This is a genomic window from Nodosilinea sp. E11 (assembly GCF_032813545.1).
GTDB lineage: Bacteria > Cyanobacteriota > Cyanobacteriia > Phormidesmidales > Phormidesmidaceae > Nodosilinea.
This window is the reverse complement of record NZ_CP136520.1, coordinates 237,254-294,924: the sequence shown is the minus strand read 5'-3', so window position 1 is coordinate 294,924 and position 57,671 is coordinate 237,254. Positions and strand designations below refer to the sequence as shown.

The window sequence follows — 57,671 nt, the reverse complement described above, 5'->3', positions numbered from 1 at the left end:
TTGATAGGTTTGATCACGTCCTGTTGCATAATTTTCTTTAAGGACTGCCCTCCTCTGTAACAATCTTCGATTGCTCGTTGCTCTGACTCATCAAGGTCAGACAGTTTTTGCCCAGTACGAGATAGGTGAGTAGCAGTTTCAAGATTGCGATTTGTATAATTTGCAGCTACTTCATGAACGAACTTTGTATGTTTAACTCCCTCAGAAGCTGTTCCGTAGGTTTTTATTGCTCCGCTAATCTGCTCGCACACAGCATCAACATCTGCTTGAACTTTCTCCAGTTTCGTACGCTGCTGGGAGGTCGTAAATAGGTATGATATCGCATGAATTGCTGTGGTAATTGCTATCGATGCTGCATCTGATTTTTGAAGCTTTGTAAGATTCTTGCCGTTTAAAGAATGGACTATGCTCTGAGAATAGCCTTGAAGCACATTCTTTAAATCTTTCTCAATCGCGGCAGGCTGCAAATCAGTTGGATACCTGAAGTCAACAGCAACCTTTAGTTCTTGAGGAGTCGGAATGTCTTGCTCCCTAAGCATAAGCTCGTTGAAGAAGGGTTTAATAGCTGCTTCATACCTTGGCAACAGATCGAATTGCAACTGCTTTCGATATTGAGTTAGTCTATCAACGTCATCATTAAAAACTATTTTGGCATCTTCCAGGCGCTTCTGGGCATCCTCCAAGCGTTCTTGAATTGACTTAGCCCACTCACCGGGATGTTCGAATATGTTGTTTGTTGCCCTTTTATGAGAAGCCTGGATGGACGAGTCGTATTCGTACAAATCCTCTCGCTGTCTTGCCAAAATGATTGCTTTTTGCCGCTTTTCCTCAGCTTCTTTTGCCGCTTTGATTTTTTGCTGTTTTGACCAAAGAAAATATCCTGCCAGCGATACTGCACCCAAGATGAGTGCAGTTTGAGGAGCTACCCTTAAGAATACAAGGTATATGAGTCCTAATATGAAAAATCCAAAGAACTTCAGACAGCCAATCATGATTTATTTTTAATTACTTTTCCTGTTTCTGCAAACAGCTCATGCATACGCTCTAACCCACAATAATCTAACTTTCGCAGGGTTACCACCCTATTGAGATCTCACGGATGAGCTAGTGAACGCAGAGCCGGCTAACGACTTGTTGAATCAAACTAATCTGACTATATTCTGCCTACGGGGTACACAGGTGAAACATTCGCACACTAATCAACCCTTTAGGGCATATAGGCGACGATTAGCCTGCATAATAATCCTCTCCAACATAGAAAGGCCACAAAGATCCGTATATTTTCCGTTTTACGATTCTTGCTCATCCACCTGATCAATCAGCGATGGAATGCCGGTGGGTTGCCAGAGGCGTTCAAACTGGGCTGGGGCGATCGCCCGCCACATCAACCCCCCACCCACCGCCACCGCTAGCCCCAGCGCACTGCCCGCCGCCCAGCGCGGTAGACTTGACGCAGGCTAGGTTCCGGTACCGGGGGCGGCAGGGTGTGGCGCTGAGCTGGCTCATCGGTGAGCCAGCTCAGGGTGGCATTGAAATTGTGCACCGGGTTGGGCAGCAGACTCAGGTAGGTACCCTGGCGAAGCAGGTGACCGCTGCGCCCGGTGATGGTAATGCGGTCAAACAAGTTAGCCGCCCCCTCGGCCAGGCCCAGCTTGATCAGAGTGCCGCGCAGGGAAACCTGGGCCGGTTGGGGCGGCTGGTGCTGGGCCACGGCGTTGAGGTTGGTGGCAATCGCTGATAGGCCACCTGGGCTGTGGCTGGATGGAGGTCGTCTAGCACCGTGCAGTCGCCCCGGCAAACACATTGAATAGCTCACTCAATGTTAGTTAGGGCGATGGTGGCAATCAGCAGCGAGATCGGGAACATAAACTAGCAGTCAAAACTCATAGAAGGCCGGATAAACAAATGCGAAGGCGGTAGGACTCGGAATCACTGTGCCGTCTAGCTCTTCCACTACCACCTTAGACAAAGCCTGATTCCATCGGGCGCGGATAGGATCAGGCAAGTTCCGCCTGCTGCTAGCCGATCTGCCTCAGCTCGTCGCGAACAAATCAGTGGCTATCGTCCGAAAACGATCTTGAGGCGTTTGCCCATCGGCACCCAGCCAGTGTTATTGCTAAAATCAGTCCGTTGTAAACCCAGGGGTAACTTCAGCCTATCGCGTTAACCCACTTCCGCTGTTCTTAGAACTAGTAACACCTGTAATACTGAGCGTAAATGCCTCAGCCGATGGGAATCTCCATATCAAAGATAATGCTGTATTGGGCGAGGGGAGACAGACGGTACAAAACTTTCATATGTGCGTCAGCATCATTGCGACGTCGAAATCGAGCCACGACCCGACGTTGCATTTGAGGTAGATGTTGAACGATGCACCAAGGATGTAGCTGCTGACTGTAAGTTGTCGGTGTATTAAGAGCATGGGCAACAGAAGAATGGCCCTGCTGAGTAGGCAAGTAGTGTTGCTCCTTCTCTACTACTTCATATTTCTTGCCAGACTCCATCGTCTCCCCAGCAGCGGTAACCCTTGAGTTTAATGCCCGCTCGATCTTGCATAAAAGCTCAGATGCTTCCCTATCAGTTGGGTACAAAGCCCAGGCATTGAGGGGAATAGAGAGATAGGTCAGCCGATAGGACTTGCCACTCTTGCGATGCACAATCCAAACAGCCTGCCGGGGCAACTTTTGCAGGCGATCGCCCTGGTTTGCCAGCGCTGCTCGAATGCGTTTGATATCGGCCATCACTCGGTGTCCTTGGCTCACTTGACTGTCCTCCAAGACGCTTCACTTCAGTGCAGTTGATGCCACCCTAGCCAAGGGAGCTTCGCCAAAACAGAGCACGGTGATATTGACAATTTTGGGTTAGGTGTGATCGTCTTCCTGCTCGGTAGAGCAGAGAGCCTGCCGTAGGTCTGCTGGGATCTGGTCAAAGTTGTCCAGCAAAAAATCCATTAGCGCGAGATGGCGCAGGTCTACAGGGGTGGGGCGGCGATAGCTGCGACCTTTGCGAAACCAGCCCCGCACCGTTGAGACCGACCGGGAGCAGATCGCGGCCATATCTTCCTGGCTGACCTGCCACTTGGCGTAAAACCGCTGGGGCGTCATGCCTAGTTGGCAGTAGCTGTACCGCTCAATTAGGTGCTGTTCGCGGGGAGAAAGGGGGCGGGGATTCATCGGATAGGCTCCTCATCAAAGGGGTCGAGGTCGTCTTCCCAGGCAATATCGGCCCTAACCCAGGCGGCACTGGGGGAAGCAAGATCGAGCCAGATCAGGTAGCACCATTGCCAGCGGCGACGGTGGGGGGCGTAGCTGTAGAACCGACCAATTACCAGACCCCAATCGGTCGCGTTGCCATGGGGAATCCAGCGGAGGCGATCGCCGTAGTGAAAGTGGGGCGCTTCAACCTGGGGGAAGGCGGTAGGCAAGTCCGTCGCTGACGGGAGGTGCAGGTGGCCAGAGTTAAAGGCATACCAGGGGGCTCGATGGATTACCAGAAGCTGGCGTAATCGTTGGTGTGGAAAGGGTTGAGCCATAGGGAGGGCAACTCCTGGGTGCTGGCGAAGATCAGCCTGGCCGCCAAACAAGGCTGAGGTAACTTGACTAGCGGGCATGCTTATTTATATTAAGGGTAATCTACTCTAGATTAGAGTAGATTACCCTTAATCGCAACGCTTCACCTAGGCTTGCTCTAGAGCTAGATAGAGTGGCTATGACTACCCAGAAGCGCCAGACCAGCATTTACCTGCCAGACCCGATGAGGGAAGCCATTCAGGTGATCGCAGACAGAGAGCAGCGATCGTTTACGTTTGTGGTTGAAATGCTTTTGAGGGAGGCCTTGGAGGCAAGGGATGCCGCCGGGATGGATGGTTAGGCGCATCCACAGGAGGTTTAGCGAGGCCTGCCATCACTATCAAACTTGCAGCATCTGTGTCTTTAGCGGGATCCAGGACTCAGCCTTGTCAGATCGCTCCTATTTCGGAATAACTTATCAGCACTATGCCGGAAACGAGCGAAAGTTGTTCGTACCAGAGTTCTGGACCCGTTTGCTCAGAATGGAAAATACCTTGACGCCCTACTGCCTTGCAGAGAACCATAAGGTCAAACACCAATGTAAGTAAAAGCTGCCCAGTAAAAGGGATGCGCAAAGGGGCGTTGGTCTTTGGCCTGCTCTAGCTTGGCGGCAAGTTCTGGATGGGAGTTTTGCAGGTAGGGAGTGAGATCAGGGCCGGTGCTATCGCGGAGCCAGATTTGGGCTTGGCGCAGGGCTTCGGGAAGTTCTAGGGGAGTTGCGTCGGGGTTTTGAGGACGCCAAAGGTCGTAGAAGCGGCTAAGCAGCAGCATGGTACTAAGATCGGAAACTGACCAGAGGGAAGAAATGACACCAGCAGCTCCAGCTTGGAGCAAGCCGGTAGGTAGGCTGATCACTTCATCGGGGAGTTCGGTGCCGGGGATGCCGGTTTCGCAAGCGGAAAGGATAGCGAGGCGGAGTCCTTTGAGTTTTAGGTCAAGGAGGTCGCGTAAGCTCAGGACTTCGTCGTTTGCCATGAGTAAACCGCTATCGAGAGGGGTTTGGAAGTTGGCGGAACCGTGGCAGGAGAGATGAACTGTGGAATAGTTAGGTAAAGCATCTAGAACGGCAGCGGGAGTGGCAGCTTCATTTTGAAGGATCTTAAAGTTGCCTTTGCCAGGGAAGGTGGAAACGGCTTTGGCGGTTTCAAAACTGGAACTGGGCAAGTAGCTGGCGTTGACTGGGAGTGGCTCGTTAATAGCCAGGAGCTTATTCGCCGGAGTTTGCTCAGCAACAGCACGGGCAGCGCTGAGGGAGAGGGCATTGGGAGAATAGGTAAACTGGATCGCTTCAAAGGCATAGCGGCGACCTGTGGGGCTGGAACTGTCTTCGGTCCAAGCGGCGTGGAGGGGCAGAAAGCTGAGATATCCGGTGGGAATCAGGGTGGCGCTTTGGAACTGGTGCTGCTGAAGGTGGTTGACTACAGGAGCCATAACCCAATCCCAGAGACACTGAGTTACTTGATCGAGAATTTGGAGCCAGCCTTGGCGATTGCTTTGCACCTGTTTGTAAGCTTTGAACCAAATGTTATCAAGAAGATCGACCAGCTTTTCATCAGTCAGACTATTGAGCCACAAACCAGTAATACCATCAATAGTTAATATGAGAGCAATGCTACCGTTTGAAGTATGGAGCAAATAGACTAATGGCTGAGTTGATTGGATAGTGGCGGCAATATCCTCAAAGGTTGGCAATGTCAGGAAAGATTCATAGCCAGGATTTTGACGAATTTCCTTTAGGCAATCTTGCAAAGCTTGATGAGTTGTAGCGGCCTGAAACTTTAAGCTTTCTAAACTAGTACGAAGCTGATTAATGTTAAAGCCATAATTATGCTCCGTAAATTCTAGCTGTCGAAGTGTATTACTGGCTCTTTGGTATTGTTCAAGGAGTTGAGGATTAATTTGGCTAACGGCCTTTAGCTTGAAGCTGTCTTGTTGCAGAGCTTCTCTAAGATTACGAGCACGCCCTTGTTCAAGGGTAGTAATAGCAGCTTTGAAATCGTCTGTTTTGGCGTATGCATAAGCTGCACGACGATAAAGGTCTCGACTAACAAAAAGTTCAATATTCTGGCTACCTTTAAATATGGATGACTGGTAAAGAACTTCATTTGCGTCGAGAGCTATTCTGTAAGCCACTTGTGCTCTGGGCCAGTTGGACTGACTCGCGGAGAGGTCAGCAAAGAGATCGGCGGCACGGCGACAATGGTTGGGATATGTATTTGGAGTAAAGACTTCTAGGGCCTGAGAATACGCTATTGTAGCGTCTTCAATGTTTTGAGCACGCTCGCCCTGAATTCGATGAGTATAGGCTATTCCAAGATTAATCTTCGATAATGCCCAATTAAAATCATTCGGCGTTTCCTTCTGCCACGCTTGTAAAGCTTGTTTATGAAATGCTATCGCCTTTTCAATATTTTGAGCACGATCATCATTAACTCGCTGGAAGTAAGCATTTCCAATATTATCTATCGTTTTGGCCCAATCAATCTGCCTTTTCTTCTGCCTTTTCTCCTGCATTATGACTTGTAGTGCCTGCTCGTAAGACTCAATAGCATCCTCGATATTTTGAGCACGCTCTCCATAGACACGCCTACTTAACGCGTGCCCTATATCGTGCTTCAATGCAGCCCAATCAATCGGCCTTGTATCTTTTGTTATGACCTTTAGAGCCTGTTCATAAGCATCAAGAGCTTTCTCAATATTTTGAGCATGATCACCAAGAATACGAAAAACGTAAGCATTTGCCAGAGAAACGGTTGAGAGAGCCCAATCAAGTGGCCTTTTTTCCTGTGTTCTGATTTGCAGACTCTGTTCCAAAGCTATGATGGCTCTCTCAGTATTTTGAGCGCGGTCACCATGTATGCGCCTAAAATAAGCATTGCCCAGGTTGTGCATAATGGAGGCCCAACCAAACGATCTCTCCTCGTGGTCTTCTGCAGCCCAGACGAAGAAACCATAGGCATCGTTAGTTCCATAGATAACTCCTTTCTCTTGTACCTCTGTTATTACACGTAGACACGTCTCAAAAGTCTCAATAGCCAATTCGAGGTTTTGAGCTTGGTCGCCACGAATACGCATAAGATAAGCGCTTGCCAACGTGTTCATAGCTGCCACCCACTCTAAAGGGTCATCTTCCTGGGATCTCACTTCTAAGCACTGTGTAATAGCATCGAGGGCAACTTCAACATTTTGTGCCTGATCACCAGATATCCGAGCGAGGTACGCGTCCGACAACTCCTTCATTGCAGTTGCCCATTCTAAAGGTTTTTTTTCTCGCGACGTTCCTTGTAGGCATTGCCTGAAAGCAAAGATGGCATCTTCAATATTTTGCTCTCGATTACCTTGAGAAGTATTGAGTAATCGCTCTCCTAATGCTTCTTGTGAATCAACCCAAAAAATCTTCACGATGCTAACCCAAGTCTCTTTGTCTTGACTGCTAAGCAGAGTGTCTTGACTCATTACTTGCAAGATTTGCTCACAAATGGAAAGAGCAATCTTAATATTCTCTAGTTGGTCGCCACAAATACGTTTTTTATATGTGGTCGCTAACCGGTACATTGATTTAGCCCACTCAGCAGGTAGGCTATCGTGAGTTCTCACTTGCAGCGATTTTTGATAAGCCTCAATGCCATCTTCAATATTTTTTGCTCGGTCACCTTGAGTTTTTATCGTTAGTATGCCGCCTAATTTCGCCTGACAATCAGCCCAAAACATCTTGTCTTCCTGCCATTCTGTTGGCATGGTTTCACGGATTCTAATCTTTTGCGCTTCTTCACAAGCAACAATGGCCTTCTTTATGTTCTGTGAAGGGTCACCATGTTCGCTCCTAAAGTAGGCCTTTGCCAAATTCAGTTTAAGCAAAGCCCACTCTTTGGGTCTCTCTTTAACTGTGAAAACTGAGAGGGCTTTTTGGTAAGCATTAATAGCAGTGTCAAAGCTACTTGCCGATATAGGTTGATGACTTGTCAATAAGCTATCGCTCAGGTCTGCTAGCATGGCAGCCCAAAGAAATCTATTCTCTAGCCAATGTGTCGATAAGGTATCAAAACCATTGACTTGTAGAACTTGTTCGATAACATCAATAGCTATGCCGATATTGTGTGCCCTATCACCTTTAATTCTTGCAAAGTAAGCATTGGCTAATGAAACCATTGACTCAGCCCATATCTTCGGATTAGCCTCACGGTTTATTTCTGGCAAAGCTTGGTGATATACCTTGATGGCATCTTCAATATTTTGGGCTCTGTTTTCCTCTGGACTTACGAATAGACAATATCCCAGATCTGTCTGACAAGTAGCCCTGGCTTCTTGCTCTCCTTGCCAGTTTTGCAGTTCTGATACTTGTGTAAAGAACCTAGCACTATAAGCTGCAAAAGCAATAACTGACTCGGGCCAAAAGGGAATAATGTCCTTTTCAACTCTTGCTCGTACAGCTCTTTGATAAGTACTCATCGCTACTGAGCCGTTGTTAATTTGTTCCCCCTTAATGCGCATGCTATACGCGATGGCCAGCGCATACATTACCCCCAACCACATTGCCGGACTGCCCTCAAGGGAAATTTCTTGCAAAGCACTTTGATATGTCACAATTGCATCTTCAATATGCTGCGCCCGATCTCCTTTGAAGTTCATCAGCAGGTTGTCCCCCAAATCTGCTTGATAAGCAGACCATAGAGTAGGATCTTCCTGCCGATTAATTTCTTCCAAAGCCTTCTGACATAGCGCAATCTTTTCTTCTATATCTTTTTGGTTATCTTGGCTAAAGCCTTCATAGGTGCCAGGTGGTGTTTCCATATTATTACTCCAGACGCTCCGTAATAAACTGTTGGCGCTATTTGTTAGTAGTCTGAGTCTAGGTCTGTAAACAGCGGCAAAGCTTGACTAGAACCATGCCACAAATACTCCGTTAGCCTTTTCCCCATGTCCCTCTCCGCTGCCGGATTGGTTGGCAATCGTAAGCGTAGTGACTCGTAGAGTTGGAATCGATACATGTCAAACGCTGACTCCAACAAATCCCCATAGGCCTGCGCAGTCTGAACCAACCATCGATGTGCTAGCCATGCTGACCCTAACCCCAGTGGCAACGACCACCATACCCAAAACAACGGAGTCCATAGCAAGAACAGCACACTCCACAACCATAACCGTGCATTCAAATTCAAGATATTCCGTGCTGCTGATAATTCCCCTTTAACCTCTTCAGGCAGCACCACCCATAGCCGGGGCCAGCAGATCACTGCATCCAGCCCGTACTTCAGTGCACAGCGGTCCTCTACTGATCGCAAAATATTTCCTAACCGCGTCGGCAATAGTCGTCCTGGTTCCGGGAACTCCAACAGTTGCAAATCCAATTCAATGTACTCCTGGCGTTCCTCTGGCGTCAGTGTTGCCAATCCCCGCCGATTAAAGTCTTGCCACTGTTGGTCAAGCTGCTTAAATCGCCGTTGTTGTCGCTTCACCAAATATCGTGATAAAGGGCGACACCAGGATGGCCAATAACCCTCCAACAGCCGAATCACCGTAAACTCAAATTGCTGGGCTACAAACCCAGAGGCTGCAACAACCAGCAATGCCAACACCCCTAAGCCAACGGGTAAGGGCTCTGGCAGATTGATAAAAAAGTCTTCAAACGCTTGCCAGCCAAATTTTTGAAGAGCCGTTAAACCACCCCCGAGCCAAAAGACAAAGGCCGGAGTAAACAAAGCTCCCAGCCAGCGGTCAGCTAACCCACCGCTAAACCCTTCCAGAAATTTGGCCGAGGTCATGGCTTATTCCTCATTGGAGGTAGCTACCAACATGACCCCATGCTCCTCACAGAGGGGCGGTGTCCGCAAACCCATCCGAAACCAGGGCTGGGTAGTACATCCTGGGATTGGGCAAATGTACTTTTTGCCGGGGATAGCTGTTGATGGTGACCCGGGTAGTCCCTGGTAATTCCCCCGGTTGATCACGACTCCCAGGTCATCAAACTCATCATCTGAGGCTGATTCGTCTGTCTTTGCTTTTCTTGTTTCCACCTCGGTAGATTTAGACGGGAGAGTATCCAACTCCTCAAGGTCATCACTTTGAGGTTGGTTACCAGACTTGTCCCGAAACTGGTCGTTCATGCTTTCGTCTCCCCGACCCTGGTTATATTTTTCCAAAAGTGGCATAACTACTGGCCAAGTGGCAACAAATCACTCGGCTGTCCGTGGTAGGTCACAAAAACTCCCTTCTTCGCCCGAGTCGCCGATACATGCAGCAAGCACCGTTCCGCTTTGAGGACGGCATTTTGGGCAGCCTTGTCCGCTGCCATAGAAATCGCACTCTGGGGCGGCATCTGATCTTGGGTGAGGCCCGCCAGAAAAACATGCTCAAACTGAAGCCCCTTGACCCGGTGCATAGTAGCGATGCGAACGCCAGGTAGGGCCGGATTATCCGCCTCGCTGCGGCTAATGGGGCGAGTCTGAAGGCCCAGGTGTTTAAGCTGAGACTCGTAGTTTTTGGCGAGGGAGTTACTGCGCACCACAATGCAGACGGTAGAGAGCGGCACATCGCCTTGGTCTAACGTTTGGAGCTGGCTGTGGATGAACTCTACCTCTTGGGGGAAGGTGTCGAAGCCTTGCACCCACGGGGCATCGCCGTGCATGAGAGAGCGGTAGTCAGTGAGGTCGTCGCGCCCGCCGTCGAGATCATCCATGGTGAGACCAGAGAGGAGGGCCGTGGCCCACTTGCGGGTCTCATCGGTAGTGCGATAGTTGAGGCGGAGTTTGCGGGAGCGCCCGCGTACCTCAATGCCGCAGTGGCTGAGGGTGACTTTGCGGCCATAGATGCGCTGGTGGGGGTCGCCAACGATGAAAATGTCGTTGCTGGTGGAGTTGGCGGGCACCAAGGCCCGAATCAGGGAAAAATCCGCCGGTCCCATGTCTTGGGCTTCATCGACGATGACGGCCTGGAAGGGGCGATCGCCCTCTGGCTTATTCTTCAGCAAGCTACAGGCATCGTACATGGCATCTTCGCGATCCTTCAGGCCCTTCTGCTTCATCAGGGCGCGGAACTCTTCAAATACAGGCCATACAGCCGCCCGCTGCATCCGGTTAAGACGGGTACCGCGTCCCACACGGGAGGCTTTGAAATACTCCTGAGGGCTGGTAATGTTCTGGGGCTGAATGACCTGCTGCCATTCGTCTTTGTAAAAGGCCTCGGGGTGGTCGATGCCCACGGCAAAGACCTGCTGCCAAAGGTCATCTAGTTCATTGCCGTAGACAATGCGAGTCGGTGCCCCCTCCGCCTTGAGAAAGGCTGCCACCCAACTGTCGAGATTCTCTACCTTAATGCGGCGCATCACTTCGGGGGAACAGATTTTGCGCAGGTTGGCTTCGATATCGGTGGCCAGGTTGCGAGTAAAGGTGGTGAAGAGGATGCGGTCATTGGCGTCGGTGAAGCGATGTTCCGCCAGCCACTTGGCCCGGTGCATAGCCACCACAGTTTTGCCGGTGCCTGCCCCTCCAAGCACCCGAACGGGGCCATTCCAGTCGCGGTTGATCAGTCGCCGCTGGCTAGGATGGAGAAAGACCCGCCACTTATCGAGGGGAGCGGCCAGCATCTCTAGCAGTTCGTCATCGTCCGTGATGACATGGAACCGACGCAGGCTGTCAGCCTGCTCTAGGGCACGCTCGATGTCGTTGGGGTCTACGGTTTTCTCCTGCTGTTTGTCTTGCAGGGTCAGCACGTCTTCAATGGCATAGCCGGAAGCCAGCATTAATAGGGCATCAGCGGCTTCTTCCGGCAGGCGAGGCAGCAGCTTATCCACATCAGCATCGGTGACGACGGCCCGTACCGCCCCCAGCAGTTCTTCGGGCACCCCCAGGCGTACCAGGTGGCGATCGCGAACCTCATCAAACCGTCCCTTGACCTGGGGCTGTTTGTGGGTGGATAGCTCACTTTCCAGGGCAGAGGCGGCTTCAACGTCAATGATTTGTAAGGCTCCCGATTCAGGGTTCACCTTACAAACTTTTCGCTGTGCCCAGGCATAGGCGTCATCATGCTTATCGACCCAGAGCAACAGGTAGGCATTGCCAGAGTCGGGCTTGCGAACAATGGCGCGATAGGTTTGGTCGACCCGCAGAGACTTGAGGTTGGGGTCGGTAGCATTCTGAATCGACTCGTAGTTGAGGCCCGAACTGGTAGGGGTTTGCTTGAATTTTTGGATGAAGGCCGAGGTCTTACCCTGGATCTGCTTAGGGAGCTGGCTGAAGGCATCGAGAAAGTCGATGGACATGACTAATCGAACGGCGTGGTCTAACATGCAGCAGCCTCCCTGAGCGTTTGGAACTGTTTAAAAAAGCGGTTGGGGTTGGCCTGGATATTGGCGAGGCAATAGGCCTTCCAACCCTGGGTGGTAAAGCTGGTCAGATCACTCTCGTCCAGCAGCAGGGCGATTTGGAACTCCGGCCAGGCCAGTTCTGCCGGGGCGGTGAGCGCGGAGCCATCCTCGTCTTCTAGCTCATAGCCAGGTTCTGGGATGGGCAAGTGGTGCTGCGCCATGGGCTCCAGTAAGGGATGAACCGCTGGGTCGGTGAATTCTGCAATCTGCTGCCACTGCGCTCCGAGTACCAGGTGGGCTGATTGGGGGGCTGGGGAAGCGGGCATGAGATGCTCTAGCTCGGGCCGGATGGTGGTAGCGCTACTGTCTGTGAGCACATAGCTAAAAGGTAGGAACTGAAATAGGTTGAATTGACGCAGTACTCCCTGCCAGGCTTTGAGAACGGCAGGTTCTCCGGTGTGGCGATCGCGGTCATCTAGCCAGGTGAGGGCAAAGACAGATTGGGGATCTTTCTGGGCATGGCGGCTGGGATCGAGGGAGAGGTAGGACTTGACCAGGGGAACCCCGTCGATAGAGTGCCACTGAAACTGGCCAAACCGACGGTTGGGGGAGTCTACTTGGGCTAAGGCCGTCAGGTCATGGCCGAGCAGCGATCGCACCTCATCCCCCCAACCCTGCTCCGGCGTGAGCTTGGGCTCAATATGGGCGTAGGTTCTGACCAGGGCAAAGGCAGTCCACTGGGCATCGTCAGGATTGGCCAGGTAGTGGGTGAGCCAGACAAAGCTGGACTCTAGGGAGAGCTTGTGGAGACTAGGGCAGCCGTAGTGGTCAAACAGCTTCAGGCTGTTGTGCTGGAACTGGTCGTTAATGCCCATCTGTAGCAGGTTAATAGCGGTGTTTTCCTGGGGGTTGAACTGAGCCTCCACATCGGCCCAACTGAGGGACCAGACGTGGAACTGGTCGCTTTGGGCGATCGCCATGCGCTGGAGAAAGTCCTGACCGATGCGATCGCAGTGGTATTCCCAGCCATCAGTAAAGATCACGATGGGCTTGAGCTGACCGACATTTTTAGCAGGCCAAAAGACAAAGTCTGCTCGGCTGGGCACTGCGACTCCCTGGGCGGGGCCAAGGTTGACCTGGGGCTCTACATTCCAAGCCTGGTCACCAATTTTGACGAAGTACCCCGCCTTGCCGTTGATTACCTCACTGCGGACAATGGTGGGTTCCTCCCGATAGCGGTAGCGGCGCAGGGCCTCCACAAACCGCTGTTCGAGCACGCTATCGAACAGGGCGTTTAGCTTGACCCCAGAAAGGCTGGTATCAGAGGGCTTCAAGGCATCTTTGCGGCTGAGAATGGCTTTGAGAATAGACACCGCAGCGGTGCGGCTGGTTTTATCCTGGTCGAAACTGTTGCGGTAGGCGAACAGGCATTCGTAGCAGCCGTCTTCGCACCCACAGGTTTCAGCCACTTGCAGGGCCTTTTCTAGCACCGCCATGAAGTCGTCGGTGTTGCGCAGCAGCTGTTTTAGGTAGCCAGTGCCGCCGGGTACCGTGTCGTAGAGAAATAGGTAGGGACGCCGCAGAGAGCCGTTGGGTTGGGGTTCTTCGCTAATCAGCACCCGCAAATGATCCACGTTGCCCTGGAAGTGCAGCTTCAGGCCCAGCTGTAGGGCGGCGATGAAGGAGTGCAGCTTTTCGGGGAAGTTGAGGATATCCACCGGCATGAGAATGCGGATGGCCTCGGACCCGAACTGACGAAACAGGTAGAGAATATCGGCGAACTGGCTGTCGTCGTCTTTATTTCTAGCGTTGCAGGAGAGGGTGTGCTGGAATTTGCCCTGCTTAAACTGGGTTTTCGAGGTTTGCACCTTGCCACAGTGGCGGCACACCTTGAACCCGTGGCGGGGACGGGCATCCCCCGCAATTTCGACCTTTTCGCCCTGGGCAGTGGCTTCGCCAAAGTTTACTTCTCGGAAGGTCGCCGTCTTGATGAACTCGAAGCCAAAGGGAAATTCCTCGTCGTCGAATACGTAGGTTTCTTCTCGGTTGGCAGGGTCGAAGTCGGCCAGCAGCGATTTAGTAAAGAAGGCTGGGGTGCGCTCATCGCGATCGTCGCCAATGCGGCTGCTGCGATCGCCCGTGGTGGCCATCACCTGGCGCAGCCGAATCATCTTACGCTTGCGGCCTTCGTCCGACCACATCACATCGCTACAGCGGGGGCAGGTTTTGCGCTTGGCCGCCTCGTCTAGGGTGGAGACCGCGTAGGAGCAGTTGCGGCAAAAGCGCCACTCTTCAATCTGGGAGAGGTTGAGGTCGATCTGGTCGATGTTGACCCGCCGCCCCTCGGCATAGAACGTACCGGAGGGCACCAGTTCGCCGATGGCGATCGCTCCCGGTCTTTCATACTCAAAGGAGAAGGTTTCGTATTTGCCCTGGCTGGTATCTCCTTTCGTCATCCGCTCTCGCCAGATGATCGATTTGAGCGTGACGCCTGCCTCAGGGAAGGCGTAGTTGGGCAGCAGCCCTTCGTCCGTGAAGAAGTTGAGCGTACTTTTGTTGTTGAGCTTCTTCACCAGATCCATGAAGCCCGATCTCTCCCGCCGTAGTTCCTCCAGCTCTTCGTCGTGGTTCTGACTTTTGGGGCCATCTTCTTTGTCTTTAAGGCGTCGCCGCAGCAGTTCGATCTGGCTTTGCAGGCGGGTGCGTTCTTCCACCACTTCGGTCAGCCGGTTGAGAATGCGCCAGCGCAGGCCCCCTTCCTCCTGGTCGCCTTTTTCCATAAAGAGACTGAGTTGCTCTTGGGTAGGTTTGGTAATGTGGTCGGCGAATAACTCAAAAAACGCGGTTAGCAGGGCGGTCTGATGGGTTTCGATATAGCCCAACCAGTTGTAGGGAAAGCGAGCGATATCCTGCTTTTTGACGGCCTCCAGCACCAAGGAGAAGCGATCGGGCAAATCCTGGGGCTGTGCCCCCTGGGCTACCCAGCAATCGAGACAGTAGGCCGTGAGCTGCCGTTGCAGAATGGCAGAGGCATCCAGGTAAAAGCCAGGGGTCTCCACTCCACCGGCAATCATTTTTAGAGGGTTGGCCCAGAAGTAGAGATCGTGGGGTCGCCCGTTGGCGATCGCCCCTACAAAGGCATTGCCATCGCGCCGTCCGGCCCGACCTATGCGCTGCTGGTAGTTGGCCTGGGTGGGGGGCACCGAGCAGAGCAATGTCGAGGACAGGTCGCCAATGTTTATCCCCATTTCTAGGGTCGAGGTGGCCGAGAGCAGGTTCGGATCGCTGCGACGGGTGCCATTGATAAAGCGATCTTCCAGGGTTTCGCGCACCTCCCGCTCTAGCAGGCCCGTGTGCTCTTGAGCAAAAATTCGCCAGACTTCGCCTCGTCGGTAGAGGTTTTTATAGAAGTCGAGAGAGGACTGGGATGAGGGTTGGTAATGCCCAGCACAGTTGGGTTGGCGGCAGGGCATACCCACCCATAGGGCTAGTTCGTCGGGGGTGCTGCTGTAGGGGTCGCCGCAGGTATCGCAGGCCAGCGCCTCGCTGGCGGTGTGCAGGTGCAGGGCTGGCGGTAGCAGGCCCCACACTCGGTGATTGTTGCGGGTGTACTGGAGACCGAGAATCTGTTGGTTGACCAACTCTGCCAATACCAGGTCATAGATCAGCGAGAACTGTTCGGCCACCAGGGATAGCTCTGACCAGTCGAAGAAGGTCTTGAAGGCCCACTGGTAGCACCAGGTGAGCCGATCTTTGCTGAGGATCTTCTCAAAGGTGTTGCTTTGGTCAGACAGGTAAATCGGTAGGCGAGAGCCTGGGCCATACCCCGGCATGAAGATGCGCCGCTGGAGCAGAAACGGTTTGCCGTTTTGCTCAATATAGGTGGCCGCCTCTGGGTGCAGAATGCCGCCCCGCTGCCGCAGGTGACGCAGGAGCCCCAGCAGGAACCGGGTGACGGTGGTGGCATCGAGGTTGGGCAGCGCCCCTACTTCGTTTTGCAGCTGGGGCAGCAGGGAATCAACGGTTTTCTGGAGCCGGGCGGGGTCGATCTGTACCGCGCACAGGCCGACCTGCTCCAGCGATCGCCCGATGGTAGAGCGCAGCCCCACATCGGCGACAATTTCCCAATCCAGCCGCTGCTGGATAAAGTCCAGCAGGGCGGGGGATACCTTGCCGGTGTTTTGCAGGGCTTCCCATTCGCCCAGCCACTGCATGTCGGTGGGCATGAAGGTGGCGATGTAGTCGGCATCGTTGCCCAACTGGGTGCGCCAATGCTGTTGAAAGCACGTCACCACCTGGTCAAGGGGTTGGCCGCTACTCGACAGATTGACCTGCTGATCTAAGTACTGGGCCAGGGCCGTGCGCAGGGTGGTGCGGAAGGTTCTGGCTCCGAAAAACCCGGCCCGGTGGGCGGCATCTTGCACCGAGTCGGAGAAGGTGATCAGTTTGCGATCGCTGTTGTAGGCTGACCCAAATAGGGTGCCAATCACCACGCTAGAGAGGCTGGCCGCCCGTGAGCCAATAATCGATAGACCGTCTTTCGCCCCGCAAAACGGGCAGTCGTGGTGACTCTCGCGGCGGGTATTGCCCGCTTTGGTTTTTACTTCCCGCGCCAGGTCGGGTTCTAGAACGGGAATCAGCTGGTCGTGACCACAGGCGGTGCAGGTGCTGCCGTGGCCTCGGTTGAGGGAAAGACATTGGGTACAGAGTTGCCACCAGTCCCAGCCTTTTTCTTTAGCTTCCTGTGCTGTTGTCGGAAACACAAACGTGGTTAAGGGGCTGTGGCCAAAGTAGGCAATGTAGAAATCTTGCAGATCACAGGCAATGGTGCGATCGCCCATCTGCTTCCGCAAGCCGCCCCAGCCGGTGCTGCCACACTCGCGACAGTTCAGCACCGGCAACACTTTGGCTTTGTCGTCGGCGCTTTGATCATCGGCAAATACCAGGCGAGGTTCTGGCTCTACAGTGGCCACCATGCGCCGCAGCTCCCGCTGCCAAAACTGAACTCGGAGGTTAACCCAAGGCAAAACGCCTGCATGAGTTTTCACAGAGCGTCGAGCTGTCGCCATCAGGGCCAGCAAACTATCCAGGAAGGCTGTCTTGAAGGCGGGGGTGGCATCGGCGGGTAAAGGAAACTTACTCTGGAGCTGATCCCACAGCTCAGTGAGATTGATCGGCCCCGCTGCCAGCAGCGGCAGCAGCCTCATGACGATGGGTAGAGAAATCAGCCCATCTCGTTTGCCCAGATCGAGCCGCCAGTTTGTACCCTTAAAATCCTTAGCAATGGGCTGCCCTAACCAAAGCTGGTGCTGAGCGTTTAGGTAGTCTTCTAGGCTGTGGTAGTGAGCCGGGTCGAGGGTAGGCAGGTCGTCCAGGGTGGGTACGGGGCGCGATTGACCGCTGGCTTCTACTAAAAAATCCAGTAAGTCTGTTTGGCTGAGGGAATTGCCGTTGCTGCGGATGATGTCTTGCAAAAACTCATCGGGAGAAAGCCGATCTTCTTCGATTACGCCGGGGTCGAAGGGTTTATCTGCGAAGGGCTCATCAAAAACGCCACGGGCGTAGTTGAGCATAGCGGTTTTGCTGTCGCCGCCGCCCAGGGTGGCGGAGGTGCCCACACAGGCCAAATGGTTTTTGGGGGTTTGTAGTCGGGCCTTGAGACGGCGAATCAGGCAGGCCAAATCGGTGCCCTGAGCGCCATCAAAGGTATGAATTTCGTCTACCACCAGGTAGCGCAGGGTGTCGGGGGCATTGCCCGCCCACAGCGGCTTGTCGCGGGGCCGCACCAGCAGGTAGTCGAGCATTTTGTAGTTGGTGAGCAAAATGTCGGGTGGGTTGTGGCGCAGGATGTCTTTGTCGGTGATGACGCCGTCTTCGGTCATCACCGCTCGGGGTTCTTTTTCTGACTCGCCCACAAACAAGCCAGCGGTGACGTAGCCATTGAGCTTGGGGTTATCGTGAATGGCCTTGGCAATGCGCTTCGCCTGGTCGGTGGCTAGGGCATTCATGGGGTAGATCAGCAGGGCCTTGATGCCAGGCTCGCCACGGTGCTGAACGCAGTGATCAAGCAGGGGCATGAGAAAGCACTCGGTTTTACCGGAGCCGGTACCCGTGGCGATCAAGGTCGATTTGTAGAAGGGGGCTTTAAGGCGCTCAAAGGCTTGTTCTTGGTGGCGGTGGGGCGGGAACGCCATCGGCACGTCGGGGAAGTAGCTGGCCCCTGCTGTGCCCGAACGAAAGGGCAGCGCAATCGAGACGTAGGGGCCTTTGAAGCAGTTTTCGCCTTCGGCCAAGAACCGATCCATCAACCCTTCAAAGCTGTGGGTGGAATGGCGGAAGGTGGTTTTGAGAAAGTCTTCGACGCTGGTGCGGACTTCGGATGCGATTACAGAGGGAATCATCGGCAGTTAACCAGCTATATCCAATACGTTCGCTCACCGATCCGCACCATCAGGACAATGGCCACTATAGTTTTGGAATTAGCTCAGAACAGCTACTCTTTCGCTAGTAGGCTCTAGAGCCAGGATGTCGTGGCGAACGTAGTTCTCAAAGCGTTCGATATCGGTGAAGAAGAGAAAACCAGCGCGGTTGGCGAGTTCTTCGGTATCGTTGCCTTCGTCTAGCAGCAGGGCAACGGGTTGACTGTACCCAGCCTGGATGCCCTCGGGCCAAGCCAGGTCAAAAATGGCGATCGCCTCCCCCTCGGCATTGACCAGGTTATAAGCCAACTCCCCTGCCGGTAGCCCTTGTTCGATCACCCAGCGGTTGCAGGCTTGCAGAGCTCGTTCTTCGGCATCGTCGGCAATGCCGCCAGGGACAATGATGGCATCGCGCTCTAGTACAGAAGCCGTAGTCTCAGATTCAGGCATGGTGCCGGTATAGAGGCTGTCGAGGAAGTCATTGGCGGCTTTAGCCAGGAGGGTGCGGCGGGCAGCGAGGAACTCGCGATAGTTTTCGTACTTCCAAAGCTCTCGATCCATCGGAATCCAGTGGGAGGCGATGGTGCCGGGGTGTTTTTCTTCGTAGTGGGCGAAGTATTCCCAGGGGTCGCGGTTAGAGACTTTGAGGTTGGTCTCTTTGGTCAGGAAGGTGAAGTTTGCGATCGCATTCACCTCGGCCCGACCATAGCCCTGCTGGTATAGCTTGGACTTGGGAAAAATGTGGTGAACTTCCAGATTGCTCAGCCTGCCGAGCATGTGTTGGGAGATGTTGATGTCGTCTTCCCAATCGCGGGCACCGCAAACGCGGGTAAGCAGGTAGAGCATGGGGTAAAAGCGGTTGCCCAGGCTCCAGCCGCTAAAGTCTCCGGCGTTGATTCTTAGATCGCCTCGGTTTTGCCGCAGTTGCTCAATCAGGCGATCGAGGCTGCCATCTGGGCCATCGATGGCGTCGAGGTCTTTGCGGAGGGTCGATTCGGTTTGGCTAGAGTATCGCCCCCAGATGGCGGTATGGACATACCAGTAGAGCATTTTGTCGCGCTCTTGGTGGTTGGGGAAGTGACCACCCCGCTGGTCGAGATAGCGGGTCATGAGCGGGAAGGAGTAAACACTGCCCAGGACGCGATCATGGTCTAGGCCCAGGCGCGAGGCAATGATATTGAGCAGCGTATCGATAGAGCGCTCAGTTTCGTATAGCCCTGTCTTAAAGCGATCGGTGGAGACGTCTTTGAGGGCCGAGAACAAGGACTCGTTGGTAACGACAGCGGTGATGCAGCGTAGAAACCAGTCGAGCTTAAAGTAGAACCCGGCCCGGCCCCACTTGTCCAATCGGGTTTTCAGCTCGTCGCGGGCCTCGGGCCAGGCGGCACAGATGCGAGCCAGGGCCAGATCGCCTTTAGATAGCTTGGTGCCGCCGCTGTTGACGTTATTGAAGATATCCACCACTTCGTCTACGGTTTTGTCGGCCCCGGTGACCGATTCAATATGAAATTCGCGGCTCTTAATGCTGTCTATCGTGTTGAGGCGGCCCATAAAGCTTGCCATTTTTGGCGTGTACTCAGGGTTGGCGTAAAGCGAGGCCATGACCTTCCCAAGCCCTTCGGGCTGCATCAGCTCGGTGACGCTAACCCATAGCGGATTGCCATCCATGCGGGTGGGCATATAGAAGGCGAAGATTTCGTCTTCAAGGTTAAAGTAAAGCCCGGTAAAGGCCTGAGCATTGCCGTCAAAGAATTTGGGTGCTCGACCTCGAATAGTGCCGTAGAGGGAGGTAATGCGCTGTTGACCATCCAACAACAGCTTGACGGTACCAGCGGCTAGGTTGCCATCCCCACGGGCATGGTCTGCCACCTGCTCGGTCTGGGTCTCCCATACGAGCAGGCTACCGACGGGGTGCCGACGGTAGAGGGAGGTCATCAGGTTGCGAACCTGATCACGGTTCCAGACGTAGCCGCGCTGGAACTCAGGCAGGGCGATGCTGCCCATGTCGATTTGGTCGAGGATGGTGCTCAGTTGCATGGAGAAAGAGGCCGTGGTGGGGCTAGTAGGGGTATAGCTTATCGCCATACCTTAAAGGGTGCCCAAAAGCAGTCAGTAAACACACTTACTGTTGCCGGAGTACACGGTAAGTGACCAGACTTAGCAAGCTGTTAGGAGTTTTAATGAAGGCAATATGAATGCAGCCTTGTTACTGCACTGGCACCATCACTTTTCTGGATTGAGGGGATATTTTTAGCAATGTTTATTTGAAATCTCAGGGCAAAGCAGTATCAGAGGATTGATATCTGGCACGCGAAAGGGTAAATCTAAAATTTCAGCATTATCGGTTATTAATTTTTCACCTTCCTTTAGCCAAGCTTGAAGGGCTGAAGTTGACATAAAAGCGTCGTCTGGAGGCTCAGCACGCTTCAAAGATGGCTGCATAAGAGAATTAAGAAGATGGATGATTTCGTAATCTTGACGCAGCCGAGGAGGCTTTCCAAAATCAACTCCAACAATGACGGTACGAATTGAGCCACTGCTTTCAGTTACACGATCAGTGATACTGAATAATATAAGTGGGCTAGGCAGAAGACTGTTTGGCAGTAGTGCAACAGAGGCTTCAAGCGCCCTTGCCTGTTCTAGAGCACACTCTAACAATGGACTACCAACTCCAACAATTTTCTGGTCGGCATCGGGGCCGACAAAATTACGGTCAAACATGAGTCCGCTATAGTTGGCCTTTATGCCGATGCCAGACCAAGCTTCTGGAGTGCGAAAAGCTAAGCCTTCCTCTGATATTTTTGCCTGGCGATGATTAAAAGTTAGTATTCCCGTGAAGAAAGGCTGCAAGGCTGGCAAATTTATATTGAGCAATTGGCTAGCAATATCGTGGTAGTCAAAACTTGCACAGTGCCCTACCAGTCCTCGTACTGTATTTAAAGCATCTTTGCCACCGAAGCGTTTTGTTTTGGTATCAAACCAAGAGCTGAGTGTTTCTTTTGGTACAGTCGGAGCCTGGGAAAAAATCTCTGTCCAAATAGAAGGAGAAGTCATGCCAAGAACCATGGGAAAGAGATCTTCTCTTTCTTCCATGACTCCGCTGAGAGCCATCTGGATGCGCTGCATTTTCTCTTCAAGCTTGGCCCAAATATCAGCCTCTATCGTGTCAGGATTGCGAAGGGTAATTACTTCAACTGATTGAGTTTGACCATAGCGATAGAGCCTGCCAACCCTCTGATGAAGGCGCATTGGATTCCAGGGAATGTCAACATGGATTAGGGTGTAGCAACTTTGCTGCAAATCGACTCCCTCACCAGCTGCTTCTGTGGAGACCAGAAATCTGGCTTTACCAGAATTAAAGAGATTAACGGCTCTCTCGCGAGGGCATCGTAAAGTTTCTCCATTGATGTTTCGAGCTTCGCTATCGCCGTTAATGAAGGTGACGGCATTTTCTCCATAGCGTTGGATGAGAGCAGTCATTAGAAGGGACTGAGTTGCCTTATACTCTGTGAAAAATAGAACTGATCTGTCAGCAAAACGATTGTCTAGCAAATCTAGAATTCGCTGAATGCGAGTCTCTGCTGTCACAGAATCTGCAAGGCTAACAAGTGTTTCCAAATACTCTTCTTCGTTCTCGGTTAGAGAAAGCCTAAAAGAAAGCTCGACAATTCGCTCGTCTAAGGCTGCAATATCATCGTCCGAACAATCGGCTGTATCTTCTGGATTGAGCAGGGCTTTAATTTGTTGACGTACAGATTGTAATTTGCCCAGTTCTTCACGGCGCGATCGCAGATTTTGCAGCCGATTTCGCAGGGCTGACCGAATAGCTGCTACTGAACTAGATGCTAATTTTTGAAGCGATGTAAGCACTAAGTTGACAGCTCTGCCCTCAAAGCCACCAAGGGAGGAAGAGTAGGCTAATCCAGCTAAGATAAACTGAGTGAGGGTGTTATAAAACTCCGTTTCAGCGGAGGAATAGTGATAGGTGACCACTTCAGTGCTAACCCCATAAAACAGTAGTTGCCCTGTCAGGTCGGTCACATTCTGTTTATTGTTGCGAATCATGATGTCGCGCAGGGCTGGCAAGTAGGTTTCTAGAGGTTGTTTTTCACTATCAATAAGATCGGGGCGGAGTAGTTTGAGCAATGATAGAAAGCCGTAATCTTTTCCCCGGTGAGGGGTGCCAGTAAAAAAGATGATGGACTGGACTTTTTGGTAGTCGCTCAGTTTTTGCAAGAGGCGGAAGCTAAGGGTCGTGCCAGTAGCCTGATCGGCGTTGAGGTGGTGAGCTTCGTCAACAATGATTAGATCCCACTCTGGTGAAGAAAGCAGTCGATCATGGCGACCCCGTCGATCGTCTCGAAGGGTTTGCAAAGAGGCTACTACTTGGTTATGGGTCTCCCAAAAACCGCTGCGAGGTGTATCAGCTTCTGCGGTGTAGGGGGTGAATCGCAGGTCAAACATCTCTCGTAGCCGAAGTACCCACTGCTCGACTAAAGACGCTGGAGCCAGAATTAAGACCCGCTGTACAACTCTCCGGGAAATAAGTGGCCATAGGATCAACCCAGCTTCGACTGTTTTGCCTAGGCCTACGTCATCGGCAATGAGCCAGCGAAAAGGCCAGCGCTCTAGAACTTTGCGACAAACCCAGAGTTGGTGGGGTAGCAGCTTAACCCTAGAACGAGAAAAGACGCTCCAGCGATCATTAAGAGAGTCTATGGTAGCGGCTAATCCGCGCAGGATAACGGGTAGTGGCGCTTGCCAAGTACCTGATTCAATGGTCTGCGCTAGAGAGGCTAAAGGGGTAATGGTACTAGACTCACACTCCTGAATGCCTTGCTGAAAGCGGACAATGACCGTTTCACCCCGGTCAAGAATTACTTCGCCTAGCCCAAAAAGACTGTGGCTAATGTAATCACCTGCTTCAAACGACATGTCAAAACACCTTGAGGTAGTAAAGCATTTCTTATAGTTAACACATATATTTCCCTATCAAAGGGTACAAAAAGCGTTAATTCATTTTATATTCTAAAACCCAGAACCCTTTCCTGGATAGGTGCATCTTCCGCAAGCAACATTAGGAATGGAAGGTCAAAGGCTTTGTTGAAGGTCGCTCTCTCTTCTCCAAGGTGTTTGACCAAAAACCTATGGATTTGCACAGATCTATCCACAGCCTTATCGTTATTAGTCTCTTTCAGAGAGTCGCAGCCAATTTTAACCAGAAGATCTCTTACGCGCTTTAGAGGTACATAGGAGTAAGGGTACATCTTAGAGTTGGTCAAGATTTCAGCTCGCACAAGTTCACGGATCAAAAAAGTAGACCCAATACCTAAAATACTACCTATTGGTGGTGCATCAATTCCAATGGCACTGCCTTGTAGCATAGGATTTACCTGAGGATTTAAGATGATTTCAATAGGCAAAGTTATTTCGCGCCTTCTTGTATTCGGCACTCTGTCTTTGTACCTGTTGTCATCTTCTACTGAAAGAAGACTAGTTCGATAGGCCTTGTGCCATTTTGAAAATGCGTAGAAAGCTGGATAATATCGAATATATTGATAATATTCAAGTCGATCGCCAATTCGAGGAACTGCAAAATACTGATCAAGCAATTTAATCCATTCGACCTGAATAGAATCTTCATCAACCATGACTTCCATCCAATTCCACTGTTCGCAGAGTTCAAGGAACCTTCGATAGCTATTTCGATCCTCCTGCTTCGACCATCCTATGGTGTGGAAAGCAGATATCATGAAAAGTTCGATCCAGCGGCGCGTAGTTACTTTGTCATTTTCACGGCAGTTCTGAGTATTAAGCCCAAGAGTTCTAGACGGATAAATATTAGACTCATATCGCTTGATCAAGCTGTTACTTGTATTATTTCTACTTTGCCACCATTCAAAGATACTCTCTAGAATTTTTGTGCTTTTTTGTGGAGATAAAGGCAAGCTAGTTGGCTTTATCTCTACATGCGTCACCTCTTCATCTGATTTGCTTGATGGAGTATCTAAAACAGAAAGTCGAGACAATAAATCTTGAAGTGAATATATGGATACGCCATATTTTTCCTCTGATTGACTCTGGTTTTGAATTATGTGGGCCAAAGTATTTTTCGATACCTTAGTTTTAAGGTGATTAATGACGTCATCTCGATTTTTACTAGAAACTAAATACTGAATACAATGCCTATGCTTGTCAGATCTATTTGCATTGGCCAATATGGTTAAAATCCATTTACCTATGGCTTCTGTCGAAATGCCCCTGTCGCCTCTACAGGCATAGAAAAAGGCTAGAGAGCCTAGTTCATAATCTTCTTGGAGATGATATGAGTCAGGAAGAAACTGAGACAGCATATACTCCTCAGACCCTTCATCAGAGCTTTCAACAGCCAAAAGATCTTGTGATAGATGCCAACTTTTATCTTGGGCCATGAAAAGCAGGCTTTTTAGTAATTTCTCGACAGTCATCCTCTCTGGTTCCTTGAGAGAATCATTTATGAATTCTTTTATGACTTCTTTGGAGAATAGTTGCTCGACCTGATGACTAGCCTCCACTGAGACTTTAGCATCACTAAATTGAAGGCTAAGAGCTTTGGAAAGACTCAGCTCTTTAATTTTTCTAGTCTTCTCAGAATTCGAATATCCAAGTCTTTTTAGAATTTCTAAATTCTCGTACGAGATAATCTGGCCCGGATGAATTAAACACTCTCCTTTTCGAAAAATAGGCCATTCCAGTATTTTAGTCAGAACATTTAGATTCTGGCTTAAATATATGTCCAGTGTCCAGCTAATATCAGTAATCTTTGTTAGGCAATTAAAAGCGTCTGGTTTTGTAAGCCCTGTTGGTAGGGCAGCATACTCTGTTTCTGTATATAAGCGAGCAAGACCGAGGCCGACTGACCAACAATTATTGGGCCAAAATATATCTTTTATAAGATTAATCTCATCACTCACAGAGGATTGATTGCTCAGGCTTTTAGCTAGGATCTCCCAAATACTATCCCAGAACGTTAACCTCGTAGCCTCTCTGCTCAGATCAAGAGAAGTACGGAGCTCCTCGTCATTTAGAGATAAGAGACTAACTAATGCTTGGCTAAATTGTTGACCAAGCTCTTTAGCTAACTTCTCATTGTGTGATTTTCCACTTCCACTTAGATCTAGCCTCAAACGGCCTACATCAAGATGAAATGGTGCATTGATCACAAATCCAAGGTCTAATTTTTTCCTTGTTGGAACAGTTACCCAAAAAGTCGGATAATCTTTGGATAATTGGACACAACCTGACGATCCCAACTCGATAAGACATCGTCGTGTTGAGTCACCTAAGAGTAGCGCTGATAAAGATTTCCCAGCCTTGGGGTTTCTACTCTTTCCAACAAATACATCAGATGCTCTAATGACAGGTTCTTCGCTCCAGCTCCAAGTCCACTTATTTTGCTTAAGTCGAATATTGATATCTTTGATCCAACGAGAAAAAGCACCCAATAATGGGGCACATTTCATGAACTCCTCCACTACAGGTTGGGCTTCTTCTTCAGAAACCTTACCTTCAATTAGAGTCCCGCTTTTTTCGTCGCCTAAGTGTTCTGAAGTTTTTCTGAACTCTTCTTCTGATAACTGCTTTGGATATATGCCTCCAATGACATCAAACCCAAGACGATCACTAATGACTCGAGGTTTGGAGGTGAGTAGAAAAATGCTCTTAAAGCCAAGACCAAATTTTCCTGTTACGTTCTCTGCTTTATCAGAAAAGTTAAGTAGGAGCATTTTTAACAAGTCTCTGTCATAGCCTTTCTCTCTAAAGCTGTTTCCTTTGTACTGATACTGGTTTATGGCTCTCCCCCAATGTAAGAATCTAAGAGTGCTATTATTTAAGCTAATTTGGAAAGATTTAGAGACATCATGCTGGCTCATCTCATAAAGTTCTAAACAAGCATCGTCGGCATTTTGAAATATCTCAAAAGGTATAGATAAAGTATTATAAGTTGCTCTTGCTATGCGTTCTTTAACTCCCTTCAAAAAGCAATCTTGTGTACTCTGATCTAATTCAATGAGTTTTTGAATTTTCCGATTATTACTACTTAGAGACTCATGAATCTTACCCATCTGGCGGCCATATTGTTCTTTCCGCTCTGGGTATTTCGACCAAAGAACTTTTAATTCCTCTATTTGCTCATCTAGCCTAAAGCTTTCGCTAATAACCTTTTTAATTTTACTACCTTCTCTAGAGCCAAGTTGATTGCTTAAGGACACTAATGCATATCGGATGAGCATACTCTGAGTCTTCTCAATCTCAGGAGGAGAAGATTCTTGTAACTTGTCCCAAAAATCGTCAAAATTTTTGACAGAGTATTTATAAATTTTTTCTATGATCAGTTTTAAGCTACTTTTAGCCCACCTATTCAGGCTGATTGCATCGTGTGTATCTATAATCTGCCTGAGTACAAGCTTGACTTGCGGCCTGCCTTCTATCACAATTTTTTGGAAGTCAACAATAAGGCTTTCTGCTTCTGTTTCGTCAAGAAGTCTGGCCAAAAAAGGTGTCCCAAGAAGGCTTGGAATTTCTTTTGTGTTTTCATGGTTCTCATTAACTAAAAATAAATGGCTTTCTATGCTATTTTTAAGATCTTTGATATTTTTATTTTGAAGATTTAGATCCTCGAGTATTGAATTAATCTCAGGGAGATAGTGATTAGCCATCTGGCTGATTTCACTAGGATTCTTGCCACCCAAAAACTTAAGCAAAATTCCAACAGAATTATTGGTTTGTCGAGGCCAGCGCTTGAAGTATGTTTTTAAAACTTCTAGTGTACTTACTTCCGCATTTTCGTATTTGACTTCGCTATATGCTTCGCTAGCCGTACTATTTAGTACTATATTAATTTGCTCTTTAGGGAGAATATCTGCTAACTCAGGGTCTACAATGTCTCGTGGATCGAAATCTGTTTCTTTAGAACAAAGCTGGCTGGCACTTTTCCATTCGCCAACCTTATTCATAAGACGAATCTGCTGAAAAATCGTCAACCATTCAGAATGTTGTACGGAAATCTTTAAATATTGAACATAGGTTCTGAGTATTGACTCTTTTAAGGTGTTTTTCTGACAAGTAACGTGAGCTTCAGAAAGAGCGCTCTGAATCGTAATTAACCTCTCGCAATCTATGGGTTTTGCGAGAGTTGAGAACAGCTCAGAAGCACTATCAAGATCAATATCCTTGAGTTTTTCTAACACTATGAAGGCAGGCATGACATCAACTATTCCTGGTAAAGCTTGAAAAGCCTCTGACCATTGATTGCTATTTTTGAATTCATCTAACGGGATCTCTCCTACGTGATAGATGCTTGCGCTGCTTAGGGATAACATCTCACCTAGCATGCTTATTGCCTGCTTACGTTTTGGGAAGAGAACTTCCGCCTCTCTTTGGATTTTCTGGGGTAAACATTGAGCAGGAATGTATAACCAGTTGAACTCTTCACATAGCTGTTTTACTTCGTTTTGAATTTTTGGGAGGTAGATGACCTCATTTGGGGCACAAACTTTTGCGGTTACTGCCAGGGGTAGCCATCGAGTAGATTTCAGGTTTAGTATTTGGCGGCATTCAGTAGAGCTATGCTTCAGAGCATCGATAATAGTTTCCCAGTGCTCCGCCCGATCGCTGCGCATTAGTATACGCTCTACTACTTCTCTTGCACTAATAGGAGGACTGACCTTTCTTTGCTTTTGTGCAATGTCATAACTGCGATCACAGCGCCTAATTAAAGTGATTTTCAGTGCTTCAGCTAGTTCTGGTGAAATCTTGAAATCATTCGAGGTGGGTTCTAGATAGCTATCACTATTAATGGCTGCCAGGGGTTGCCCAGGCTTCCAATTCAGGGGTTCATGAATGCATAGTCGTCTGAGCAAATCAACGGGTAATTGATGGATGATACCTTCGCGATCTTCTTTATTGAAGCTCGTCCAATTTATGAAACCTGTATCAATACCGGAGTTTATGATTTCTTGAAGTCTGCCCGTTACGCCTTCACTATCGGCAGACTTAATATGAAGCGCCCCATGAGCTAGGGGCGTCAAGATTTCCAAAAAAGCTTTACCGATAAATTTCCAGGAGTGACTATCTCCTAATAGATGCCTAAGAATCCTGGACCAGAGTGATTGATCAGAATGATGATCGTCTGGATACAAGTTGTCGTTGACGTTCTTAAGCTGTGCTGAATCACCATGTAAAAGATAGCGTGCTACCTGCTTTACTTGTGGATTAATAAGGTCGAGCTTCAGAATCTCTTGGAGTAGGGGGACTCGGTTTTCTGCGGCTTGTGTGAGTTCTGGAGGCTGAGTCTGGTTGAGCCAAGAACCCAAGATAGATGAGATCGTGCAGTTTGAAACTTGAAGGTGGTGCTTTTCAATTCGCGTATGCACAAAGAAGATAGGCTGCTGAAGTGCTGCTGCTAGTGATTTCGCCAGTACCGTTCCCTCCCGGTCAGAAAAGATGCGATTCTTGCGCTGCATTAGGGTAATCCAGTCAAATGGCCTAAATTCTGGCGAGTTTTCATCTGTGCCAATCTCACTCACTCTGAACAGATCTAGCTGTCGGATCTGCTGCCAACTCTCCGTAGCAGGTGATTGCACCTGATTAAAGATTTTGATCACAAACTGCTCTACAGCTTCAGAGTTGCTCACCTCAGATACTAAGGTTTTGAGCAATTCACAAGCATCCTGCTCCGACAATTGAGGCAAATCGTTTGAAGGGGCTAAGTTTCCAGGTACCAGTAGACACTCTGTGGCAAGTTGTAGCAGACGTGTGTAGAGCGTTTCTGGTAGGTCGTTCGGTAAACCTAGAATTTGTTGGCTTGGGAGTTTCGCAACTAGCTTTCTGAGATTGTCTGCGGGTTGAAAAGACTCACCTACAAAGGCATTCCTGAGAAGTTCGGTTAGTGGTTGGCTAACGTCAGGGATACTAATCTTCTGGCTCGGCAGTGCATGGGTCAGGAATGTGCAGAGGACTTCAACGTTGTCACTGTCTACGCAGATCTCAACAGCCTTTCGTTGTGCGCCCCGGAGCAGCGAACCAATATCATCTGGAGACCATGATTGAGGGCGGTAGTCAGAGCCTGCCAGGCTAGGCCACTCATGGAAGGTGATGATGCGATCGCGGCATATCTCCGCCAGGGTGGGGAATATCTCAGGCAGTCGCTCGAAAGTGGATTCTGGAATGGTGAGAAGATTTTGAGCAGTTTTGGTCCTCTCAAAATGCCACTGTAGTTGGCTTGGCTGTTCATGGAAGTTAAGTATGCAGAGCCATACACCTTCAGCACAAATGTGTTGCTGGTATGTCTCATACAACTTGGAGGTTGCCAGGGCTTGAGTCAGAACTTTGACAGACTGGGGCGATCGCTCATGGGCAAAGTTCTCTAAGGTCGGTAGTAGCAACCGCAGCGTCCCCTGTTCAGCGAGAATCTTGTTCCATTCCTGAGTGATTCCATTATCGTCCCTAGACCAGCTGTAAATTTGGCGACGATCGCTCTGCAAGAAGAAAAATCCGTGTAAGGTCAGCACAATATGTTGGCTGGAACCATCGACTGAAGTAAACGGTATGGCCTCGACAAGGTCTCCGCTGGGTGCCTTTTCAGTAGGCAGGAAAACCGCCCACCGAATGATGAGTTGGCTCTTCTTATGGGCTGATGCTCTTGTTTGCAAGACTACAGCACAGTGAGGTTCTGCTTTCTGTTTGTCTGAAATTTCTTCGTCCCAATCATCTATCGCAGTAATCGTCGGCCAATCATCTCTTTCTTTAAGTGCTAACAGATTAGCGTTATTGAGAAGTTTTTGATATCCATAATAGTTAGTAGAAAGATTTGCATTAGAAAATTCGATATGTCCTTTGATCTTTGGCAAAACCTCTTCTTGTTGACTAAAGGATTTTATGCACTGTTGCGATCCTTGTCTAAATTGAATGCTGCCTAGTCTTTTCCCATCGTGAAGATCAATTCGTCTTATACACTTCAAAAGGGGCATCAAATCTGCTAGCTCGTTCGCCAGATTTCCCTGAAATTCTCGATCCAACCATTCTGGATCGTCTTCTAAAAATTTTGGGACAATTGCTCTGGGCCTGCCATTATTGCGCCGCCGACACAGCTCTCGCTGGCGTAGCGGAATCCACAAAGTGAATCCATCTGCCAAACCCAATTTTTGGCGCTCAGCAATAATGTATTGTTCGTCAGTTTCGGAGAATTCTTCTGAGTCCCAGCTTACGACAGGACTGTCGTTCCGTTTAACGTACCAGGGGTTGTACATATACCTGGGTTCCACGCCTGGATCTACCTTAGGTCCTGGAGGTCCTGGCAAGTAGAAAAATGCTTCGCATATGAGAAATACAGTCTTTAGGCCTTGGCCAAACTTGCCTACTGCGGAGCTGTCGTTTTCTTTAGTGCTGAGACCAATAGCCCCTATGCCTTCTACATCGGTTAGATGAAAGGGGCCATTATTTACCGCTATGATTGCTGGCCCTTGCAATAAAGAGTGGTTTGCTTGGGGCAATCCTTGTGACACACCAAAGCCTAATCGGTCAGCTCCACAATCATCTGCGTTTTGAACAATCTCTTTCAGAACGAACATCAATCCCCTTTCTTGCTGTTCTTCCCCTGTAAGATTGAGTGTGTTTTTGATGGTGTTAATGTCACTACGAACGGAGTGGTAGCATCCATGAATAGCCATATCACGTTTCCTTTTTGGAAGCAGTAAGGGATTGACAAGTTAGCCGCTGTTCAAACGCGGCCCAGGCGGTGCGGTAGTCGGTTTCTCTGTCGCACTTATCAAACGGGGCGGTGTAGGTGATGGTGCGCTGGATGGGGCCACCGGGGAGGGTGTCGTCGGTGATGGTGCGGGTGACGGTGCCGTGGGTCATATCCTGAATGTCTTCCCAGCCGGTTTCGCCACGGGGGGCTTTGCGGGGGAAGCCGACGCCGGGGAGGCCTTTGCTGACGGTGAAGACGATGCGCCCGGTTTGGTCGTAGTAGGTTTCTTTTTCGTACTGGCGCATGACGGGGAACTGGACGCGGTAGATGGTGATCAGTTCGTCGAGGGTGAGGCCGAGGGCCATGGCGGCGAGGACGTCGATTTCGACGAGGGCTTGGCGGCGGGTGTAGTCGGTGCGGAGGGCGACGTGGCGCTGCCAGTGGGGGGTGAGGTTGGTGAAGAAGCTATTGCTGAGGCGGGGGTCGGGTTTGGTCCAGGTGTCGGTAGTGAAGGCGGGGTCGTAGCAGTTGGCCCAGAGATCGGTGTAGTGGGTGGTGAGGCAATTGAGGGAAAGCACCCTAATTTTCAGTAAAGTGCTTAAACGTCGGTCATTAACAAGGGGAAAGTCGTCAAGTGTCTGTTGCAGGTTACTTTTACCCACTATCCTGATTAAAAAATCAATAACAATTGATGCAGTTAAAGCGAAAAAAGTAACAAATTCCGAAGCTTTTTGAAATGAAAAATTATAGCTTTTTAGAGAGTTTGTATGTAGAGCTTTGGTCGGAAGTAAGGAACCAATCAGGGTTCTTTCACCTGATTGGGATAACATTCCTCGAAATGCCAAACGAAAATAATCTGTAATAGGTTTTGTCTCATCCCACTTAATCTTTGGAATGTTTTCTAAATACTCTGTAAAGCTACAAGCAGGAGTATAATTTGTTCTTGGAAGATAGTCGTCGGGAATAACTAAAGGATCTATGATGTCATAGTGGCTATTGGCTGTGCATTGCTTTTTAGGGGTTTTATTAATAAAAGTTCCTATATGAACTTGTGGTCCAGATAAAATTAAATTTTCTATATTTTCGGGAAAATAAGTTTTCTTTTTGATGACTTTATCCCTTTGAGAACTGACCTCATGCCAACATGTTGAAGGAGTAATAAAATAGTACTGCTCAAGGTCTCTTAATCTTCTCGAATTAGAAGCAATCCTTTGTAAAACACTTACAAGGTCTTGCGCGTGTAAAGCAGGTAAACGTGCATGTTCTGGCGGTGTACTTTCAGAATCATATAGATGAGCAAACAGTTGTAATACTTCTTTGTTGACTCGAATAACCCGATTCGGATGCCCTGTAGTTTCCCACTGATCATCTTCGTCTTTAATTCCAGGGACCAAATTAATTCCAGAGAAGTCGAAGCAGTCATCAATGGTTTTACTACTAAATAGATTGGCTATATGTAAAAAATTGATAGTGATTTCGTTGTTGTCGCCTCTTTGTCTGTATATATTTATGCTAAAGGGTTTTCGATTTTCAGTGCCGGAGAAAAAACGCCTGATTTCATCAAATTGGAAGTGTGCCTCTAATTTAGAGTAAAGACTTTGTCTAAGATAACCGGCGTTTGGGTCGTCATAAACTCCTTCAGGATGTAAAAAACTTGATACACCTTGCATCCTTAAGAAAAGCCAAGATTGTGGCAAGAAACATTTATAAGAGTTCGTTTGAAGACCTTTCAGGATAAGGTAATTTTGATGTCCATTAAAGAAATTTTGAGCCCCATCATGAGTTACATATTCGTTTAGATATGAAAGAGTCAGCGCTTCCTGTTTGGTAAAAATTTCGTTTCTTTCTTCGGCAAGCTGATTTGCCGTCAACCCTCTTAAATTTACTAAGGGATTATGGTCACTTAAAATACCACTTTCTGCCCACTCGACCTTGATCCACGGTGGATTCCCTAAGATCAAATCAAACCCACCACTATCGGTGAAAATATCAGCAAACTCCAGTTCCCAATGGAAAAAGTGTTTCTCCTGGGCAATCTGGTTCACCAACTGCAACCGTGGGAATCGTTCGCACAGCGACGGCACACTCACAAACCCATACTTCGCCGCCACCTCCTTCGCCTGAGTCGCATTTGTCTCAGGAAACAGCGGCAACTGCCCTTCCTTCTCCGCTTCCAGGGCCATTTCCACATCGCCCAAAATCACCGCCAGCTCCATCAGGTATTCTTGCCGGTTGGGCAGCAGCGCCCCCTGCTGAATGGGCCAAAACCATAGGGCACACCAGTAGTCCATCACCAGCTTCAGCCGTCGATAGGCGCTAGAGTGGCTCACCCCTTCGGAGTGCTGCTCTTGCAGCAAAATTTTATCCTTCATTCCGAGGGTGGACGAGGTACCAGGTGCATCGGAGGCACCCGGTACTTGGGTACTCAAACCCCAAATTTCTAGCGGGTCGGTCGTGCGCTGCCGCATCGCCCGCAGTTCTTTGGCGTGGCGCTGCCAGAGGGCATCAATGCGCTGGCTGAGGGAAAGCAGGCAATCAATATCAAAATCTTCCCAAGGTTCTTTGCAAAACTCCTTGCGCCAGGTGTTGATGTGGTCAATCTGCTTAGGAGCCAGAGACTTGATCACCTTGTCCTTGTAATCGGCCATGCCAAAATCAGGCAGCAAAAAGTGATACACATGCCCCGTCGGAATCGGCTCTGGCAGCAGCACCCGCTTCGGTTCCTGGTCGTACCAGTAGGTCTTTTGCCGGGGGCGGCGGGGAATCAGCGTGGTGTCGTACACCTGCCGCCGCGCCCCAATCAGCGAATTGCCACAATGGAGCTGCATACCAAACCAGGGCACAAAGGCGCGTTTGCGGCCTGCCCCCTCACCCCCCTGCCCCCCTCTCCCAAAGGGCGAGGAGGGTTCTGAGCTTTCCGGCTCCCTCTCCCCCTGGGAGAGGGCTGGGGTGAGGGCTTCCGGGCTGGGCTCCGCCTGCGGCCCATAAATACAGTTCAGCCACAGCGACACCTCCGCCAGCTCCACCGCCACCGGGTTAAGGTCAATACCAAACACACTGCGATCGGCGATGTACATCTTCACCTTCTGCTTCTCTTGCAGAAAGTCATCATGGGGAATGCGCTGGTCTAGCTCCGTCTGCTTTAGATCCAGGTATCGTTCTGCCAGTTGGTTAATCGCCTCATTCAAAAACGCCGCACTGCCCATGGCCGGTTCGCAGATGTGCAGCTTGAGGATGTCGTCGGCAGTCTTGTCCTTCAGCAGCTCCTTCAGCGTGTACTTCACCAGGCAGCGGGTGAGCGATTCTGGCGTGTAGTAAGAGGCCGAATTTTCCCTGTCCCGACCCGCCAGTCGATAGATAAACGTGCCCTTGGGGTAGCAGCGGGGAGTGCCATCGGCGTTGTAGACCCGCTCATCTTCGGTGTACTTCTCCAGGTCGTCGGCCTTAACGAAATAGCCCACATCCAGCACATTCGGCTCTGGGTCGGTGGCCCGCTTCACCTCGTACAGGTCGGCCTCGGCAAAAAAGCCGCGAAAACACAGCAGCGCCTCGTACACCGCCCCCAACTGGTTAATGCCCAGCTGGGCGTAGGAAATACGCCCCCGCCGCTGCCGCCCCCGCGATCGCGACAGTGACATCAGCTCAATCACCCGGCGCAGGATGGCATTGCGAAACTTCACCCGGTTCAGCAGGGGCAGGCGGGCCGGGTCGAACAGGTGGCTCTTGAGGGGGGCTAGCTCAAAGGTGTCGTAGATAAAGGTTTCGTCATTCAAGTTGAGCACGGTCTGCTCTTCTAGCTGAGGCGGGTAGCCCTGCCACACCAATCCAAACAGCTGAGTCAGCGACAGATCAATAAAGTAGCCCTCGCTGTCTTCCGCCGTGCGCAGATCCGCCTGCTCCAGATCGCGCAGCGACTCCAGGCTGTAGCCCTCCCGATACACCTCGGCATCCATCGGCGCATAGCCCAGCTCCCGCCGCGCCTCAATATAAAAGAGAAACAGCAGCCGATACATGTAGCGCAGGCATTCCAGCGAAAGCTGGCCCGCATCCAGCCGCTCATTAAATACCCCTTCCTTGAGCTTGTTGCGCAGGTACCACACCGCCTCATTGCCCAGCAGCTCAATGGATTCCCGCAGGGCATACTTCAAATCGTCCGACACCGAGTAGGCATGGCGGTGGGAGTTTTCATCCAGCTCATCGAGCAGGGGCGTGCCCTCGGGGGGGCAGGTGTGCTCGCGGTGCAGCAGGGTCGCGGTGGCCAGTAGGGTATCTGGCTCTTTGCGAGCGAGAATATCCCCCAGGTCAAAGCTCAGCAGCCGTGAGGCATTCCACTTGTAGCGATCAATCAGCGTCACCTGATCCATGCTGATCAGCATTACCCAACGAGGCGGCTCCTCCTGGGCAAACACCAGGTCAGAGACAACGTCTTCCAGGGTGAGATCTGGGTCTAGATCCCCGGTTTCTTCAAGAAACCGGGGATCTGCCGCTACCCCCAACGACAGCACATCCGTCGCCTCGTCGGCTTCTGGCAAACCCTCCAGCACCCACAGCAGGGGCATCCCGTTCGCCTTCTGCATTTGGGCCACCACCGGGATGATCTGCCCGTCGTCTAGCTCCTGGGGCTGGGGCTGTAGCTCATAGCCCAGCACCGGCAGAAACTCCGCCAGCCATTCCCGCTGGGTCGCCAATCGGTCATCGGCAGATTTTTGCTTACGAAACTGCTCGCGCAGGCGAAAATAGCGACCCGAGAGCGCTGCCAGCCGTTTGGGCGGAGATTTGCCCTCACCCCCCTTATCAAGGGGGGCAGGGGGGGATCCCTCCTCCATCTCGCGCCATCGCTGGGCTACGCCTTTGATGTCATCTTGCAGAATGGCATCCAGGTAGTGGTTGGAGTAAAACTCGTTGGCGTTGGTGATTCCGGTGAGAGGCATAGGGCTAGGGGTGCGATCGCGGGCAGGAGTGGGCCGATTTTCGTTGATTTAGCTGGGCTGAGATAAAACCTGAGCTACCTGACAAAAGGGTAAAAGGCATAGGGCTGTAGCTGAGAGGTTCATCAGGTTCAGAGGTTGTCACGGCAAGCCTGCCTCATCCCCCCTCAAAACGGCAATGATTTTGATATAAGGAGCGGGTTCAGTAGTCATCGTCTCTTCTACCCAGCGCCGCTGGTCGTCAAAAATACGTTCAATGCGGCTTTTCTCGCGATCTTTGCGGGCCTGCACAAACGCCTGGGGACGGGCATCGTCGCCAAAGCGTAGCTCTAGCTGTTCGTAGTGGCGGCCCCGCAGGGCCTCTAACCGCTGGCGCTGCTGCTCTAGCTCCGGCTCTAGCCGTTGCATGAAGGCCTGCCGTTCTTCCAAGAGGGCTTTAGTCGCCTGGTCTACGGCCACACCCCGCAGCTCCAGCAACGCCTCATCCACCGACTGCCCCTGGTTGGGGATGGGTTGCTTGCCCAGCTTGGCGCGAGCCAAGGTCTGATCAAAGTCTTCGACCCGCTGAAACTGCCCCTGGTGAAACACGACACTCAGCCAGCGGTTGATCACCGGTTGCCCCCGCCGGTTAGGAATAACTCCCGCCATTACAAACACCGCCTCCTGGGTGCCGATTCCCTGGGTCAGGGTGAGCACCGGGGCTTGGTGGCGACCAAAGGTGGTCATGGCGCGATCGCTGAGCCATTCCACCACCGGGTGCAGCCCCCAGAGGTACTGCATCGCGGGCCAGGAGTCTTCGGAGCGGCGGGCCTCTTCTAGGGCAGCGGCGATCGCCTTTGGATCGCTACAGAGAATCAGCGGCTGATCGGGGGCAGGGACAATTTCGCGGGGCAAGCGGCTGTAGCGCTGGCGCAGCTCCTGGGGCATGGTCAGCTCAATCAGGCCCTTGGCGGGCACCCGATTAATTTGCAGCTCATCCCCCTGGCTAATGGCATCTAGCGCCGCCGAGGCATAGTCAAAGTCGCTGGCAAACAGGCTAGGCCACTGGCGTAATGAAGCTTGAGCATCGGCTTCCTGGCTGACCTCTGGCTCCTGGTCAAACAGAGCAAAGGGGTCGAAGTCGTCGGCCTGGGCCTGGGGGGTCAACCGCTGGTCGAAGCTCTCTGCCGTTTCTCCCTGTTCAATGGCGGTAGCGGTGATGCGTACCTCCTCATCCACATCAAACACCCCCATAAAGGCCGAGGGGTCGCCAATGTTCTGCACCGCCTGCTCATCTTTGACCAGCAGCACCCGAATAATCCGCTCCACCTCATCCATGCGGGGATGACGCGAGCGACTGAGCAGGTAGCGGATCTGGGGCTGCTGCTCTTGCCCGTAGCGATCAATGCGGCCATTGCGCTGCTGGAGGGCCATCAGCGACCAAGGGATATCGAAGTGAATCAGCCGGTGGGAGAGATAGTGCAGGTTGATGCCCTCCGAAGCTACATCCGTCGCCACCAGCAGCCGCAGGGGCGACTTCTCGTTGCCAAACTGCTCAATCACCGCCATCTGATCCACATCGTTCATGCCGCCATCTAGAGTGGCAATGGCCTCTGGTTTGAGCTTCAGGTCTTCCCCCAGCTGCCGGGCCAGAAACCGCATGGTTTCTAACCGCTCGGTAAAGATGACGATGCGATCGCGGGTGTCCTTACCCTTCCAGCCAAAGCCGCCGCCGTCTGCCTGGATGATCAGCCTAAGCAGGGTCTGATATTTAGCAAAGTCCTCGGTGGCAATGGTGGCTACCGCCGTCTCTAGCTCTCGCAGCTCCGCTAGGTCTCCCTCAAAGACCAGGTCTTGCTTCTTCTCAAGATTGCGAATGCGGGTTTGAATTGTCTGCAAGCAAGCCATCGGGCTCGACAGCATGGCCTTGAGCAGGGTGGTCTTAAACAAGTTTCCAGCCTGGCACTTTTCGTCGGTCTTGGCCAGGGTCAAGGCATTCAGCTGGTCAAAGGCCCGCTCCTCTGTCGGGGAGGCCGGGGCTTCCACTGCCTGCACCTGTCGTTCTGGAAAATGTTTCAACAGCTGCGCCGCCACATCCTTCTTGAACCGCCGCACGTAGAGGTCGCGAATGTCGTCTTTGGTGTAGCTGGCCTCATTGGCGATCGCCGTTGGGTCGAGCATATTCATCAAGCTGGCAAAGCTCTCGGGGCGGCCATCGTGGGGGGTAGCCGAAAGCATAATCAGCGTGTCGGATCGAGTAGAGAGGCGGGCGGCTAGCTGCGATCGCAGGGAGGCACTCTGCCCCCGACCCCGACGCGCCACATTGTGGCATTCGTCAATCACAATCACATCCCAGTGGGCCTGTTCGATATAGGTGCGGTATTCCCGGTCTTGCTTGAGAGTATCTACCGAAACAATCGCTTTGTCGTAGTAGTGGAAGGGGTTGTGGTTGGTAGGAATCCGGGTACGAATTCGCTGAATGCCGATGGAATCCAGCCGCACCAGGGGAATCGTAAACCGAGTCCAAAACTCCTTTTGGAACTGGGTCAGCATACTCTTGGTGGTGATCACCAAAATTCGCCGCGCCCGTCCCCGCCGCATCAGCTCCGACACCAAAATACCCGCTTCTAGGGTCTTGCCCAGGCCCACCGCATCGGCAATCAGCAACCGCTGCCGGGGCATCCGCAGCGCCTTCAAGGTCGGATCAAGCTGAAAGGGCAGCACATCCATCGCCGCCTGGTGGCCCACATACAGGTCAGGCTCTGTCGGGGCCGTCTGCCGCAGGTGCGCTTCGATAAACAGGAGCGATCGCTGATACCCTGCCGAGTCATCCGCCACCAGGCCCGTATCCTTGGGGTCAAGCACCGTCAGGTGGTCTTTCTCTAGCTCGTAGATAAACTGCGATCGCTTGCCCTTGATAAAGTCGCTAATGCCTACTGCCTCAAAGACCTGGGCTCCACTCGATGCCCGCTTGGTAGAGCGCACCAACCATTCCGCATCACGCACAACAACACGGGCACCAGGGGCAAGAATGGACATAGGTCAGGGTTAAACTCAGTGGGCATAGGGGCTAGATGCCTGTGGCAGCTAGAGTTCCCAGTCCAACCTACTTCCCCTCACTAGAGGAATAAGGATAATTTTGTGCTCTGTTAAGGAAACGTCACCTTCTAAAAGGCCAGATGGCTGAACTGGATGGGGGCATGATGGACTCCAGCCGCTTGACTACTTATCTATTTGATGCGTTTTATTCAATGTCTCCTTGCTGTTCCTCGCCAGATCCTGCTGTAGTTCCTGGCGAATCAGGGCGAACCGCTGCACATCTGCTTGGGTTAGCCAGGACTCAATTTTGTAGAACGTTTGCCCACCCTGTCGGTGCGATCGCAACGTGAGAATCGTCTCTGGCAGGTGGTGGACATTGCCCTTGAACTCGATATTCAGATCGCGCCCCCGCTCCACAATCGTGTAGAACTGCTTGCCCTCGAACACCCGCTGCCCCCGGTGCTGCCCTTGGCAAAACCGCTCCAGCAGCAGCACCGCCGTTCCCGCAATCTGCTCCTGGGTCTTGCGGTCAACGGAGATAGGTGTTCTGGGTCGCGGCAGGTTCACGTCAGGTCATTGATAAAAGGATTGAGCCCCGCCATGATGGCGGCATCGTCGCCCAAGAACTCCCGCAGGGGCTGATCCACCGGCCCTGGGTCAGTCAGGGTTTTGATGGGTGCTGTTGGGGCAGATGCTATGGAGCTATTGGCCGATGGTAGATGTCGTGGGTATGGCTTAACCAGTGGGAGAGCTGTCTTGGGTAGCGTTATCGAATTATCAAAGGCTTCCAAATCCGGCAGAAACCGTTCCTTGATTTCTAGAATCTGAGTCGTCAACTGCTGAATTGATCGCACAGCCTGCCGCCGGATCTCATCCTTGGGGGCTTGAACCGCTGCCATCGCAAATGGCCCATAGCAGCCATTCAACGCTGCTCGCATACGGGCATGGAGGTCATGACGCGATCTCCCTCGGCAATAGCCAATCACTGCCACATCCAGCTCATCCCGGCTGGAGTATTGAATTCGGGCCTTTGTCTCTGACGTTTGGGTCATTCCTCTAATTCCTTATCTCGGTTGTCTTGGGATGGCCGTGCTGCTAGCGAGCCTGGGTTGGTTTGGCGCTGTACATAAACGTCTTGAACAGCCCATAGACATCGGCCCAGCGCACGCTGGTGATTAAGTCGGGTTCAGCTGTGCCTTCCTGGCCTCGCAGCACATCGGTCATTTCCTGTCTCAGGGCCTCGGCCCAGGTGATCTGCTGGGTAAGCCCACGCTGCTCGAAAAACTGTTCCAGCTCTGGCCGAATAAAGTAGGCAGCACCCCCGCCGACAATTACCTCTACTTCAGCCGAGGGCAGCCACTCCACCAAAAACTGGTTCACCCGATCCAGATAAAACTCCCGAGCATAGCTACAAGCCTTAGCCAGATCGAGGGCTTCCTTGCGGCCTGGGACGTGGAAGGTAGGATGCCCCTGCAAAACCGCTTCCAGTAGAGCTGGGTCATCCGGCGCGACCCCCGGCAGCTCGGTGGCACACTGCTTCAGGTATTCCACGAACCCTGGCCCCTGGGAGGTGCTGTTAGTTTCCTGGGGCGTGCTGCCCTTCTCGAAGGTGAGGATCGAGAGATTGCGGTGGCCAAACATGAGGACGACGACGGTGGAGTCGCGAATCCCTATCCCAGCTCTAGCCAGCTGCAACCCCTTGGCTAGGTAAAGCCCGGCCCCCTCTGGCTGCATCTCGATGCGCTCTAGCTGTCCAAACAAAGACCGGCCCCGAAAGCTGAAGTCTGAAATCGCTCCCAAAATCTGGGCTTTCAACTCCTTACGGTCTTGCCAATATTCTTCCAGCGGCAGCAACAGCCCCAGTTGAGCGGTGAACTCACAACCCGAGCTGTCGGAATCCTGAGCCACCAGAGTCTTCTCAGCGATGACGCCAAGGGTGGCCAGAATTTTGTAGACGGCGCGATCGCGCTTGGGCAGAGCCAGACCCGAGTCACCTTTTTGGGCGATCGCTAACGCCCCAATGGCATAGGCACTGTTGCCCACTATCACATAGGCACTGTCCTCCGGTTCCTGGCTGGTCAGCCCGCCCAGCATCAGCCGATCAAGCCGAGCCGGGTTCAAACGAGCTACTTGAGGGTCGAGGTGCAGTAGGTATGGCTGGCCCTGCCAGTAGAGGCACTTGGTGGCAGAACTGCCCATGTCGATGTAGGTCTGGATGATTTGGGTCATAGTTTGAATGCCAATGACAGCGTTTAATCAACATCCTGAAGAGCAAAGAGGGCCTTCAATTCTGTGGATGAATATCTGTATTCTGAATCGCCGGTTTTATTCACGACTTAATAACGACTGAATTGTCATCTTCAGCAAAATACATCATTGTTTTGATGGCCGATGAATTTCATTCACGACTTATTCACGGCTTGATAACGACTTGTCTAGCCAGGCTCTGACAGAGTTCTAGAATCACTGAGTCATTCACGGCTTATTCACGACTTGATAACGACTTATTCACGACTTGCTGGTTGAGGTCTTTCCATGAGAGACAAAATCAATCATTTAAGTGATGAATAAAAACAAACTTTGCAGCTCTCTAGGCTGAACAGAACCGGTATTTTCTGTGAGCTAAAACAGAGTTTATTGCCCCTTGTATCCTCCCCAGGGAGTGCCCCGGCAGAAGCCTGATGGGCTGCCCTGGGGGCTACGCCACTCCACTGCGTTTCGTTGCTCCGCGTTTCACACACCACGCCCAGCCCTGGGCCAGGGGGTTGCTGAAACCCCGCAATATCAGGGGTTCCAGGCATGGGAGCCAATGGCCAGTCGTTTACGAATCACTGACGAATTCACGGAAAAGCTCATGGGTAAAGGATTTAGCGTCTCGCTGCCTCTTGAAGAGGCGGCGATGGTCGAGAAAGAGGCCAATCGGCTGGGCCTGCCCGCCGCCAGCATCATTCGCCTGATGATGCGCGATGGTCAGCAGCGCCGCGAACTGGAGCGGCAGGTGGATGACCTGAAGGCTCGGATGGAGCTGCTACAAGTGCAGTTTCAGGGTCTCCAGATTTTGCTAGAGACCATCGCCCTGGAGCAGGCCAATGCTCGGGGGCCACAGGCGCTAGAGAATCGTAAGGCGCTGATTCAGGAAATCCGCAAGCGCCAAGGTTTGGTAGAGGGCTAGGAGGTCAGCCATGCTTAGCCTAACAGTGATCAGCGCCAACCAGGGCGAAACTTACTACACCGCCGAGAACTACTACACCAGCGAAGAGAACCAGGCCCACTCTGGTTGGTGGGGGCAGGGGGCTAAGAGCCTGGGGCTAGCGGGCCAGGTGCAGGGGGGCGACTTCAAAAACTTGCTCCATGGCTCCCATCCCCAAGGGCACCAAACCCTATCGGGTCGAGAGATTGACCCAGAGCGCCATCGGGCTGGGCTGGATTTGACCTTTAGTGCGCCCAAGAGCATCAGCCTGGCGGCTTTGGTCGGGGGGGATGAAGCGATAGAGCAGGCCCATCGCACAGCTGTCACTCGCACCCTGGCCATTATCGAGGAGCGTTATGCCCAAACACGAGTGCGGACGCCGGAGGGCAGGCAGGCAGTTGGCACCGGCAACCTAATCATCGCCCAGTTCCACCACGACACCTCCCGCGAGAAGGATCCGCAGATGCACACCCACTGCGTCATGATCAATGCCACGCAACTGGCCAATTGCCGCTGGCAGTCGCTGCACAATGACATCCTCTTCAAGCAGCAAAAGCTGTTGGGGATGATTTACCAAAACGAGCTAGCGGTGGAGGTGCAGCGCCTGGGCTATGGCATTGAGCCCAGGGCCAACGGCCAGTTTGAACTCCGGGGGTATCAAGCCGAAGACCTCCAGACCTTCTCTAAACGGCGGGAGCAGATTCTGGCGGCGGTGGAGGAGAACGCGACGGCCCAGGAGCGAGAGATGGCCACCCTGATGACCCGAGCCCCTAAGGGCAAAGAAATTCCCCGAGAAGAGCTGCGCACCTACTGGCAGCAGCAGGCCCAGGCGCTGAAGGTGGAACATCCTCAAGCCCAACTGATGGACTGGCAGAGCCAGCCGAAGCGAGCCACCCAAGCCGGGCTCACCCACTGCGCCGAGCGGGAGGCGGTGTTCCATCGCGAGCAGGTAGAGCGGTTTGTCCTGGAAAACCATCTGGGGCAGCAGTGCTTTGATGACGTACAGCAGACTTTGGACACCGATCCAGAGGTGATTCATACCCATGACAATCGGCTGACTACCCAGACAGCAGTGCTGCGGGAGTTGGAGACCATTCGCAGGGTATTGGATGGGCGGGGGGAGGTGGGGGCGATCGCCTCTCCAGACTTAGTGGCAGCACATCTGCGCGATCAGGGGCTGACCGAGGGCCAGGTGAAGGGCGTGATGTTGGCGGCTACAACCCGCGATCGCGTCATTGCCTGGCAAGGGGTGGCCGGGGCGGGGAAGAGCTATGCCCTGAACCAGTTTCGCCAGATTGCGGAGTCCCAGGGCTACACCGTCCGGGGCTTTGCCCCCAGTGCAGAAGCGGCGAAGTCGTTGGGCGACTCGGCCCAGATTCAGCCGGTGGAAACGGTGGCGGCGTTGCTGTGTGCTCAACCGGTGGTACCCAACCCGGCTCAGCCCGAGGTTTGGGTCGTAGACGAAGCGGGGCTCTTGAGTGCCAAGGATGCGCTGGCCCTGGTGACCAAGGCCCAGGCGGAGCAGGCCCGAGTGATTTTGGTGGGAGATATCCGGCAGCTGTCGGCGGTGGAGGCGGGGAACCCGTTCAAAAGTTTGCAGCAGGCGGGGATGGCGACGGCCTACCTCACCCAGTCCTTGCGGCAGAAAAATCAGCAGATCAAGGCGGGGGTAGACCTGATTGCCGCTGGGGAGATTGCGGCGGGGGTGCGACAGTTAAAGCCCTACATCCAGCAGGTGAGTAGTCAGGAGGCGAGGGCATCGGCGATCGCCCGCGACTATCTGGCCTTGGCTCCAGATGAGCGCCAGAAGACCCTGCTGTTGGCGGGCACGAACCAGGAGCGGCTCGCGATTACCCAGCTGGTGCGCGATGGTCTGAAGGCAGAAGGAACCCTCGGCCAGAGCATGACGATGAAGCGGCTGAAGGCAAGGGATTTGACGGAGACCCAGGCGAGCTATGCCCATCACTTTCAGCCGGGGAATGTGCTGATTCCCCAGGCCAGCTACAAGCGGCTGGGGTTGGAGAAGGGGCAGCGCTACGAGGTGCTGGCGACGGATAGTCACAGTAATGGGCTGACGCTGCGGGGGCAATCCGGGGCGGCGTTGCAGGTGGATCCAGCCCAGATCCGGCGGAAGTCGGTGTATGAGGTGGAGGAGATAGAGGTTGCAGTGGGCGATCGTCTGCGGTGGACGCGCAATGACCATGCCCTGGGGCGACGCAATGGCCAGGAGTTTGAGGTGGTGGGGCTAGAAGATGGGCAAGTGCTGATTCGCTGGGGGCGGGGAGAGGTGGGATCCTTCGAGAGTTCGGAGCTGGCGCATTTGGACTATGCGTTGGTTAGCACCACCTATGCGGCCCAGGGCAAGTCGGCGGAGCGGGTGATTGGGGCGTTGGATCGCTATGTGGGGCGGGAGAGCTTTTATGTGGCGGTGAGCCGGGTGAAGCACGACCTGAAGCTTTACGCATCAGAGGAGCTGGATGCTCTGGTTGAGCGAGCAAGAAAATCTAGGGCCAAGGAAAACCCCAGTGAATCTGGATGCAATCCCTTTGACCCAAACCAGTTCCCCTTCCAAAATCTCAATAGTGATAGGGGTTTTTGGGGACTTGCCGATCAAACTAGCTTTACGCCAACAAGGAGCCCCTCAAGAGGTGCGGAGAGAAATCAAAAAAATCTAGAGCGGTAGTCTATAAAGCCCTCCAGGAAAGGGTTCTGTCGATCATGAATGTTCTTGTAACCATGGCTTCTGCTATAGTTGCTTGCCTAAGAACCCATCTGATAACGAGGCCCGTGCCCGGAGCGAATCAGCGATAAGTCTGAGATAATCGCACCAGATGCTTGCCAGGATACCCCATGACTGATATCCAGAAGTTTGTGGTCAAAGATAACGACGGTGAAGAATACGAGTTCTATATTGAGCCGGGTGAGCTTGCTAATGTAGAACCTGATGGAGATGAAGGGTATCGAGACATCAGCTTACCTACCATCGACATGAAAAAAGTTCACAGCACCATCCGGGGCTATGCCAAGTACGCTATTGGGGCGTTTGTGAACTTCAGCCTGGCAGAAATTGAGGAGATGAACCTGGAGTTCAATCTAAAGATTGCGGGAAAGGCGGGAATGCCTGTCCTGGCTGAAGGATCGGCTGAGGGAACGTTCAAGATCCAGGTCAAGTGCAAGTTTCCTGCTGCGGAATCTAAAGAGTAACCTGCTGATACAGCCTCCTGAGCGTAATGAGGCTACTATCAGCTGAAGGGATTACCTAGCAGTTGCACCAGCAGGGCTATGGCAAAGTACGCGCTTGTCATCGGTCTAGACCGATACGATCACTTCGGCAACTTAAAAAGTGCGGCTAAGGATGCAGAGGCAGTTGCCCGGCTGCTAGAGCAACATCAGTACCGAGTGACGCGTCTGCCCAGGACGCTGGTCGGGGAAAATCAGTGGGTGATTACCCCTGATAAACCCCTCAGCCACACTGAACTTGGCAATGAACTGAAATCCTTCTTTCGGGAGCGAGCTAAGAACCAGGAGGCTATTTTCTACTTCGCCGGACATGGCTTCCGTGTGTCTGACGCGCTGACTGGAGAAGAGAGCGGATATCTAGCTACCTCTAACGCGAGCAAAGATGGGCAGAACGCAATTCCCTTTGCCTCGTTGAATAAGTTGATGGGCCAGGCGGAACTGAGCAGCTTGGTTGTGATGATGGACTGCTGCTACGCCGGTTCCTTGTTGGAAGAGCAGCGGAGCCTTTTACAACCCACTCAAACAATCCTCAGTCATAAGCAAAATTCTTGTCTAATTGCGGCCTGCCGAGATTTTGAACGGGCACGGGAGGGAAAAGACCATGGCATTTTTACCGCAGCCATCTTGAGAGGCTTATCTGCCGAAAATGCGGTGCAAGAGATGGTCACGAGTAATGACCTGTTTGGCTTTGTAGATCGGGAACTGAGAACTAGTGGGCAGGAGGTGATTCATGCGGGTATGGGTGGGGCGATCGCTCTGGTTCATTACCCCAAGCAATCAATCACACCTCCAGAGAAACCAGCCACATCGGCGCGAGTTTTTATCAGCTATCGCAGCCAACCGCCCGACAATGAGTTGGCTGAAAAGTTTTACCAGGCTCTCCAGGTAGAAGGTCATGAGGTCTTCATGGCAGCAGAGAGTATCCGATTGGGGGATAACTGGTCGCAGCGCGTTGATCGAGAGCTAGAGCAGTGCGATTACTTTTTACTTTTGCTGTCGGCTAAGTCAGCGACGAGCGAGATGGTGACGGAGGAAGTCCGACGGGCGAAGGAGCTGCGTGACACCCGTGACTCTGGGAGGCCAGGAATTCTTCCCATTCGAGTGGATTTTCCGCTGTCCTCTCCCCTGAACTACGACTTGCGGGGCTATCTCAACCGGATTCAGCAGCGAGAGTGGAAGTCTGACGAAGATACAGCTCAGATTTTGCAGGAAATTTTGGCCATTTTGGGTGATCGCAACACTTCCTTTCAGGAATCCGCAGCCTCAGAGACTACTACAGAGCCTCTGACCGAACAACCGAATGCCCCGCCATCACCTGTGGCTCCGCCAGAGCTACCAGGTGGACAGGTGGATCTAGCCTCTCTCTATTACTTAGAACGGCCACCGGTAGAAAAGAATTGCTATGAAACAGTACTGAAGCCAGGGGCGTTAATCCGGATCAAGGCTCCGCGTCAGATGGGTAAAACGTCTTTGATGTCCCGGATTTTGCGCTATGCGGAAGAGAGCGAGTATCTAACCGTGCCTCTCAGCTTCCAATTAGCGGATGCCGCTATCTTTTCAGATTTAGACAAGTTTCTGCGATGGTTTTGCGCCAGTGTGGGGCGGCGACTACGGTTGCCCAATAAGCTCAATGACTACTGGGACGAGATTTTTGGTAGTAAGGACAACTGTACGGCGTATCTGGAGGAGTATTTGCTACCGGAAATCTCTAAGCCTCTGGTGTTGGGCTTGGATGAAGTGGATATGGTATTTGAGTATCCCAACATTGCGGCTGATTTTATGGGGTTGTTACGGGCGTGGCACGAATCGGCTAAAACAAATGCTTTGTGGAAGAAGCTGAGGCTGGTAGTGGTTCACTCCACCGAAGTCTACATTCCAATGAATATCAACCAGTCGCCGTTTAACGTGGGTTTACCGATTGAGCTGTCGGAATTTCTGCCAGAGCAGGTTTTGGATCTGGCCCATAGGCACGGACTGAATTGGGATGAGGAAGCGATCAGCCGACTAATGAAAATGGTGGGGGGACATCCTTATTTAGTGCGAGTGGCACTATATCAAGTGGCGCGTGAGGAAACGACGTTGGATAAATTGCTCACCATCGCGCCAACAGAAGCTGGGCCGTATGGCGACCACTTGCGTCGCCATTGGTGGAATCTGGAGCAGCGAGAGGAGATGGCTGAGGCGACAAAGCGTGTAGTGGCTTCGGCTGGCCCTGTCCGACTAGAACCGATTCAGGCATTTCAGCTTCACAGCATGGGGATTGTACATTTGCGGGGCAATGAGGTCATTCCCCGGTGCGATCTGTATCGAAAATATTTCTCTGACCGACTCAATTTAGGGAGGGCCAGCTCATGAGCTATGACTATCAGGTTGGGGGTAGTCTACCCGCTGATGCACCAAGCTATGTAAAGCGGCAAGCGGATGATGAGCTGTACGAAAAGCTTAAAGCGGGGGAGTTTTGCTATGTGTTGAATTCTCGGCAGATGGGGAAATCTAGCCTACGAGTGCAAGTGATGCAGCGCCTAGAAGCGGAGGGAGTGTCCTGTACGGCGATTGACCTGACGCAGATTGGGGGAGATGAAAATGTCACGGCTGACCAATGGTATGCCGGTTTTGTCCGAAAGCTTTGGAATAGTTTTGACTTGACGACCCACGTTAACTTCCGTCAATGGTGGCGCGAGCGGGATGATATCTCCGCAGTACAGCGATTTGGCGAATTTATTGAAACGATTCTACTTGAAGAGCTTTCTCAGCCCGTCGCTATCTTCATTGATGAAGTGGATACCGTTCAGAGTCTATCCTTTTCCCTTGATGATTTCTTTACCCTGATTCGTGATTTTTATAATCAACGAGCTGACTTACCCAAATACAAACGATTGACCTTTTGCTTTCTCGGTGTTGCTACTCCCTCAGATTTGATTCGAGATAAGACTCGTACACCATTCAATATTGGCCACGCTATTTCTCTCCGGGGCTTTCAATTTAATGAGACAGAACCACTCATGGGAGGGCTAGAAGAAATTGCCGAGAACCCAGAAGCTGTTCTGCAGTCAATTCTTAGCTGGACGAACGGACAACCCTTCCTTACCCAGAAGATTTGCCGATTGGCTCAAACGCTGCGCACGATTCCTGCTGGTGAGGAAGAAACAGCAGTTTCACAGCTAGTGCAAGTTCGAATTATTGATAACTGGGAAGCGCAGGATGTACCAGAGCATTTAAGAACTATACGAGATCGTCTCTTCCGTGATGAGATGACTGTGGGAGAGCGGCTAGGTCTATATCAGCAAATTTTATCTGGGGAAACAGTTCTGGCAAGCAGTCGTCCCGAGCAAATTGAGCTGCGCCTCTCAGGCATCGTAATTGAGCATAATCGTACCCTACACCCTCACAACCGCATCTATGAAACAATTTTCTCCACAGCTTGGGTAACTGCGGCTTTTGCACGCCGGCGTCCCTATGCGGCGGATATCTATGCATGGTTGCAGAGCAAACCACGATCAGATGCTTACCTGCTGCGAGGAGCAAAGCTAGAGGCAGCATTGGAGTGGGCTGAGGCGCGAAGCCTTAGCAAGCAAGACTATCAGTATTTGGTGGAGAGCCAGAAGCTAGGGCTGCGGCAGGAACTGGAATATAGCCGAGCAGCCGTGATTCAGGTGAATGAAAAGCTAGCAGAGCGAAATCAGGCATTAGAACGCATTAATCAGCAGTTAGAAACAGCTCGACAGGAATTGAAGCGGGTCCGGCAACTTTTCCGCTGGGTAATTGGGGTGGGCCTTAGCCTATTGAGTGTATTAGCTTTCGGGGCATGGAGAGCAGTGGATTTACGAGCGGAGGCCATTGAGGCAAGGGAGCAGGCGGTTGAAGAGAAAAAGGATGCTGTAGCTGACCTGCAAGAAACGGAATTAAAAAATGTAGAGTTAGAAGACAAGAACAATAGCCTAGAAAACGGCAACCGGACGTTAACGAAAGAAAACACTACCCTTGAAGCAGTAGTAGCAAAATCCCAGCAAACCCTAAATTATACTCAACAAAATTTAACGGGAACCCAATTAGCACTAGAACTTGCGGAAACAATTTTACAGAGTACAAAGCAAGAGGTTGAAATTACTACAAAGGAGGCGGGGGAGCAACGTGATAGAGCTAATCAAGAGCAAGCTAGAGCTAATCAAGAGCAGGCTAGAGCTGAGCAGCAACGGCGGAACTTACAAGATGTCTTTCCAGTTACTGAAGCTGTATTGAAGTTTGCCAACGAGGAAACTCGCAATGATGCTCTTGCGCAGCTTTCCAAGATTTTGGATGAAAATCCTGAGAATTCGGCTGTTTGGATTGTACGAGGTGAATTTCTGAATCAGATTGGAAAGCATGAAGAAGCCCTAGAGCATTTTGAGCAAGTTACGTCTTCATTAGAGCCACATAACTTTTTAGCTCATTTTGGAAGAGGCAATGCTTTAGCAGCTCTAGGCAGTGTAGACAAAGCAATCCAAGCTTACGACTATACTATTGAGCTCAACGAGGAATATTATCAGGCTTGGACAAACAAAGGCAATGTTTTACTGGAGGCTAATAAATTTGATGAATCCCTTATATCCTACTCTAAAGCATTAGAGATAAATCCAGATTATTTGCCTGCTTTAGAAAACCTCAAAAGCACTCTTAGCAATCTTCTTACAGCGGGCGAAGAAGGGTTTTCTCTTTCTATCATTTCTACATTTGATATTACCGCCATTAGTGGAGGCACAAGAAGCAGTCAGAATTTGCGACCATCAGGCGACACTGATATTTTCGATGAGGAAATTAATCAGTTAGTTCTTAATATTACAGAGCAAATACTCAAAATAAATCCAAACGATGTAGATTTACTAACCTATAGAGGTTTAGCTCTACTGGAGAAAGGAGAATGGGAAAATGCAATTGTCCATATTGAATCTGCGGTGGCACTGAGTCCTGATAAAGTAAATCCCTATGCTTATATTGGTCAAGCAATTGCTCAATCGAGGCTTGGCCGGACTCAAGAAGCAATTTCATCTATTGAACAAGCTTTATCTATTGATCCAAATTCTCACGGAATAGTCGCTCTAAATCCCGACAGATTCTATTCTTATGCTTATATTGCAAGAGGGATAACAGAGTTATTTTTAAGTAATTTTGAAGAAGCAATTTCTGAGATTGAAAAGGCGATTGCATTAAGCTCAGATGATACAAGAATGGCTGTGCAAGCTTATGTGCTGCAAGGCTTAATATATATTGAATCTGGTCAGCCTGAAGAAGCAATTTCAGTATTTGATCAAGCAATTGCCACTGCTCCTGACAATGTCGATGTCATTTCTCTTTCCTATATTGGTCGTGGGAATGCTCTAGGTAGATTGGGTCGATTTGAAGAAGCAATTTCAGAGTATGACCAGGCAGTCAACCTCAACCCCAATTACTCCCTGGCTCATCACAATCGAGGAGAGACTCTGCGAGAACTAGGTCGGTTATCAAAAGCCCTTGAAGCATTTGATCGCGCTATTCAAGTCAACCAAGATTGGGGTGCTGTAAACATTGCCAGCGCTTATAACTATCGAGCAGCGATTTATATGCAGCTGGGTCAATACCCAGAAGCAATTGCCGAGGTTGATCAGGCGATTGCCCTAAGTTCAGATGCTCCAAATGAGACTGCCCAAGCTTATATACTGCGGGGCTTTATACATCTTGCATCTGGTCAGCCTGAAGAGGCGTTTTCAACATTTGATCAAGCAATTGCCATTGCCCCTGAAAATATTGATGTTGCTCCTACTGCCTATCTTGGTCGTGGGAACACTTTAAGTAGATTGGGTCGGTTTGAAGAAGCAATTTCAGAGTATGACCGGGCAATCAACCTCAACCCCAATTACTCCCTTGCTTATCACAATCGAGGTGAGGCTCTGCGAACACTAGGTCAACTACCAGAAGCCCTTGAAGCATTTGATCGCGCTATTCAGGTTAACCAAGATTGGGGTGCTGTAAACATTGCCAGTGCCTATAATTATCAAGCATTGATTTATAATCAGCTGGGTCAATACCCAGAAGCCACTGTCGCGATTGATCAAGTAATTGTCTTCAGCGCAGATGATCCAAATACGACTGCACAAGCTTATCTGCTTCGAGGCTTTATATATCTTGCATCTGGTCAGCCGGAAGAGGCATTTTCAGCATTTAATCAAGCAATTGCCATTGCCCCTGAAAACATCGACGTTGCTCCTACTGCCTATGTTGGTCGTGGAAATGTTCTAGGCAGATTAGGTCGGTTTGAAGAAACAATTTCAGAGTATGACCGGGCAGTCAACCTCAACCCCAATTACTCTCTTGCCTATCACAATCGAGGAGAGGCTCTGCGAACACTAGGTCGACTACCAGAAGCCCTTGAAGCATTTGATCGCGCTATTCAGGTTAACCAAGATTGGGGTGCTGTAAACATTGCCAGTGCCTATAACTATCAAGCATTGATTTATAATCAGCTGGGTCAATACCCAGAAGCAACTGCCGCGATTGATCAAGTAATTGTCTTCAGCGCAGATGATCCAAATACGGCTGCACAAGCTTATCTGCTTCGAGGCTTTATATATCTTGCATCTGGTCAGCCGGAAGAGGCATTTTCAGCATTTGATCAAGCAATTGCCATTGCCCCTGAAAATATTGATGTTGCTCTTACTGCCTATCTTGGTCGTGGGAACACTCTAAGTAGACTGAGTCGGTTTGAAGAAGCAATTTCAGAGTATGACCAGGCAATCAATCTTAAACCTAATTACTCCCTTGCTCATCACAATCGAGGCGAGGCTCTGCGAACACTGGGTCGGCTATCAGAAGCACTTGAAGCATTTGATCGCTCCATTCAGGTCAACCAAGATTGGGGTGCTGTAAACATTACCAGTGCCTATAACTATCAAGCATTGATTTATAGTCAGCTAGGTCAATACCCAGAAGCAACTGCCGCGATTGATCAAGTAATTGCCTTGAGCGCAGATGATCCAAATATGGCTGCACAAGCTTATGTGCGTCGAGGCTTCATACATCTTGAATCTGGTAAGTATGAAGAGGCATTTTCAGCATTTGATCAAGCAGTTGCCATTACCCCTGAAAATGTCAGTGTTATTTCTCAGATTTATGTTGGTCGTGGGAATATTCTAGGTAGATTAGGTCATTTTGAAGAAGCAATTTCAGAGTATGACCAGGCAATCAACCTCACACCCAACTATTCTGGTGCTTATTTTCGGCGAGGAGAGGCTTACAGAGAAATGAATAATTGGGAAGCTGCCTCTGAAAGCTTTACTCAAGCTATTCAAACCAACCAAAACTGGGGAAGCATTGATCTTGAGATGGCATATACTCAGCGCGGAGCTGTCTATGTTGAATTAGGTCAGTTCCAGAAAGCAATCTCTGATTATTCTCAAGCAATAGTGCTCAATCCTGAGAACCCTCTAGCTTACGGTTATCGTGGTCAAGCCTATCGATTCATTAGTCGTTTTGAAGACGCGATCACAGACCTTACTTATGCTTTAAACCTAGCTCCTAATACAGCTTGGATACAAGAAGAATTAGAAAAAGTGCGTCAAAGAGTCAGTGATTAGTCAACTCTATAAAATCAAATCTTAGCGAGGATATATGGCAGTTCTCATTAGAATAAGGAACGCCACCAGCTGCCGGGAGAGGTGCGCTCGGCAAATGCATGCTGTAAGAGTGGGCATTGGCTAAGCCAATCGGCGATCCGCTGGTCACAGACCTGCTGGGACTCAAACTGCTTCACATCCACATCAGTCCAAACCAGATTGTGCCAACCGCCTAGGGTGCCAACCCTACCAGCGGTGTTGGCACCCTGGCCTGAATCTCTGTCTGAGTCGGCATCCGAGCCTGGTACTGAGTATGCTGAATCAGATGGAGAATCCCCCCAGTCATTTAAATAGCTGGGGTTCTTGCCGGTGAAGGCGGCTACCAGAGCCCCGTCTTTGTCGCGTTTCAGGCTGCCATCCCGGTTGCGGGCCGGGTAGCGCGTCGGGTCTTAGGCTGGGGCCACGGGCAGCGGTGGCAGTCCTTGCTCCCGGAGCCAATCAAACGTGGTGCAAAGGGCTGAGTTCATCGGCTTGGCCCGCTGGGGTTTGAAAGATCCATTCCATAGGGTGGACAGCGCCCGTGACCAACTCCAGACGGTTGACCGTAATCTGCTGGTTCACCAGGGCATAGACCAATACCCCATCCCAAAACATCTCCAGGCGCTCGGGTTCGCGCTCCGCCGTCCACTCCACATCGAGCTGCATTTCGTTGCCATCCACATGCACAGCCTTTTGCCCATCGCACAAAATCACGATGGACTGGGGACGGTAGTCGGCGGGCAAGGGGGCTAGGGTCATCATCGTTCAAGTCCTGCTGAGGTTGGAGTGGGAACACGGTCTGATTCTAGGCGCTGCACAAATCGCTGAAACCGCTGGCAGTCTTCAGCCGTCACCACTGTGCGCTGAATTTTTCCCTGGGCCATTTCTAAAATAGTTTGGGGTTGAGGCGTCACTCGGCGGACAGTCAGCCGGTCGGCGGTCTGCTTCAGTTCATAGACTTTGCCGCGAAACTGGGTATGGGGGCCTCGGGTCTGCCCGATCACCGACAAGATTTTTTGGGATGCTTGGGCCACGTATTCTCCCCGCTGCTGCAACGCCTGATATTGAGCCAGATCTTGAGCCATCGCTTTCTGTAGGTTTGGCGCAAGGCCAAAACCATCGCCATTGGCTTGTTTGGCTGAAAGGCCTAACTGCTTGATCTGTTCTAGGTGCAGCGGGTCGTGGCCCAAGTCACGGGCCGCGCGGTACCAGTCCCGCAAAGTCTCTAAGGCTTGCCCTGGAAAGGGTTCTGGTGCCTTGGGCGCTGCATCGTTGGCCTGTTGCCCCTGGTCAGCTACTTCTGGAACCGTGGGGCTAGACAACGGGGGTATCGGCGGATCTGCGGTCACCTCTGACAATGGCGCAGTTGGTTGAAGGTCTTTCACTAGAGCAGTCCAGGCTGGATCGGCAGTCTGGCGCTCCTTATGTCCATTTTGTGGTGCCCCATTGAACTGGTCGAGATCAAACAGATTTTGTATCTGAAATTCAGGCTCCTTAGACGCTGGTGCTGGGGTCTCGGGTTGGGGAATCGGTTCAACAGGAGCTTGGGTTGGTTCTTCTAGGGCTGTTGGTTCGGGGGGATGATGGGGGTGGATGGCGATCGCCCCCTCCAACTCTGCAATCACCACCTCCCCCTGCTGGGTCAGCTTATCCAAGTATTTGTGCAGACTCCCCACCGGAAACCCCGCCACCGGCACCCGCCCGAGTTCCTTCACCCCAGACTCCATGCTGGTGCCAATCATCTCCAGATGCTCGATCAAGGGCCGAGCGCCTTCAAAAAAGGCCTCATAGAACCGCTGATCCGGCGACTGCACCAGCACGATCGCATCGGGGTACTGGTCTTTCACCTCCAGATACTGCCGTATATCACTCGGCATCTGCGATCGCTCATCCTCCGATTCCTGCGGGGTCACCATCTCCACTTCGGGTGCTGCCTGAGCCTGAAGCTGGACATGAGCAGCTTCTGCAAACCCCTGCTGCACAATGTTTTTGGAGAAGACTTGGGCAAAAGCGCGATCAGGTAGCCGCGACTCCCCACCGCGCAGGCTCTGTACCGCTGTCTCCTTAAACTCGATATGCCCCTCGCCCCGCACCCGAAACACCATCTCCGAGTCGATGAACATATCGCCGTTCTGAGTCAGGTAATGGGTCAAATACAGCTCATCCCCCTGTCGCTCCACCACCAGCGGAATGAAGGGCTCATTCTCAATCCGCTGGTGAAAGTCTTGGGAGGCCATCACATCTTGCTCAATCCCGGCATTCCTCAAAAACCGTAGAATCCGTTTCTCCAGTTGACCCATCGGGGGGTGATTGGGTGCGGGTGGGGACACCGGAGTTTCGACCGCAGGTCTTTCCACGGCTGGCTCGGATCTGGGCTGATTTGCAGATGCAACCGGCTGAGAAACAATCGGGGGTTTAACCGCTTCCACCTCCACCTTCTCCAACGTCGGCAACGACACCCCCATCAACTGCCGCGCCACCTCCTTAAACTCAAACGCCGCCAGGGTATAGTTCCGCTGGTGCATCACCACCCCCAGCACCCGCTCCAGCCGTTCTGGGGGAATGACCACTTCCATGCGATCGGCCACGGAATAAAAATCCGATCCCGCCGCCGCAATCAAGTCTTCATCCAAGTAGTACCGCCCGCCCGACTCTTTCGACTTCGGCGCTTGTAGGATAAACCCCTCCCCCGCCTGCTGGGGCTTTAGCAGCAACAACTCATCGAGGGTTTTCACCGTCCCCTGCCGATTCGTCAGCTCCGTTAGAAACCTAAACACTTGCTGTGGTTCTTTGAACGCCACCGGCTCCTTGGTCAGTTCAGACTCAATATCAAAGCCCTTGGGCATAATCAGCCCTTGGCAGACCTCGCCCCGATAGTCGGTATAGTTCACTAATTTCCCGTTGGAATACTTTTCAAACGCCTTGATCAAGTTCCCCGTGAAGATCTGCCGGTTGACCCGCCCCGCCTCTTGCTGCATGTCGAACAGCGAGTAGACGCTATTGCCAAACCAATCTTCGGTTTGCACCGTGGCATCAAGCGCTCCGCTCCGCCCTGTGTTGAACTTCGACAGCGGCACCGTAATCTGCCGGGCTGAGTCTGCCACCAAAATCCTCAACTTCCAGCGGTTCGGTGCCGCCGGGCTCCCTGACCGCTTTTTGGCATCGGCCCCTGCCACCACCCCATAGAGAATGGTCTTGCTAGCTGGTGTCACCAGCCGCAGCGGTGTCCCTGGGACGAACTGTTCTAGCACTGTAGAGACATGCGTGAGCTGCTGCTCAATGCGGTCATTTAGCTTCTCAATCGCCTTGCTATCTTGCTTTTGGGCCACTGCCGCCTGCCGATACTGGTTCGTCTGCGTTTCCAACTCGGTAATTGTCGCTGCCGTCTGTTGACGGGCTGTTGCCGCCAGAGCATCCGAGTCGTGAGTCTTCACCGACGTCACCTCCGCCAACCCCACCGACTCCCGCACCACATCGATCGCCTGGAGCTGGGTCAGCGGCTTGCTCTCACTCTTCGCCTCCACCAACTCCAGATACACTGGCCCCGTAAACTCGCTGGCTGTCTCGCTGTCATCGGCCATCACCTCCATCCGAGCCAGCGGCCTGGCCTCCAAATCCAGCTGATCCGCTTCCAGAATGTTCTCCCCCATCGCCCTGGCCTGATCTACCATGTCGCGGTACTCCGACTCAATCAGGCTGTAGACCGCTTCTTGTTCAGCAATGGGCAACAGCGGAATCCGCCCTGTCACCTTCTTGATCAGGGCAATATCCGAGGCATCGTTCCCGGTTTGAGCAGCGGGGAAATCTAGCTTGGCATTGAGGTCTGGGTCATCCGCCAGCAGTTCCGTCACCACCTGCTCCCCGTAGGGGTTCATGAAATCTACGACGGTGTTCAGCGAGATATCCGTTTCCCGTGCCGCTGTGGTGTTGGCATTCAGGCTCGCCATCTTGCGACAGAGGATTGCCCCCGGTCGCTTTTCGGCTGGAAGATCTCCCATCAGCAGCGTGTAAGCAGGCAGCGCCACCTGTCCGGTGCGATGCACCCGCCCCAACATCTGCATGAACACGTTAATGTCTCGTTCCGACTGGGCCACAATCATGTGGCGAGGCCGCTGGTCAGCAAACTTCTCTGAGGCATGGAGCGAAATCCCGGTCGAACCCGAGCAGTTGAGCAGAATGACATCCGCATCACCCGCATTAAACTGGGCCACGGCATCGATCTTGCCCTTGGCCTTCTTTTCCTCCCCCAGTCGAACCTTGTAGGCCATGGTGCCATCGGCCCCATACTCGATGCCCGCCGTCCGCCCGGTGACTTCGGTAACCCGGTAGCCCGCCCGCTCCAGTTGCTGCTCAATATAGTCAATCGGGCTGATGGGAATGCCGGTGAAGTCACTCTCGCGAATACAGTCCAGCGCTTCTTCATAGGCCAGAACGGCATCGCCGCCTAATTGCTCATCGCTGAGTCGCAGCCGAGTGGAGTGGCCCTGGTAGTCTGTCACCACCACGTCCCTAGATCGCTCCAGATACCGCTCCAGCAGATCCCCAAAGGACAAGTTCATTGCATCCCCAGGGCTCAAATCTTGGGACTCCGCATGGGCCTGGATGAAGCTGCCCATGGTGTTGGCTACCGTAATCACAGGCTTTTCGCCCCTCTGGAGGGCCGCAATGGCT

25 protein-coding genes (2 of these 25 running past the window's edge) are annotated in these 57,671 nt (G+C 51.7%); 6 read left to right on the top strand and 19 right to left on the bottom strand.

The window, feature by feature from the left end:
* From RRF56_RS03775 to RRF56_RS03755, 5 genes are all read right to left on the bottom strand, one after another.
* Positions 1 to 992 carry the 5' portion of a hypothetical protein gene (locus RRF56_RS03775; protein ID WP_317036294.1) on the bottom strand. 13 nt of this gene lie to the left of the window's left edge, so 992 of the gene's 1,005 nt are visible here — the first part of the coding sequence; the start codon lies at positions 990 to 992; the stop codon falls past the left edge of the window.
* A 416-nt stretch (positions 993 to 1,408) separates the two neighbouring features.
* Entirely contained in the window at positions 1,409 to 1,816 is a 408-nt protein-coding gene (locus RRF56_RS03770) for a hypothetical protein (RefSeq protein WP_317036293.1), read from the bottom strand.
* A 406-nt stretch (positions 1,817 to 2,222) separates the two neighbouring features.
* Positions 2,223 to 2,741 (bottom strand): hypothetical protein, encoded by a 519-nt coding sequence (locus RRF56_RS03765; RefSeq protein WP_317036292.1) that lies wholly within the window; start codon positions 2,739 to 2,741, stop codon positions 2,223 to 2,225.
* 120 nt (positions 2,742 to 2,861) lie between these two features.
* A complete protein-coding gene (locus RRF56_RS03760) occupies positions 2,862 to 3,173 on the bottom strand; it encodes a helix-turn-helix domain-containing protein (RefSeq protein ID WP_317036291.1) in 312 nt (103 codons plus the stop codon).
* Positions 3,170 to 3,532 (bottom strand): hypothetical protein, encoded by a 363-nt coding sequence (locus RRF56_RS03755; protein ID WP_317036290.1) that lies wholly within the window; start codon positions 3,530 to 3,532, stop codon positions 3,170 to 3,172. The genes RRF56_RS03760 and RRF56_RS03755 overlap by 4 nt, the downstream gene beginning before the upstream one ends.
* Positions 3,533 to 3,708: 176 nt before the next feature.
* On the opposite strand from RRF56_RS03755, the gene RRF56_RS03750 reads away from it, so the two are divergent.
* Positions 3,709 to 3,870: a hypothetical protein gene (locus RRF56_RS03750; protein ID WP_317036289.1), complete on the top strand. Its 162-nt coding sequence runs from the start codon at positions 3,709 to 3,711 to the stop codon at positions 3,868 to 3,870.
* Between the two features lie 227 nt (positions 3,871 to 4,097).
* Here RRF56_RS03750 and RRF56_RS03745 read toward each other — a convergent pair whose 3' ends face one another.
* The 12 genes from RRF56_RS03745 to RRF56_RS03690 all read right to left on the bottom strand — a co-directional run bounded on the left by RRF56_RS03745 (position 4,098) and on the right by RRF56_RS03690 (position 41,195).
* Positions 4,098 to 8,360 carry a CHAT domain-containing tetratricopeptide repeat protein gene (locus RRF56_RS03745; protein WP_317036288.1) on the bottom strand — a complete coding sequence of 1,421 codons (4,263 nt, stop codon included), beginning with the start codon at positions 8,358 to 8,360 and terminating at the stop codon, positions 4,098 to 4,100.
* Positions 8,361 to 8,404: 44 nt separating this feature from the next.
* Positions 8,405 to 9,331, bottom strand: coding sequence for a hypothetical protein (locus tag RRF56_RS03740; RefSeq protein ID WP_317036287.1), 927 nt, complete (start codon positions 9,329 to 9,331; stop codon positions 8,405 to 8,407).
* A 389-nt stretch (positions 9,332 to 9,720) separates the two neighbouring features.
* Positions 9,721 to 11,853 carry a UvrD-helicase domain-containing protein gene (locus tag RRF56_RS03735; RefSeq protein ID WP_410510530.1) on the bottom strand — a complete coding sequence of 711 codons (2,133 nt, stop codon included), beginning with the start codon at positions 11,851 to 11,853 and terminating at the stop codon, positions 9,721 to 9,723.
* Complete coding sequence (locus RRF56_RS03730) at positions 11,847 to 18,272, bottom strand: DEAD/DEAH box helicase (protein ID WP_317036285.1); 6,426 nt, start codon at positions 18,270 to 18,272, stop codon at positions 11,847 to 11,849. Before RRF56_RS03730 ends, RRF56_RS03735 begins: the two co-directional genes overlap by 7 nt.
* A gap of 78 nt (positions 18,273 to 18,350) precedes the next feature.
* On the bottom strand, positions 18,351 to 20,375 hold the full coding sequence (locus tag RRF56_RS03725; protein WP_317036284.1) for a DUF262 domain-containing protein: 2,025 nt from the start codon (positions 20,373 to 20,375) through the stop codon (positions 18,351 to 18,353).
* A 165-nt stretch (positions 20,376 to 20,540) separates the two neighbouring features.
* A complete protein-coding gene (locus RRF56_RS03720) occupies positions 20,541 to 23,225 on the bottom strand; it encodes a DEAD/DEAH box helicase (RefSeq protein ID WP_317036283.1) in 2,685 nt (894 codons plus the stop codon).
* 86 nt (positions 23,226 to 23,311) lie between these two features.
* Entirely contained in the window at positions 23,312 to 31,000 is a 7,689-nt protein-coding gene (locus RRF56_RS03715) for a sacsin N-terminal ATP-binding-like domain-containing protein (protein WP_317036282.1), read from the bottom strand.
* Position 31,001: 1 nt separating this feature from the next.
* Positions 31,002 to 35,951, bottom strand: coding sequence for an Eco57I restriction-modification methylase domain-containing protein (locus RRF56_RS03710; protein ID WP_317036281.1), 4,950 nt, complete (start codon positions 35,949 to 35,951; stop codon positions 31,002 to 31,004).
* Between the two features lie 138 nt (positions 35,952 to 36,089).
* Positions 36,090 to 38,966 carry a DEAD/DEAH box helicase gene (locus RRF56_RS03705; protein WP_317036280.1) on the bottom strand — a complete coding sequence of 959 codons (2,877 nt, stop codon included), beginning with the start codon at positions 38,964 to 38,966 and terminating at the stop codon, positions 36,090 to 36,092.
* Between the two features lie 183 nt (positions 38,967 to 39,149).
* Complete coding sequence (locus RRF56_RS03700) at positions 39,150 to 39,533, bottom strand: hypothetical protein (protein WP_317036279.1); 384 nt, start codon at positions 39,531 to 39,533, stop codon at positions 39,150 to 39,152.
* On the bottom strand, positions 39,530 to 40,018 hold the full coding sequence (locus RRF56_RS03695) for a hypothetical protein (RefSeq protein WP_317036278.1): 489 nt from the start codon (positions 40,016 to 40,018) through the stop codon (positions 39,530 to 39,532). The genes RRF56_RS03700 and RRF56_RS03695 overlap by 4 nt, the downstream gene beginning before the upstream one ends.
* Before the next feature lie 43 nt (positions 40,019 to 40,061).
* Positions 40,062 to 41,195: a ParM/StbA family protein gene (locus tag RRF56_RS03690; protein ID WP_317036277.1), complete on the bottom strand. Its 1,134-nt coding sequence runs from the start codon at positions 41,193 to 41,195 to the stop codon at positions 40,062 to 40,064.
* A 625-nt stretch (positions 41,196 to 41,820) separates the two neighbouring features.
* Between RRF56_RS03690 and RRF56_RS03685 the strand changes: the two genes are divergently transcribed.
* The 5 genes from RRF56_RS03685 (at position 41,821) to RRF56_RS03665 (ending at position 52,982) form a co-directional block, all read left to right on the top strand.
* Positions 41,821 to 42,138 (top strand): hypothetical protein, encoded by a 318-nt coding sequence (locus tag RRF56_RS03685; RefSeq protein ID WP_317036276.1) that lies wholly within the window; start codon positions 41,821 to 41,823, stop codon positions 42,136 to 42,138.
* 10 nt (positions 42,139 to 42,148) lie between these two features.
* Positions 42,149 to 44,839 (top strand): MobF family relaxase, encoded by a 2,691-nt coding sequence (gene mobF, locus RRF56_RS03680; RefSeq protein ID WP_317036275.1) that lies wholly within the window; start codon positions 42,149 to 42,151, stop codon positions 44,837 to 44,839.
* 167 nt (positions 44,840 to 45,006) lie between these two features.
* Positions 45,007 to 45,360, top strand: coding sequence for a CU044_2847 family protein (locus RRF56_RS03675; RefSeq protein WP_317036274.1), 354 nt, complete (start codon positions 45,007 to 45,009; stop codon positions 45,358 to 45,360).
* 78 nt (positions 45,361 to 45,438) lie between these two features.
* Entirely contained in the window at positions 45,439 to 47,751 is a 2,313-nt protein-coding gene (locus RRF56_RS03670) for an AAA-like domain-containing protein (RefSeq protein WP_317036273.1), read from the top strand.
* Entirely contained in the window at positions 47,748 to 52,982 is a 5,235-nt protein-coding gene (locus RRF56_RS03665) for a tetratricopeptide repeat protein (RefSeq protein WP_317036272.1), read from the top strand. The genes RRF56_RS03670 and RRF56_RS03665 overlap by 4 nt, the downstream gene beginning before the upstream one ends.
* 477 nt (positions 52,983 to 53,459) lie before the next feature.
* On the opposite strand, the gene RRF56_RS03660 is transcribed toward RRF56_RS03665, so the two are convergent.
* On the bottom strand, positions 53,460 to 53,762 hold the full coding sequence (locus RRF56_RS03660; protein WP_317036271.1) for a hypothetical protein: 303 nt from the start codon (positions 53,760 to 53,762) through the stop codon (positions 53,460 to 53,462).
* Positions 53,759 to 57,671 carry the 3' portion of a strawberry notch C-terminal domain-containing protein gene (locus RRF56_RS03655; RefSeq protein WP_317036270.1) on the bottom strand. 2,768 nt of this gene lie beyond the right edge of the window, so 3,913 of the gene's 6,681 nt are visible here — the last part of the coding sequence; its start codon lies off the right edge, out of view — the gene reads right to left on this strand; its stop codon occupies positions 53,759 to 53,761. The genes RRF56_RS03660 and RRF56_RS03655 overlap by 4 nt, the downstream gene beginning before the upstream one ends.

Excerpts from the sequence above, each read along its gene's own strand:
- RRF56_RS03765 (WP_317036292.1), bottom strand. The coding sequence starts at position 2,741 with ATGGCCGATATCAAACGCATTCGAGCAGCGCTGGCAAACCAGGGCGAT.
- RRF56_RS03760 (WP_317036291.1), bottom strand. The coding sequence starts at position 3,173 with ATGAATCCCCGCCCCCTTTCTCCCCGCGAACAGCACCTAATTGAGCGG.
- RRF56_RS03755 (WP_317036290.1), bottom strand. The coding sequence starts at position 3,532 with ATGGCTCAACCCTTTCCACACCAACGATTACGCCAGCTTCTGGTAATC.
- RRF56_RS03750 (WP_317036289.1), top strand. The coding sequence starts at position 3,709 with ATGACTACCCAGAAGCGCCAGACCAGCATTTACCTGCCAGACCCGATG.
- RRF56_RS03745 (WP_317036288.1), bottom strand. The coding sequence starts at position 8,360 with ATGGAAACACCACCTGGCACCTATGAAGGCTTTAGCCAAGATAACCAA.
- RRF56_RS03740 (WP_317036287.1), bottom strand. The coding sequence starts at position 9,331 with ATGACCTCGGCCAAATTTCTGGAAGGGTTTAGCGGTGGGTTAGCTGAC.
- RRF56_RS03735 (WP_410510530.1), bottom strand. The coding sequence starts at position 11,853 with ATGTTAGACCACGCCGTTCGATTAGTCATGTCCATCGACTTTCTCGAT.
- RRF56_RS03730 (WP_317036285.1), bottom strand. The coding sequence starts at position 18,272 with ATGATTCCCTCTGTAATCGCATCCGAAGTCCGCACCAGCGTCGAAGAC.
- RRF56_RS03725 (WP_317036284.1), bottom strand. The coding sequence starts at position 20,375 with ATGGCGATAAGCTATACCCCTACTAGCCCCACCACGGCCTCTTTCTCC.
- RRF56_RS03720 (WP_317036283.1), bottom strand. The coding sequence starts at position 23,225 with ATGTCGTTTGAAGCAGGTGATTACATTAGCCACAGTCTTTTTGGGCTA.
- RRF56_RS03715 (WP_317036282.1), bottom strand. The coding sequence starts at position 31,000 with ATGGCTATTCATGGATGCTACCACTCCGTTCGTAGTGACATTAACACC.
- RRF56_RS03710 (WP_317036281.1), bottom strand. The coding sequence starts at position 35,951 with ATGCCTCTCACCGGAATCACCAACGCCAACGAGTTTTACTCCAACCAC.
- RRF56_RS03705 (WP_317036280.1), bottom strand. The coding sequence starts at position 38,966 with ATGTCCATTCTTGCCCCTGGTGCCCGTGTTGTTGTGCGTGATGCGGAA.
- RRF56_RS03695 (WP_317036278.1), bottom strand. The coding sequence starts at position 40,018 with ATGACCCAAACGTCAGAGACAAAGGCCCGAATTCAATACTCCAGCCGG.
- RRF56_RS03690 (WP_317036277.1), bottom strand. The coding sequence starts at position 41,195 with ATGACCCAAATCATCCAGACCTACATCGACATGGGCAGTTCTGCCACC.
- RRF56_RS03685 (WP_317036276.1), top strand. The coding sequence starts at position 41,821 with ATGGGTAAAGGATTTAGCGTCTCGCTGCCTCTTGAAGAGGCGGCGATG.
- mobF (WP_317036275.1), top strand. The coding sequence starts at position 42,149 with ATGCTTAGCCTAACAGTGATCAGCGCCAACCAGGGCGAAACTTACTAC.
- RRF56_RS03675 (WP_317036274.1), top strand. The coding sequence starts at position 45,007 with ATGACTGATATCCAGAAGTTTGTGGTCAAAGATAACGACGGTGAAGAA.
- RRF56_RS03670 (WP_317036273.1), top strand. The coding sequence starts at position 45,439 with ATGGCAAAGTACGCGCTTGTCATCGGTCTAGACCGATACGATCACTTC.
- RRF56_RS03665 (WP_317036272.1), top strand. The coding sequence starts at position 47,748 with ATGAGCTATGACTATCAGGTTGGGGGTAGTCTACCCGCTGATGCACCA.
- RRF56_RS03660 (WP_317036271.1), bottom strand. The coding sequence starts at position 53,762 with ATGATGACCCTAGCCCCCTTGCCCGCCGACTACCGTCCCCAGTCCATC.